The organism is Nostoc sp. (assembly GCF_036916975.1).
Taxonomy (GTDB): domain Bacteria; phylum Cyanobacteriota; class Cyanobacteriia; order Cyanobacteriales; family Nostocaceae; genus Nostoc.
On the sequence record NZ_JBALFF010000049.1, the window covers coordinates 1 to 48,569 of the forward strand.

The 48,569-nt window shown below is 41.1% G+C and carries 38 protein-coding genes and 2 pseudogenes; 23 read left to right on the forward strand and 17 right to left on the reverse strand.

From position 1 onward, the window contains the following. The first annotated feature begins 330 nt into the window (after window positions 1-330). Window positions 331-1,734, forward strand: coding sequence for a 3-isopropylmalate dehydratase large subunit (leuC, locus tag V7K73_RS10955; protein ID WP_334879812.1), 1,404 nt, complete (start codon window positions 331-333; stop codon window positions 1,732-1,734). A gap of 92 nt (window positions 1,735-1,826) precedes the next feature. Beyond that, window positions 1,827-2,435 (forward strand): 3-isopropylmalate dehydratase small subunit, encoded by a 609-nt coding sequence (leuD, locus tag V7K73_RS10960; protein ID WP_334879813.1) that lies wholly within the window; start codon window positions 1,827-1,829, stop codon window positions 2,433-2,435. 446 nt (window positions 2,436-2,881) lie between these two features. Here the strand turns inward: leuD and V7K73_RS10965 are convergent, their stop codons facing one another. Beyond that, on the reverse strand, window positions 2,882-4,288 hold the full coding sequence (locus V7K73_RS10965; protein WP_334879815.1) for a lysophospholipid acyltransferase family protein: 1,407 nt from the start codon (window positions 4,286-4,288) through the stop codon (window positions 2,882-2,884). 104 nt (window positions 4,289-4,392) lie between these two features. After that, on the reverse strand, window positions 4,393-4,839 hold the full coding sequence (locus V7K73_RS10970; RefSeq protein WP_334879817.1) for a DUF2127 domain-containing protein: 447 nt from the start codon (window positions 4,837-4,839) through the stop codon (window positions 4,393-4,395). A gap of 495 nt (window positions 4,840-5,334) precedes the next feature. Between V7K73_RS10970 and trhO the strand changes: the two genes are divergently transcribed. Continuing rightward, window positions 5,335-6,252 carry an oxygen-dependent tRNA uridine(34) hydroxylase TrhO gene (gene trhO / locus V7K73_RS10975; protein WP_334879819.1) on the forward strand — a complete coding sequence of 306 codons (918 nt, stop codon included), beginning with the start codon at window positions 5,335-5,337 and terminating at the stop codon, window positions 6,250-6,252. Between the two features lie 305 nt (window positions 6,253-6,557). Here the strand turns inward: trhO and V7K73_RS10980 are convergent, their stop codons facing one another. The 3 genes from V7K73_RS10980 to V7K73_RS10990 form a co-directional block, all read right to left on the reverse strand. Beyond that, the gene (locus V7K73_RS10980; protein ID WP_334879821.1) at window positions 6,558-8,075 is read right to left on the reverse strand and encodes a hybrid sensor histidine kinase/response regulator; all 1,518 of its coding nucleotides are present in this window, start codon (window positions 8,073-8,075) and stop codon (window positions 6,558-6,560) included. A gap of 10 nt (window positions 8,076-8,085) precedes the next feature. Then, entirely contained in the window at window positions 8,086-9,831 is a 1,746-nt protein-coding gene (locus tag V7K73_RS10985; protein ID WP_334879823.1) for a GAF domain-containing protein, read from the reverse strand. A 498-nt stretch (window positions 9,832-10,329) separates the two neighbouring features. Further along, the gene (locus V7K73_RS10990) at window positions 10,330-11,862 is read right to left on the reverse strand and encodes a SagB/ThcOx family dehydrogenase (RefSeq protein WP_334879873.1); all 1,533 of its coding nucleotides are present in this window, start codon (window positions 11,860-11,862) and stop codon (window positions 10,330-10,332) included. Window positions 11,863-12,154: 292 nt separating this feature from the next. Here V7K73_RS10990 and V7K73_RS10995 point away from each other — a divergent pair, with 292 nt between their 5' ends. Together V7K73_RS10995 and V7K73_RS11000 are read left to right on the forward strand one after the other, a co-directional pair. Then, on the forward strand, window positions 12,155-12,385 hold the full coding sequence (locus V7K73_RS10995; RefSeq protein WP_334879825.1) for an addiction module protein: 231 nt from the start codon (window positions 12,155-12,157) through the stop codon (window positions 12,383-12,385). After that, window positions 12,382-12,684, forward strand: a complete 303-nt coding sequence (locus tag V7K73_RS11000; RefSeq protein WP_334879827.1) for a type II toxin-antitoxin system RelE/ParE family toxin — start codon at window positions 12,382-12,384, stop codon at window positions 12,682-12,684. Before V7K73_RS10995 ends, V7K73_RS11000 begins: the two co-directional genes overlap by 4 nt. A gap of 45 nt (window positions 12,685-12,729) precedes the next feature. Here V7K73_RS11000 and V7K73_RS11005 read toward each other — a convergent pair whose 3' ends face one another. Beyond that, a complete protein-coding gene (locus V7K73_RS11005) occupies window positions 12,730-13,578 on the reverse strand; it encodes a M28 family peptidase (RefSeq protein WP_334879829.1) in 849 nt (282 codons plus the stop codon). A gap of 318 nt (window positions 13,579-13,896) precedes the next feature. On the opposite strand from V7K73_RS11005, the gene dnaK reads away from it, so the two are divergent. The 6 genes from dnaK (at window position 13,897) to V7K73_RS11035 (ending at window position 19,043) form a co-directional block, all read left to right on the forward strand. Then, window positions 13,897-15,978: a molecular chaperone DnaK gene (dnaK, locus tag V7K73_RS11010; protein WP_334879831.1), complete on the forward strand. Its 2,082-nt coding sequence runs from the start codon at window positions 13,897-13,899 to the stop codon at window positions 15,976-15,978. Between the two features lie 117 nt (window positions 15,979-16,095). Beyond that, window positions 16,096-17,091: a DnaJ C-terminal domain-containing protein gene (locus V7K73_RS11015; RefSeq protein WP_334879833.1), complete on the forward strand. Its 996-nt coding sequence runs from the start codon at window positions 16,096-16,098 to the stop codon at window positions 17,089-17,091. 366 nt (window positions 17,092-17,457) lie between these two features. After that, on the forward strand, window positions 17,458-17,979 hold the full coding sequence (locus V7K73_RS11020) for a J domain-containing protein (protein WP_334879875.1): 522 nt from the start codon (window positions 17,458-17,460) through the stop codon (window positions 17,977-17,979). Between the two features lie 45 nt (window positions 17,980-18,024). Beyond that, complete coding sequence (locus V7K73_RS11025) at window positions 18,025-18,297, forward strand: DUF3143 domain-containing protein (RefSeq protein WP_334879835.1); 273 nt, start codon at window positions 18,025-18,027, stop codon at window positions 18,295-18,297. 168 nt (window positions 18,298-18,465) lie between these two features. Continuing rightward, complete coding sequence (locus V7K73_RS11030; RefSeq protein WP_334879837.1) at window positions 18,466-18,738, forward strand: ribbon-helix-helix domain-containing protein; 273 nt, start codon at window positions 18,466-18,468, stop codon at window positions 18,736-18,738. Further along, window positions 18,735-19,043, forward strand: coding sequence for a type II toxin-antitoxin system RelE/ParE family toxin (locus V7K73_RS11035; RefSeq protein WP_334879838.1), 309 nt, complete (start codon window positions 18,735-18,737; stop codon window positions 19,041-19,043). Before V7K73_RS11030 ends, V7K73_RS11035 begins: the two co-directional genes overlap by 4 nt. A gap of 1 nt (window position 19,044) precedes the next feature. Here V7K73_RS11035 and V7K73_RS11040 read toward each other — a convergent pair whose 3' ends face one another. The 3 genes from V7K73_RS11040 to lysA all read right to left on the reverse strand — a co-directional run bounded on the left by V7K73_RS11040 (window position 19,045) and on the right by lysA (window position 22,265). After that, window positions 19,045-19,794: an isoprenyl transferase gene (locus V7K73_RS11040; RefSeq protein WP_334879840.1), complete on the reverse strand. Its 750-nt coding sequence runs from the start codon at window positions 19,792-19,794 to the stop codon at window positions 19,045-19,047. Then, window positions 19,791-20,714, reverse strand: a complete 924-nt coding sequence (cdaA, locus tag V7K73_RS11045) for a diadenylate cyclase CdaA (protein WP_334879842.1) — start codon at window positions 20,712-20,714, stop codon at window positions 19,791-19,793. Before cdaA ends, V7K73_RS11040 begins: the two co-directional genes overlap by 4 nt. A 132-nt stretch (window positions 20,715-20,846) precedes the next feature. Beyond that, entirely contained in the window at window positions 20,847-22,265 is a 1,419-nt protein-coding gene (gene lysA / locus V7K73_RS11050; protein WP_334879843.1) for a diaminopimelate decarboxylase, read from the reverse strand. 92 nt (window positions 22,266-22,357) lie between these two features. On the opposite strand from lysA, the gene rimI reads away from it, so the two are divergent. From rimI to V7K73_RS11095, 9 genes and pseudogenes are all read left to right on the forward strand, one after another. Continuing rightward, entirely contained in the window at window positions 22,358-22,909 is a 552-nt protein-coding gene (rimI, locus tag V7K73_RS11055) for a ribosomal protein S18-alanine N-acetyltransferase (protein WP_334879844.1), read from the forward strand. A gap of 533 nt (window positions 22,910-23,442) precedes the next feature. Further along, window positions 23,443-25,914 (forward strand): ATP-dependent Clp protease ATP-binding subunit, encoded by a 2,472-nt coding sequence (locus tag V7K73_RS11060; RefSeq protein ID WP_334879845.1) that lies wholly within the window; start codon window positions 23,443-23,445, stop codon window positions 25,912-25,914. A gap of 209 nt (window positions 25,915-26,123) precedes the next feature. Next, window positions 26,124-26,357, forward strand: a complete 234-nt coding sequence (locus tag V7K73_RS11065) for a type II toxin-antitoxin system ParD family antitoxin (protein ID WP_334879847.1) — start codon at window positions 26,124-26,126, stop codon at window positions 26,355-26,357. Window positions 26,358-26,383: 26 nt separating this feature from the next. Next, a pseudogene (locus tag V7K73_RS11070) lies at window positions 26,384-26,659 on the forward strand (type II toxin-antitoxin system RelE/ParE family toxin); the annotation flags it as partial. 125 nt (window positions 26,660-26,784) lie between these two features. Continuing rightward, window positions 26,785-26,991 carry a hypothetical protein gene (locus V7K73_RS11075; RefSeq protein WP_334879849.1) on the forward strand — a complete coding sequence of 69 codons (207 nt, stop codon included), beginning with the start codon at window positions 26,785-26,787 and terminating at the stop codon, window positions 26,989-26,991. Between the two features lie 604 nt (window positions 26,992-27,595). After that, window positions 27,596-29,413, forward strand: a pseudogene (locus V7K73_RS11080) (UvrD-helicase domain-containing protein); the annotation flags it as partial. 135 nt (window positions 29,414-29,548) lie between these two features. Next, on the forward strand, window positions 29,549-30,430 hold the full coding sequence (locus tag V7K73_RS11085; protein WP_334879877.1) for a 3'-5' exonuclease: 882 nt from the start codon (window positions 29,549-29,551) through the stop codon (window positions 30,428-30,430). A 118-nt stretch (window positions 30,431-30,548) separates the two neighbouring features. Further along, window positions 30,549-30,749, forward strand: a complete 201-nt coding sequence (locus V7K73_RS11090; RefSeq protein ID WP_334879851.1) for a type II toxin-antitoxin system HicB family antitoxin — start codon at window positions 30,549-30,551, stop codon at window positions 30,747-30,749. Window positions 30,750-30,786: 37 nt separating this feature from the next. Then, complete coding sequence (locus V7K73_RS11095) at window positions 30,787-31,056, forward strand: hypothetical protein (RefSeq protein ID WP_334879852.1); 270 nt, start codon at window positions 30,787-30,789, stop codon at window positions 31,054-31,056. 167 nt (window positions 31,057-31,223) lie between these two features. Here V7K73_RS11095 and V7K73_RS11100 read toward each other — a convergent pair whose 3' ends face one another. Together V7K73_RS11100 and V7K73_RS11105 are read right to left on the reverse strand one after the other, a co-directional pair. Then, on the reverse strand, window positions 31,224-32,201 hold the full coding sequence (locus tag V7K73_RS11100) for a Bpu10I family restriction endonuclease (protein ID WP_334879854.1): 978 nt from the start codon (window positions 32,199-32,201) through the stop codon (window positions 31,224-31,226). Continuing rightward, window positions 32,174-33,415, reverse strand: a complete 1,242-nt coding sequence (locus V7K73_RS11105) for a DNA cytosine methyltransferase (protein WP_334879856.1) — start codon at window positions 33,413-33,415, stop codon at window positions 32,174-32,176. The genes V7K73_RS11100 and V7K73_RS11105 overlap by 28 nt, the downstream gene beginning before the upstream one ends. Before the next feature lie 109 nt (window positions 33,416-33,524). On the opposite strand from V7K73_RS11105, the gene V7K73_RS11110 reads away from it, so the two are divergent. Continuing rightward, on the forward strand, window positions 33,525-35,060 hold the full coding sequence (locus V7K73_RS11110) for an ArnT family glycosyltransferase (RefSeq protein WP_334879858.1): 1,536 nt from the start codon (window positions 33,525-33,527) through the stop codon (window positions 35,058-35,060). A 467-nt stretch (window positions 35,061-35,527) separates the two neighbouring features. Here the strand turns inward: V7K73_RS11110 and V7K73_RS11115 are convergent, their stop codons facing one another. From V7K73_RS11115 to V7K73_RS11125, 3 genes are all read right to left on the reverse strand, one after another. After that, window positions 35,528-37,456 carry a DMT family transporter gene (locus tag V7K73_RS11115; protein WP_334879860.1) on the reverse strand — a complete coding sequence of 643 codons (1,929 nt, stop codon included), beginning with the start codon at window positions 37,454-37,456 and terminating at the stop codon, window positions 35,528-35,530. A 74-nt stretch (window positions 37,457-37,530) separates the two neighbouring features. After that, complete coding sequence (locus tag V7K73_RS11120; RefSeq protein ID WP_334879862.1) at window positions 37,531-38,838, reverse strand: mannosyltransferase; 1,308 nt, start codon at window positions 38,836-38,838, stop codon at window positions 37,531-37,533. A gap of 577 nt (window positions 38,839-39,415) precedes the next feature. Then, window positions 39,416-40,723, reverse strand: coding sequence for a mannosyltransferase family protein (locus V7K73_RS11125; protein ID WP_334879863.1), 1,308 nt, complete (start codon window positions 40,721-40,723; stop codon window positions 39,416-39,418). Between the two features lie 621 nt (window positions 40,724-41,344). Here V7K73_RS11125 and dxr point away from each other — a divergent pair. Both dxr and V7K73_RS11135 read left to right on the forward strand, forming a co-directional pair. Further along, window positions 41,345-42,541 (forward strand): 1-deoxy-D-xylulose-5-phosphate reductoisomerase, encoded by a 1,197-nt coding sequence (gene dxr / locus V7K73_RS11130; protein WP_334879865.1) that lies wholly within the window; start codon window positions 41,345-41,347, stop codon window positions 42,539-42,541. Window positions 42,542-43,072: 531 nt separating this feature from the next. Further along, window positions 43,073-43,270: a hypothetical protein gene (locus V7K73_RS11135; protein WP_334879866.1), complete on the forward strand. Its 198-nt coding sequence runs from the start codon at window positions 43,073-43,075 to the stop codon at window positions 43,268-43,270. 92 nt (window positions 43,271-43,362) lie between these two features. On the opposite strand, the gene V7K73_RS11140 is transcribed toward V7K73_RS11135, so the two are convergent. The 3 genes from V7K73_RS11140 to V7K73_RS11150 all read right to left on the reverse strand — a co-directional run. Continuing rightward, window positions 43,363-43,863, reverse strand: a complete 501-nt coding sequence (locus tag V7K73_RS11140) for an acyl-CoA thioesterase (RefSeq protein WP_334879868.1) — start codon at window positions 43,861-43,863, stop codon at window positions 43,363-43,365. Window positions 43,864-44,595: 732 nt separating this feature from the next. Beyond that, on the reverse strand, window positions 44,596-44,940 hold the full coding sequence (locus V7K73_RS11145; RefSeq protein ID WP_100898754.1) for a DUF1815 family protein: 345 nt from the start codon (window positions 44,938-44,940) through the stop codon (window positions 44,596-44,598). A 974-nt stretch (window positions 44,941-45,914) separates the two neighbouring features. Next, window positions 45,915-48,569, reverse strand: a 2,655-nt coding sequence (locus V7K73_RS11150) for a hybrid sensor histidine kinase/response regulator (RefSeq protein WP_334879871.1), incomplete at its 5' end; no start/stop codon positions are given.

A 48,569-nucleotide genomic window follows, 5' to 3' on the forward strand; every position in this document is an offset into this window, starting at 1 on the left:
GTCACTCAGTCCTTCAAAACGTCCAGCCATAAACTGATACACTCTTCTCAGATGGAAAGTAGATTATCACATTTTCATATTAGTGGGATAGGTTCTAGTTATATTTTGAAAAGTTTGTACATCTCAAGTTAGGCAGAATTAGAGTTTGTTTTACAATAATCTCGTTTTCTCTCTTGCTCTGTGTCCTCTGCGGTTGGTTTAGGAAGAATAAAACCACAGAGGCGCAGAGGACACAGAGGAAAAGATGTAAGTAATATTAAGTGATCTGCAAAAACCAAGACTTTTTTTTGATACTATTTAAGACCGGACTCTTGAAATACTGATTGACGTATGAGCAAAAGTACCCTGTTTGATAAAGTTTGGGACTTACACACCGTTGGTACACTTCCCTCAGGGCTGACGCAACTATTTATCGGGCTTCACTTAATTCATGAAGTGACGAGTCCCCAGGCTTTTGCTATGTTACGCGAGAGAAGTCTAAAAGTACTGTTTCCAGAGCGGACTGTGGCCACAGTCGATCATATTGTGCCGACAGAAAACCAGGCGCGTCCCTTTGCCGATAACTTGGCAGAGGAAATGATCCAGGCGCTGGAAAATAACTGTCAAGAAAATAACATAACTTTTTACAATATCGGTTCTGGTAGTCAGGGTATAGTTCATGTGATCGCTCCAGAACTTGGACTGACTCAGCCAGGAATGACGATCGCTTGTGGAGATAGTCACACTTCCAGTCATGGGGCATTTGGTGCGATCGCATTTGGTATCGGTACTAGCCAAGTCCGGGATATTCTCGCTTCTCAAACCCTGGCCTTATCCAAACTGAAAGTCCGCAAAATCGCAGTTAATGGCACTCTCAACCCTGGTGTTTACGCCAAAGATGTAATTTTACATATCATCCGCTCACTTGGTGTTAAAGGTGGCGTGGGCTATGCTTACGAATTTGCCGGTACGACATTTGAGCAAATGAATATGGAAGAGAGGATGACTGTCTGCAATATGGCGATCGAAGGCGGTGCTAGATGCGGCTACGTTAATCCCGATCAAGTCACCTACGATTACCTCAAAGGCAGAGATTTTGCCCCCATTGATGCAGATTGGGATAAAGCAGTCGCTTGGTGGGAATCCATCAAGAGCGATGCTGATGCCCAATACGATGATATAGTGCTATTCGACGCTGCGGAAATTCCTCCTACCGTTACCTGGGGGATTACTCCCGGTCAAGGTATCGGTGTCAACCAGTCAGTACCTCAACCAGAAGAACTGCTAGAAGAAGACCGATTTATTGCCGAAGAAGCTTACCGCTACATGGATTTATATCCTGGTCAACCAATCAAAGGCACTAAAATAGATGTCTGCTTTATTGGTAGTTGCACCAATGGTAGGATTACTGATTTGCGAGAAGCTGCGAAAATCGCCAAAGGTCGCCACGTTGCAGAGGGAATTAAAGCTTTTGTTGTCCCAGGTTCTGAAAGGGTGAAGCAAGAGGCGGAAGCTGAAGGACTGGATAAAATCTTTGAAGAAGCCGGATTTGAGTGGCGGGAACCAGGATGTTCTATGTGTCTAGCCATGAACCCCGATAAGCTACAAGGAAGACAAATCAGCGCTTCTTCCTCCAACCGCAACTTTAAAGGAAGACAAGGTTCCTCTTCCGGTCGAACATTATTAATGAGTCCGGCGATGGTCGCCACTGCTGCGATTAAAGGCGAAGTCTCTGATGTGCGCGAGTTGCTGTAACTCTACCTCATTGGCAGAGAGAAGTCTCTTAAACTTTTCTTTCTTTCCTTTGTGTCCTTTGCGTTCTTTGCGGTTCGTTTCTTATAAAACTTATGGTGAGTGAAGTTAAAACAGTTTCAGGGCGCGGTATCCCCTTAGTGGGCAATGATATAGATACCGATCGCATCATTCCGGCGCGATATTTGAAAGCCGTTACCTTTGATGGGTTAGGTGAAGGCGCATTTATTGATGACCGGACAGCACTTAAAGGTGAACATGCTTTTGACCAACCCCAATATCAAGGGGCGAATATTTTAATAGTCAATAGAAATTTTGGCTGTGGTTCATCACGGGAACATGCACCCCAAGCGATCGCAAAATGGGGAATCGAAGCTTTAATCGGTGAAAGCTTTGCCGAAATCTTTTTCGGTAACTGTGTGGCAATGGGTATACCTTGTGTGACAGCCGATGCTGTTACTATTAAACAACTACAAGATTTAGTCGCTGCTAATCCTCAAGCCACCGTGACAGTAAATCTGGAAACCAGAAGAGTGCAAATTGCTGATTACACCGCCCCAGTTGCGATCGGTGAAGGCACAAGAAGCACATTTATTTCGGGAACTTGGGACGCTTGCGGTCAATTAGTAGCGAATGCTGACCAAGTTAGGGTAACGGCTGCAAAATTACCCTATGTCGGTTGGGGCAATTTAGCCGCGAGTTAATATTTTGTGGCCATGGGAGATAGAAATTCTCTGCTTTACGAATCTTTTGCAGCAGATATTACCATTGAGTCAGGGCAAATAGGGAGCATCCCGTCAGGTGCAAGTTATATCAAACCCAGGTTTTAAATAATTCGTAATTCGTAATTCGTAATTAAAGACATTTTCAGACGGGGATTTAAACCCCGACTGAAACTGGCGCTACGTGTTTTGGTTGGGGTCTTAAACCCTTTTATTTACGATAAATTGTCATTGCGATCGCACCGTAGTGGAGTGAAGCAATCCCATTTCTTGCAATTGCTGGTAGGGGCTTGTCTTAGACAAGCCCTTACGATAAATCTATATTTATCAGGATTTTCGTGAATTGGTATGAGTAAGTGCCTATAAAAATTTATAGCAGTTGGCAGTTGTGCGATCGCTAACCTAGCTAAAAAATCTTATAATTTTTGTTATCTAATCATCTTCTCTAAAGCAATTTGCAAATCTTTTGTCAAATCGCTCACACCTTGTCTAGCCGCCAAGCGATCGCCCTGACAATTTTTCCAGCGTTCGGTTACTGAAATTGGCTGCCCTACAGTGATTTGTGTCTCTCGCAAACCTAAGCGAGGTCGCCCCGGAAGTGTTGTATCCTGAATTCTAGAAAGCATATCGAATACAAGCAAAGCTGTTTCTGCAAACCGTTCTGCCGTCGGTTGTTCCTGAATATAAGTAGCTGTGACTGCAACAAAACTTTCCACTATCCGCATGTGTCGCATTCGCAAGTCTGCTTCTTGGGCAATCCAGTCTGCCAAACCGCGTTTAAAGGGTGGTAAAGCATTGATATCTGGCAAATCTTCCCGATATATGTAATTCCAGCCAGCCTCTTCTAAGCGACGACAGCGATCGATGGAATTTCCCTGCGCTTGAACTCCAAAATATTGTTCAGCAACTTGTAAAGCCTTATCCAGTAACCGATGCAGTCGAGCAATCAACACCTGATTAAGACTAGCAGATTCATCAGTTGAGATGGTTTTTGGGATATCTTGATGATAGAAGCGACGATAAAACTCTTCCATCTCGGTAATCAGATATTGGGCTAACCTCCAGAGGCGTTGATAGTAAATCTCTTCGCCCTCTTCCTGCTCAATTTCCATTGCCGGCAAGCCACTATCAGCTTCCAATTTACTCAGTAGCCAATCTAGTTTAGACCAAGGTGGCTCAACGTAACTATATTGGATAGCGATCGGTACAATGATTACAGTCTCAGTTCGATTGGCTTTTTGCAAGTCTTCTACACACCAGAACCCCATTTGAGCAACACCAGGTTCCAAGGGGCTAACAATACCACTATGACCATTAGTACCGCCTTCGGGTGCCACTGCGATCGGTAGTTCGCCATTAGCAAACAACTCTCGTGCAGTTTGAATAGCTTGGCGATCTAGTCGCCTACCCCGATGAACCGGTACACCTCCTATCCGAGAAAACAACCAACCCAGCCACTTTCCAGCCCAAACTGTCATTCCGCGATCGTAGAGAAAATAGCTGTGAACAAGGGATTGTAGTGTAATACCTTTTTGACGAGCAACCTGTGGCACAATGCGGGAAAGCAAATACAGCATACAAAGAGGATCTTCTACCTCTGGGTGGCGAAATGCCAGCAAAAAGCGAATTTTTCCAGCCTGAAATTGCTGATAAAGTTCAGCTAATACTTCAACATTCTTGGCTTCAACACGCACAATACCAGCCGTTAGCCAAGGACGAGTCCGAAACCGTAGTGCGATCGGTAGCAACCACCGAACAATCTGGAGTACCAGCGAGTTCAACCGTTGAGGAATGAATTTTAATGGTGGTTGAGTAGACTGAATCGATCTAGGCAAGTGGCTCTCCAGATTGTATTTTTAGCGATTGTACAACGCGGGGTCTTAGTTTTGCGTAAACCTAAAGATAAGTCTGTGTGCCGGAAGCCACTTATTGATAAAAATTATTTTCGATGTTTAGGAAAATTTTGGAATAAATAACCAAACACTCCTAAGTTTAACAAAAAAACCAATATTTTTATCGGAGAAATCCCTCGAATTAATTCATAAATTTCTGGCGGAATACTGATACCGACAAGTGCCAACACCAAGACATGCGCCCAACGCTTTTGGTACCATAAACCAACGGCTTCAATACCAGTAACAATAGCATAGACTCCTGTTCCAATACCGCTAAATACCAAAGTTCGAGGATTTAAATTGAGAACTTTATTTAAAAGCCAATCAATAATTATCGATTTACCTTCTAAAGTATAGTTGTCTGAAAACACCTCTAGAGTTTGATAATTTTTTAATGTCAATAATAAAGCGATCGAAGTAACCATAAGCAGCAAGGCAGCAAATGATTTGTAGAAAACAATTGCCACTAACCCGAATGGACGCTTTTTCAAACAACCTCCTAAGTAGATAGATCCCAAACTTTGATTAACTCGCTCTGGATGATGCCAACCTATATAGCAATCCTAAATCATTTGTGAAAATTATATATCTCTTTCTTCTTTCTTCTTTCTTCCCTTTGCGCTCTTAGCGTACTTTGCGGTTCGTTTTCAAATTTTATATTTTTCCCGAATCAAATAGTAAGTAGGTAGGCATAATTAAATATAAGATCAAACCTCTTCCCTAACTCTTTGCCTACCAAGGAAAATAAGCCCATTCCTTAATATGGAATGGGCTTTTGATTGAAATTGTATATGCGTAGGCGTAACCCGTTGCAGGCATCGCAAATTAAGATAAATTATATCCAATGGAGATTAGCGGACTCGAAATGCTGACATCCTGCTTGCACAGGCGGTCTACCAAATGAGCTAAACTGCCATCAAGTTAAAATAGTAGGTAAGTTTAATTGTCGAAGTTATTGTAACTTACATTGTTCCATTACCAAAGGGATGAAGCCAGAAAATATCCAAGTTGTTGCAGCACTGTATAAATTTGTCAAGCTGCCAGATTTTGCCAAGAAACGAGATCCCTTGCTGTCTTACTGCCAAGTGCAAGGTGTGAAGGGGACAATTTTACTTGCACAAGAAGGCATTAACGGTACAATTGCGGGTTCGCGTCAGGCGATTGATTCTGTTCTTTGGTTTTTGCGTACTGACCCTCGTCTAGCAGACCTAGAATACAAAGAGTCCTATACCGAAACCCCGCCCTTTGAGCGAATAAAGGTGCGGTTGAAGCCTGAAATTGTTACTTTGGGATTGCCTGAAATTGACCCAAGTGAACAAGTTGGTACTTATGTCAGTCCCCAGGAATGGAATGATTTGATTTGCGATCCAGAAGTAACAGTGATTGACACCCGCAATGATTATGAGGTGAATATCGGTACTTTCCAAAGAGCAGAAAATCCTCAAACTGGCTCATTCCGGGAATTCCCTGATTATGTGGTACGCCACCTCGACCCAACTAAACACAAAAAAGTTGCTCTGTTTTGTACGGGTGGCATTCGCTGTGAAAAAGCCTCATCCTTCATGCTTGCCCAAGGCTTTGCAGAAGTTTATCATCTCAAGGGCGGCATTCTCAAGTATTTAGAGGAAATTCCAGCCCAGGAAAGTTTATGGGAAGGGGAATGTTTTGTCTTTGACGATCGCATAGCTGTTAGTCATGGGTTGGAGGAAGGAAGTTCTGAGCGGTGTTTCTGTTGTGGATATGCGATTTCTGAGTCAGATAAGGTATCTCCAAAGTATGAACAAGGTATCTCCTGTCCTTATTGTTTTGATAGCCTTACTGAGGAGAAAAGAGCGCGTCAGCAGCAAAAATGGCGGCACTACCAAACCCAAGTTGTTAATGCCAAAAATTGGGATGTGGGTTAATCACAAAAGCGAGTTTTAAATGCTAAGTAAGTAGGCGCAAATTAAATAAAAAACCTCACCCTCAATCCCTCTCCTTATTAAGGAGAGGGAAGCCGGAGGCAGGGTGAGGTTTTTTCTTATATTTAACTGCTGTCCGTGGGTTTAAGTCCCCCGGTTCTAAAAATAAGCAAGTAATGCGATTGGGGTTAAATCTCCATTACAAAACAAAATTGACTTTCTTTGTGCCAAGCGAAGTCGAGGTATTACGAATTACGAATTACGAATTACGAATTACGAATTACGAATTATTTCTACCTACTTATCATTCATGGTTCTTCAGTCAAGGATAATTGGGAATTTAAGGGCAAAATTACTGTAAATGTAGTACCGACTCCAACTTGACTTGTGACGCTGATTTCACCTCTATGGGCATCAACGCACCTTTTAACGATTACTAACCCCAATCCAGTACCGTGAATTGATTGGACATTTGAGGCTCGGTAGAATGACTCAAAAAGCCGCGCTTGGTCTGGTTCGGGAATCCCTATACCTTGGTCTTGAATATAAAAAATTGCTACTTTCTCAATCGGGTTGCAGATTAAATCAAACTGAATTTTGCCACCTGTCGGAGAATATTTAACCGCGTTTGAGAGAAGATTTTCAAACAGGTAATGCAAGAGTCCTTCATCCATTACAGCGTCGGTGCGATCGCTATGACAGATAAAAATAATTTCATACTCGCTACTTTCAACAATAGAAAAATCTTCGATTAACTCTCGACAGAATTTTTCTAAGTTAAGTGGAGCAGGGTTGCATACGAGTTTTTCTGCTTCTGCCCGACCCATAAACAACACTTCTTCCATCAGTTTTTCTAGAGATTGCACAGCACCTTGAATTCGCTTTAAATAAATGCCTTTTTTTGCATCTGTCAAATTTGGTCCTTGCATTTCTATGAGTTCTACTGCTGTTTGAATAACAGTCAGTGGATTACGAAACTCATGAGATACGGTAGAGATAAATAAGGACTTGAGACGATTAAGTTCTTGCTCTTTTTGCAATGCTTGCTCTAGCAATTTTGTTTGGTGTCGTTCGCTAAGATCCCAAAAAACAATTACTACACCATTTATCTGATTAAGTCCTCGCTTTAGTGGTGAAGCACTATCACCAATTGGAACTCTTTTTCCCTCTCTTGTAATCAGAGATGTGAATTCCCCTAAATAAACAACCTGTTGATCTCGCAGGACTTTTGTTACTGGGTTTTCTAATGTATTCCCTGTAACTTCATCGACAATATGAAAAATCTTCGCCGCCTCATTTCCTAAAGCATCTTTTTGCTGCCAGCCAGTCAACGCCTCAGCTGCGGGATTCATGAATGTGATTATTCCGGCTTCATCTGTAGCGATTACAGCATCACTCATTGAGTTGAAAAGGGTTGCTAACTGATCTCGATTCTCTCGCAGTTCACGCTCTAATTGATGTTTTAGAAGACCGATTTCGATCGCTATTTTTAAATCTTTTATAGTAAAGGGTTTAACGATATATCCGAAAGGTTGGGTAATTTTCGCTCTTTCTAAAGTATGATCGTCACCATAAGCGGTTAAAAAAATTATAGGAACGTCTAACTGCTCACGAATAAGACTGGCAGTAGCAATACCGTCCATCTCACCTTTAAGAATAATATCCATTAATACTAGCTCTGGTTGAGTTTGCCATGCCTTGGCAATGGCAACTTTTCCAGATGAAGCTGTACCCGTAACAATGTATCCTAGTTGTCTGAGTTGGTTGGCAATAGTTCTAGCCACAATTACTTCATCTTCAACCACTAAAATTCTAGCTTGGGCCATTTGATATTTACTAATTCAAAGTTAACTGCGTGAATTTAATTTTGAATACTGTTCCATGATTGCGTTCTATAGTAATGTCGCCTTCGAGTTGTTCTGTAACCAAGTCATATACTAACGACAGTCCCAAAGAATCAGTAGTTGTCCAATTTAAATTATCTGGTAAACCAATTCCATTATCTCGGATAGTCATCTCGATATTATTACGAACATTACGTAAAGCAATACTGATTGTGCCTGCTTGTTGGTTGGGAAAAGCGTGTTTAAGGGCATTGGAGATTAATTCGTTAATAACTAATCCACAAGCAATAGCTTGGTCAGCATTCAATATTACTGAATCTATATCAGTTTTTAGACCAATTTTACCCGGCCATATTTGGTAAGAAATTAGCAAGCTTGCTGCCAAATTATCGATATATTCACTAACATCAATTTGTCCAATGTTAGCAGAAATATATAAATTTTTATGAATTAGAGATATTGACTCAATTCGATTTTGACTTTCTCGAAGGACTTTGATAGCTTCTGGGTCTTTGAGTGTTTGAGACTGGAGTTGTAATAAACTAGAGACAATTTGCAAATTATTTTTAACTCGATGATGTACTTCCTTTAATAGAACTTCTTTTTCAGCCAAGGCGTTTTTTAACTTTACTTGAGCGTTTTGTCTTTGAATAAGTTCAATTTTAGCTTGCTCAAAAATGCTGGATTGTTGAATTGCGATCGCTAATTGCACTGTCAGTTGTTCGAGCAAATCTAATTGATTTTCTTCCCACTGGTAAAAACCAGAGCATTGGTGAGCAATCAGTAAACCCCAAACCTGAGAACCTGGGTTTTGAAAACCTACTTCTAGTAAAATGGGTACGACTAAATTTGCTTTGACTTCAAACTGTTCTAATAAGCGAATATAGCAATCACTTAATCCGGCTTCATAAATATTAGCGATCGCTCTTTTGCGTCTTTGATAATACTCCACTCCTGGGCTTGCTTGAAAACACGTATCATGAATCTCGACGCCCAAAGAAACAATGCATCCAGGTTTCACCGATTCCGCCACAATCGTGCCGCTCATCTCTGGGTTAAACTGATAAACTACCACTCGATCAACCCTAAGTAAATTTCGCACTTCTTGAACTGTTGCATTTAAAATATCTTGGAGATTCAATGATTGACGAATCCGTTGAGCAACGGTTCGCATCAATTGCTCCCGCTCGGCTTGGGCTTTGAGAACCATTTCAGTTCGCTTACGTTCTATGATGTCTTGGCTATCATCAATAACTTTTTGCCGATGTAAATCTAAATATCTGATTACTTGCCCCGCCAACTGTTGTAATGCTACTTGCTCTTTAACAGTCAAATTTCGTGGTACAAAATCAATTACACAAAGACTACCTAATGCAAAGCCGTTGGAGGTAATTAGAGCAACACCTGCATAAAAGCGGAAATAATAATTTGATATTACAAGGGGATTTGTAGCAAACCGTTCATCTGACAACGCGTCTGGGATGATTAATATTTGATTTTGTAAGATAGTATAGCTACCAAAGGAAATGCTTCGAGGAACTTCTGATATAGTTAACCCGATTTTTGACTTGAACCATTCCCGTTCTGCATCAACTAGGCTAATAAGAGCGATTGGTGTTTCACAAAAGTTAGCAGCTAGTTGAGCTAATTCATCAAAAATTTCTTCTGGTGGCGTATCTAAAATTTGATATTGATTAAGTACTTCTCGCCGTTGGCTTTCATTTTCTGGAAATAGCATTAGTGGTTATGTGAAAAAAGTTTTGTTAAATATCAGATTTAATTTAGTTAAATCTGAAAACATAATTTATTTTTTGTATAAATAAGTGGGCGCAAATAATCATCACTGGCTTGTACTTGTGCTAAAGCGCTAAAGCGCAACTACGAGCCAAATACAGAGATTTTACTTTTCATTACATAGTTTGGTTTTATCGTGCCTACTTACTTAATATGCAAATTTTGTGAGCTATTAAATTTGTGATTTTAATGTGTAACAGCTGATAATTTATTGATAAAAAACCTTGAGAGCAACATCTACGCTCTTTAATATTTAGAAATATCAACCAAGAATATGTACTCAAAAACACTTTTGGGATAAGTATATCTTGGTTCAATCTTCATAGGAATCTGGTAGTGTAAAGTATGTTTGATAGTTTACACCAAGTAAAGAGAACTTGTACATATACGCAAAGAAGACAGAAAAAAACTCTCTGCATTCTTTGCGCCTGTAGGATTATTTTTATCTTGGGCGTCCCAAAGTAGTGATATATAGAACGGCTTCATCAGCAGGGATACCCAAAACTTCATTTACTTGGTCATCAAAGAAACCACCGATACCACTTACACCTACATTCAGGTGGATGGCTGCTAAATTCAAGCGTTGTCCTAAATGGCCAGCATCCAGATGTAAGTAACGGTAAACGCGATCGCCATATTGTGCGATCGCAGCTTTCAAATCGGCTGTATGAAACAACACTGCTGCTGCATCCCGCCCTAATTCTTGCCCCAAACAGAGAAAATGTAACTCTCGCCGAAAGTTTTTAAAGCGAATTTGGCGTAATTCTTGGGCTTTGGGTGCATAATAATAACAACCTGCCTCCAATCCTTTGACTCCGCAAACAGCAATAAATGTTTCTATTAAATTCAAATCAAAGTAATCTGGAGAAATATCTAAGCTTTGGTCGATGTAATTTCGGGGTTGGTAAGTGAAATCGAGTAAAGCTTTTAATTCATCGATTGTTAAATCATCACCATTATAAGCGCGGGTAGAGCGTCGCTTATACATAGTGGTTTCCAATTGTGATAGCTTTTGTCCCCAGTTTATCGGCGCAGTGTTGGTGGGAATTTTCAAACAGAAAGGAAAGTTATATTTATCCTCCAAAGATTTTTCTTGTTTGATAGTTGGTAGATTGAGATTGCCAGTTACACCTGATTGGATCTGGGTGTGTCGATGGAAATATGTCAGCAATTCACCATCGGGAATTTCGGGATAACTGGTTTCGGTAGCCGAAGGTAAAGCAGTACATCCCAATGGTAAATTTTGATTGATATCTAACAAATCTGCTAGAGGTAAGACAGCGATCGCACCTTCTTGTTGCGGATCGATATAAAGCAGATCGTTTACCGATTCATCCACAAAACCGCCGATTAAATGGGGGCGATAGTCAGTAATCGCACCAGCTAACTCGATATTACCCAACAGGTGTCCCGTATCTAGAAAAATCCGCCGATAAGCCCGATCTTCATATCGCCAAGCAGAACGATAGAAAACCGCAGTCACAATAATTGCTAGTTGGGTATTTTCTAGAGAAGGATGCCAGAAACAAGCCGATTGCAGATTTTGCCAAACATCACTTTCCCAATAATGCATCAGAGAATGAGTCCGACACTGGTAATTATATAGTCCGGGTGGCAATAACGCCGTGCCACGGGAAACCACATACACCTCAGCCGGGTATAATCCGCCTGCACTGGGAGCAGCACGTAAATACACCGCGCTACCCATAGAAGGCATTCTCGCCGTCAATCCATAGCTACGAAACAGCAGGCGTGAAAGTCTTTGCCACCATTGAGCATCTGGGTTATTAGCAAATCCCTCTGTTTTTTCTTGGATATAGGGTTTGAGATCAAAAGTAGAGCCAATTTTGTACTCTTTAAAAGGCACTGGCTGTTTAGCCCAGTCTAACTCGTGACTTTTGGAGGCGAGAGTCTCAGGGTTGTATTTAGTCCGTTCGTGGTAATGCTGGGCAATTGATTGGTGTAATTCTGGCATAGTACTTTTAATATCCTTGGGCCATCCTTTTTTTGATCTTGGCATTCATTAGCCTCATTGTTTCGTGTCAGTTCGTACAATCCTCATAGTCACAAAGTGGTAATTGGTAACAACTGCATTGGGCGATGGGGCTGAAGGGCATTGAGCAGGCAGGCGTTAACTTAACCGTATTGAACTATAAACCTTTATATTGAAGATTATGTGGCGCTTCGATTCATGGCAAACCGCTGACCTTAATCTGCCACATTCAACACTAACTCTATGCTGATTAATCGCAAGAGGATCGTAGACTATGACCGAGACTGTAGAGAAACTTAGGCTTGAACTATCTCAGCTATCTATGCAAGAACGTGCAGAGCTTGCTTACTTTTTGATCCACTCTTTAGATCAAGATGTTGACGATAACGCACAATTTGCTTGGGATGTTGAGTTAACGAGAAGAATGGAAGAGATTAGTAGTGGAACAGTTTATGGTGAACTGTCAGACAAGGTATTCACTGAACTCCGAGAAAAGTACTCGTGAAGCAGATCATTATTCACAGTGAAGCTAGAGCAGAGCTAGATAATTCAGTCGCCTACTACGAGGGGCAAAAGGCTGGCTTAGGGCTAGATTTATTATCTGAAGTGGAGCAGGTTATTGGTAAAATTCAGCAAAACCCAAGCATAGGAGCGCCATACAAAATTGCCGAGTTGCGTCGCTACGTCCTTCAGTGTTTTCCCTATCTCATATTCTACGCAGAATTCAAGGAGTTTATTTGGGTCGTTGCAATAGCTCATGGAAAGCGTAGACCAGATTATTGGAGGAAACGACAGGTTGAATGATGCTTTAGAGGGCAAAAAATAAACTTATTAATTTATCTTAACTTTTCACAACCGCCGAATCGCAATTTCTAAGCCTTCACATACACCGCGAAGAAAATCTAAATTTAAAGTAGCGATCGCATCACTAGATTTGTGATAATGGGGATTTCGCAAGAATGCCGTATCTGTCACCATCATTGCCGGATAGCCCAAATCCCAGAAAGGTGCATGATCGCTAAGTCTGGTTTGGGGAACTATTAAACCTCGATTCGGCACAGGTAGCCATTGACTAGGTACGCCAGCTTGGCGAATATTCCGGCTCATGCCAATTAAATCAGGCAATGTTCGCAAATTACCAATTAAAGCAATAAAATCGCCTCTGTCTGGGTAGAAGCGTTCCAGAGGAGGGGGGTAATTTTGGGAACCAGGAGTAGAATCGGTATAACCCAGCATTTCTAGGGAGATCATTAAGCGTAGCTGTTGCTTTTGTTCGTGCAACAGGGCTGCATAATCAGCACTACCCAGCAAGCCGTATTCTTCCATATCGAAAGCAACTAGCCTTAAGGGATATCTTATCGGTTGGGCAGCAAACTTCCTGGCTAATTCCAGCAACACCGCCACACCTGTGGCATTATCATCAGCCGCTACTGTTCCTGGAACGCCATCATAATGAGCGCCAATTAAAATCGGCGGCAAATCCTTTTTTTTTCGTCTGCCTTCACAAGGTAAATTTAATATCAAGTTATTACAAACTTTCCCTCTGACTTCAAAGGTGTGGATTTCCACACTCCCCCATTGGGAAAATTCCTGGCGGATGTATTCTTGGACAAAAAAATGCCCAGCCGTTGCCATGTAAGGATCGCGTTCTCGCGCAATCTCAGTTAGGGAAGTTTGTAATCGCTCTGTTAAATTCAAATGTTTAAAATAGTGGCAATATTAAGGTTTTCAGGCACTCAGAAGTTGCAAAACAAGTATTATTAAGGTGCATTTAGAAACTTGCAGATACAGTGCATACAATAAGCTGGATAACCAGAATTGAAGCTGCTTGGACACACCAATCATCGTCAATGCTATCCTAGTCTTGCAACTATCTGCTCTAGCTGCACTTCTTAGCTTATCGCCTTAATGATGACTATTATACCATTGAAGTGTTTTCATCCAATAGCACAAAGCTAGAGGTAGTTGGGCCCAATCATAATAAATATATAAGATACTTTAGGAGAAGAGTAACGCATGGGCAAGGTAGTCGGCATCGACTTGGGTACAACCAACTCAGTAGTCGCCGTTATGGAGGGTGGCAAGCCGGTGGTGATTGCCAATGCAGAAGGAATGCGAACAACCCCCTCCGTAGTTGGCTTCAGCAAAGAAGGCGAAAGGGTGGTTGGGCAAATGGCACGGCGACAAACCGTCCTCAATCCACAAAATACCTTTTTTGCGGTGAAACGCTTCATTGGGCGCAAATATGCCGAACTTAATCCAGATTCCAAGCGTGTACCTTACACCATCCGCAAAGACGAAGTAGGAAATATTAAAATTGCCTGTCCCCGTCTCAATAAAGATTTCGCCCCAGAAGAAATTTCGGCAATGGTGCTGAAAAAATTGGCAGACGATGCTAGTCGCTATTTGGGTGAACCGGTAACAGGGGCAGTGATTACAGTACCCGCTTATTTTAACGATTCTCAACGGCAAGCAACCCGTGATGCTGGCAGAATTGCCGGTTTAGAGGTGCTGCGGATTCTCAATGAACCGACTGCTGCATCTTTGGCTTATGGATTAGATCGCGGTGAGACGGAAACTATCTTAGTCTTTGACTTGGGTGGCGGCACATTTGACGTGTCGATTTTAGAAGTAGGCGATGGGATATTTGAAGTCAAAGCTACCAGTGGAGATACGCAACTTGGTGGTAACGACTTTGATAAAATAATAGTAGATTGGCTAGCAGAGCAATTTCTGGAAGCCGAAGGGGTAGATTTAAGACGCGAAAGACAATCTTTACAACGTCTGATGGAAGCGGCGGAAAAAGCCAAAATTGAGCTTTCTGCTGTCAGCGTCACCGAAATTAACTTACCTTTTATTGCTGCCGATCAGGAAGGCCCCAAACATTTGGAAACTCGTCTAACGCGTTCCCAGTTTGAAGGTTTGTGTGGTGATTTGGTGGGGCGATTGCGGACACCGGTTAAACGCGCCCTCAAAGATGCTGGACTCTCACCTAGAGACATTGAAGAAGTGGTGTTAGTTGGCGGTTCTACACGGATGCCAATGGTGAAGCAGCTAGTACGAGACTTGATTGGTACAGAACCCAACGAAAACGTCAATCCCGATGAAGTAGTGGGAGTGGGTGCAGCAATTCAAGCAGGAATTCTCGCAGGCGAACTCAAAGATGTGCTGCTTTTGGATGTCACACCCCTTTCTATGGGATTGGAAACTATCGGCGGAATCATGAAAAAACTCATTCCCCGCAATACTACTATCCCAGTCCGTCGTTCTGACATTTTTTCCACGTCTGAAAATAACCAGAATACTGTGGAAATTCACGTAGTTCAGGGCGAACGAGATATGGCAGCAAACAACAAGTCTTTAGGACGTTTTAAGCTGTATGGCATTCCCCCAGCGCCACGAGGAATTCCCCAAGTTCAGGTATCATTTGATATTGATGCTAACGGAATTTTACAGGTAACAGCCCTAGATAAAACCACTGGGCGAGAGCAGAGTATCACCATTCAAGGCGCTTCGACGTTGAATGAGTCGGAGGTGAATCGAATGATTCAGGATGCTCAGAAATATGCTGACGTCGATCGCGAACGTAAAGAACGGGTAGAAAAGCGGACTCGTTCTGAAGCTTTGATTTTCCAAGCAGAACGACAGCTTAGAGAAGTAGCACTGGAATTTGGTATGCAGTTTGCCCGAAACCGCCGCCAAAGAATTGATAATATTTGCCGAGACTTAAAAGAGAGTCTTAAGGAAAATAGCGATCGCGGTATTGACCAAGCCTACGCCGATTTGCAAGATGCTCTCTATGAGCTAAATCGGGAAGTCAGAGAAACTTATGCTGAAGATGAAGATGACGACTTGTTTGGTACAATCCGTGACATCTTTACTGGTGATAAAGATAAAGAACGCGAATCTCCCAGAGATACATATCGAGAACGCGATTCATACAGTAAGGACTATGGCAGAGATTACGGTAAGGACTATGGCAGAGACTATAGTCGAGACAGTCGTTCCTCTTATGAAAGCCAAAGCCGTCCGCCCCGCAAATCCCGTCCCAGCTACCAAGATAACTGGGATGATGAAGAAGACAATGATTGGTTGTAATAGTTTTAATAAAAGTTAGGAGTTAGGAGTTAGGAGTGAGGAGTTAAAAATTAAATCTTTCAACTCCTAACTGTTCTGTATTAATTAATTCAAAATCTAAAATTTAAATAACTAACTATGCAGAATTTGCCGAATTTTCGAGATTACTACGAGATTTTAGGAGTATCTAAAGACGCCTCTGGTGAGGAAATTAAAAAAGTTTATCGGCGTTTAGCAAGGCAATATCACCCCGATCTCAATCCGGGTAACAAAGAATCTGAGGAAAAATTTAAGGATATCGGCGAAGCTTATGAAGTCCTTTCAGACTCAGCCAAGCGATCGCAATACGACCAATTTAGCCGCTACTGGAAGCAAAAAGGCTTTGCAGGTAACACTAAGACGCCCAAGGCTAAAACTTGGCAGAGTACTGCTAGCGATCGCAACAGTAATCAGGAGGTAGATCCAAGCCAATTCTCTGATTTTGAAAGCTTTATTAATCAAGTTATCGGCGTTAAAAATAAGAGTGCGGCAAATAACTCCAATAATGGCAATAATAGCGATCCGTTTCGTTCCCCCAGAACAAAAGTTGCCTACACAGTTAGCACCCCACCTCGCACTACCCGTCGAGATATAGAAGCTAGATTAACACTTCCCCTAGAAAAAGCTTATCAAGGTGGTAATGAACGCATTCGTTTAGAAGATGGGCGATCGCTAGAAGTTACTATGCCTCCAGGTATGGTCACAGGTCAAACCATCCGTTTGCGGAACCAAGGTGTTGGTGGTGGGGATTTATACTTAAAAATTACTGTTACTCCTCATCCATTATTTAAGCTAGATGCTTTAAATATCCTCTGCCAAGTACCAGTTACTCCCACAGAGGCAGTTTTAGGAGGACAGGTAGAAGCACCAACTTTGGACGGCCCTGTAAAAATGACCATCCCTCAAGGAGTTAGGTCTGGTCAAAAATTCCGGCTAGGGAATAAAGGCTATCCTAGTGATGACGGGAAACGTGGCGATCAATTAGTAGAAATTCAAATAGTTACCCCAAAAAATATTACTCAAGAAGAACGGGAACTCTACGAAAAGTTACGGCAAATTGAAACCTTTAAACCGCGTGCTGATTTATTGGCTTAAGGAACTAGCTTTTCATAGAATATGGAAAAAGAGTTATGGTTAGGAGACGATTTACATGACTTTCCAAGAGTTACAAATAGGCGATTACTTTCGTATATCTGGTATAAGTGCTGAATGCGTCTATAGAAAGGCAAGCAATTTTCATTGTAGTCAAAACACTTTATTACAGCCCATTCGACCCAGCACAAAGGTTATAGTACTTACTCCGGTAGAAGTTATTAACTATTTTGCAACCAAGCAAGAGTATATTAAAAGCCTTGTGAAATTGCGATGTCTTCTTCCGTCTTGCCCAATCACAAAGGACTTAGAATATAAAAAATATCTTTGAGCAAGGTGACTCAAACAGCCGTGAATCACAACGGGGCAATGCCACAAAGCAGTAAACCAACTTATTACTCCCTGCTAGGACTGCATCCCTCGGCATCGGTAATCGACATTCGTCGTGCTTATAGGCAACTGAGCAAATGCTATCATCCTGATACTACAGATTTGCCTACTGCGATCGCCATTCCCAAATTTCAGCAAATCAACGAAGCCTACGCCACCCTTAGCCATCCAGAACGGCGCTTAAGCTACGATTTAAAAATTGGCTATTCTCGCCTTGCGGTGATTCAACCACCTCCTGACTTGAACCGTCCCGGATCGCGTCATGACTGGTCAAAATCAGCTTACCTCGATCCTAGCGATCGCCCCCTCTCATCTGGCGAAATTTTTGCTTTATTTATGCTGGTGTTAACATTTGTCGGTTGTCTGTTACTAGCAGTTGCCATTGGTTTAACTCGTGGTGAGGCTGCGATCCATTTGCCTTTGCCACAGCCAACTCCATCTGTACAACAGCACATTACCCATGTATTGCAACTAATTACCCCTATAGTAATTAAAAACTAAAAAATTTCCTAATCAAAAATCCAAAATCTAAAATCTAAAATTATTATGCCTCTTCTTCCCTCTGATACCCCCTTATATAATCATCCTCTGCCACAAATTGAACAGTGGCTAAAAAACCAAGGCTGTCAACAAGACGACACACAGAGGCATTGCTGGCATATACAGCGCCCTAGTTGGCAAGCTGAACTATGGCTCGATGTTGAGCAAATAGTAGTGCGATATGTCCAATCTGGGGAAAATGGACAAGATATCCAACGTTCATTTAAGTATTCTCTGAGTCGGGATGATGTAGAACAAGCGGTGTTTTCTGGGCCATAAAAGAAGTGCTGAGTAAAGTTGACTGTAAAAATACGTAGTTTACCTCTGTAGGCATAGCCAATTTTGTAAGTTATGGCTGACAAAAGCACCCACCAAAGCGTAGACGCGTAGCGGCTTGTCGATAGACATCGCTTACAATTATAGTTACTCCTACTTGGACAAAAATCCATGCAAATCGTTCTGCCACCCGAAGTAGAAGCCCTAGTTCAACGTCAACTCACTAGCGGTAAGTATCAGAACGCGATCGCAGTTATTCTTGCAGGCATAAAACTCCTGGAACAGCAAGAAGACATTTATCAAGGACGACTAGAAGACTTGCAACAAGAAGCGCGTATTGGGTGGGAAGCATCCGGGCGGGGCGAAGTTGTTGATGGCTCGACTGCAATCGCTCAAATTCGCGCCAATGTGCGCTCGCGCTACGGTGTTTCAGACGAAGCATGACCCCACAATTTCGCCTTACCAAACCTGCGATTCAAGATATCGAGCAGATAGCCGATTATATTGCTAGACAATCTGGCTTGGCTCAGTCTGAGGATTTTCTGAGGAAGCTGGAGGCGAAATTTGCCCAAATTGCTCAGTTCCCTCGGATGGGGCGACAGCGTGATGAAATTTTACCTGGTATCCTTAGCCTTTCAATATACAATTACCTCATCCTTTACATGCCTGTAGGGCAAGATGTGGAGATTTTTCGTGTTGTTAGTGGATATCGAGATATAAAAGCCCTATTTTACGACTCTGATTCTTGATTTATACTTTTCCAAATCGCCGTTCGCGTTGCTGGTAGGCACATAAGGCGCGATGAAACTCAGCCCGGTCAAAATCGGGCCAGAGAGCATCAGTAATATAAATTTCTCCATAAGCCATTTGCCACAGCAGGAAATTTGAGAGGCGCATTTCTCCACTGGTGCGGATTAACAAATCTGGGTCAGTAATTCCGGCTGTGTACAAGTGGCTCTCAAACACCTGTTCATTAATTTCATCGGGTTGTAGCAGACCTTGCTGGACTTTTTTTGCGATCGCCTGACAAGCTTGTAAAATTTCCTGTCGTCCGCCATAATTGGTTGCTACCGAAAACCGGATACCACCATTATCCTTGGTTGCTTCCATTGAACGCGATATTTCTTGTTGGAGCGATCGCGGCAGAGCCTGCAAATTTCCCACAAACTTAATTTGCACATTCTCTTCGACCATTTCCCGCAGTTCTTGGCGCAAAACTCTTTGAAACAGAGTCATCAAGAAATCCACCTCTTCCTGCGGCCTTTTCCAGTTCTCTGTCGAGAAAGCATAAGCCGTCAGCGCCTGAATTCCCCAATCCTGACAACAGCGAAGTAAATCCTTGAGAGAATCTACTCCTCGCTTATGTCCCATAATCCGAGGTAAACCCTGACGTTTAGCCCATCGACCATTGCCATCCATAATCACCGCAACGTGCTGCGGCAATAGTTCTCGTTTTAAGTCAGTAGGCAAATCTTGCAGTTTAGTTTGTTGTGCTGTCATTTTTTATCTCGAGAAGCGGTCGATGGTAATCTGAGTAAACGTGAAACCAGTGTTCGTGTCTTCCCACCTATCTGACGAACAAAACTTAACAGACTAGGAGCTACAGCTTCCCTATCCACGATTGGGGACAAAAGAGCGTCTAATGACTCTTTCAGCTTCCTAATCGTCAGGGGTCTATTTAGGGTTCCTCGTTCCGCTAAGGAAATAGAACCCGTTTCTTCAGACACAACGACACAAATGCAATTTTCGACCCGCTCAGTAATTCCCATTGCCGCTCGGTGGCGTGTTCCCAACTGGCGCGAGGCTGTGCGTCCCGAAAGTGGCAAAATTATACCCGATGAGATGATCCGCGATCCGCGAATTAATGTTGCCCCATCGTGTAACAAAGTTTTTGGCTGAAAAATTGTCTGGATTAGTTCTTTAGAAACCTCCGCATTTAGCTTTACTCCTGGCACAGAAAAATCTCGCTCATCAATTGGCCCTGTGGTTTCCACAATTAGTAAAGCTCCAATGCGGTTTTTTGACAATTCTTTAACAGCCTCAACAATTTCATCAATTACACTATCAGATTTGGGGATTGCCAGCCGATCGGGTTGAAACAGCTGGCGAAATTCACCACGCCCCAATTGCTCCAAAAATCGCCGAAACTCTGACTGTAAAGCAACTGCCATCGCTACAGCACAACCAATTACCAACTTTTCCAATACAAAATTTAGCAGAGGTAGTCCTAATCTGCCACTTAGTGCTGAGGCTAGCATTAAGATAATGAATCCTCTCACCATCCACAGTGTCCGGCGCTCACTAATAATAACTAGTATCATGTACGTCAGCGCCAGGACTAACACAATATCCAGAGTCCCAAGTAGCAAGGACTGTGACCATCCCAGGTTTATCAGCCATTGCTTCCACCAATCTCTCATGACATCTGGATTACACTTTTGCCTCTAATTACAATTAGGAGTTAGCAGTTAGGAGTTAGGAGTTATGAGTTATGAGTTATGAAAAAACCTTTAATTGACAACTCATAACTTAAAATTCACAACTCCTAACTTTTAACCCTTAACTCCTAACTTTTGATTTTTCAGCCTTTCTGGTAGGCGATCTTGTCGAATTAAGTCTTGATAAGTTTCACGTTGCAAAATTAAATTTGCTTCGCCATTCGCCACCACAACTGCTGCCGGTCGGGGCAAGCGGTTGTAGTTAGATGCCATACTGTAATTGTAAGCACCAGTTCCCATAACTACGAGAATATCTCCTGGTTCAGTCTTTGGAAGTAGGGCATTCTTAATCAGAATATCTCCTGATTCACAATGTTTACCAGCAATTGTGACTGTTTGGGTTAAAGGTGAAGACATTTTATTGGCAACTACTGCCCGATAAACTGATTGGTAAGTAATCGGGCGGGGATTATCAGACATTCCCCCATCGATCGCTACGTAGGTACGAATTTCTGGGATAACTTTGGATGAACCAATAGTATAGGCAGTGACGCAAGCTGTGGCAATTAGCGATCGCCCTGGCTCACTCAGTAATTTCGGCAAAGGCAGATTTTCGGCCTCACAAGCTGCTTGAATTACTTCACAAATCGCCTTCACCCACTCTTCAATACTAGGGGGATCGTCTGATTCTGTGTACTTAATCCCTAAACCGCCACCAACATTTAACTCTGTAATATTTAAACCATACTTCCCGGCATCCCGCAGCCACTGCACCATCACAGCCGCCAAATCTTGATGCGGTTGGCGCTCAAAAATTTGGGAACCAATATGGGCGTGTACTCCTACGCAATTAAGGACAGGTTGTTGACTGACAAAGGTAAAAACTTCATCTAAATCGTTGGGATCAAAGCCGAATTTGCTATCTAAGTGTCCCGTGCGAATATATTCGTGGGTGTGACACTCAATGCCGGGAGTTAACCGTAGCATAATGCGGATTGATTGACCTGGTTGGGCAATTTCCACAAGGGTACGCAACTCATACCAGTTATCCGCCACAACGGTAACACCAGAGGCGATCGCTAAAATTAATTCTTCACGAGATTTATTATTTCCGTGAAGGTAAATTTTATTGGGACTAACACCTGCTTCTAAGGCGGTGTAAAGTTCGCCTCCAGAAACTACATCGATACCTAAACCCTCAGAGGCTGCGATCGCACAAACTGCTAAACAATTCCAAGCTTTTGAGGCGTACAATACTTGAGATTCGCCCTTGTAATATTGCTTAAAAGCATCTCGGTATTGCTGACAAGCCGAACGCAGGGTTTCTTCATCTAAAATATATAAAGGTGAACTAAACTGCTCAACTAGGGTTGTGACATCACACCCACCAATTTCCAGGAGGTCATGATGATGAACCCTGGCAGTCAGGGGTAAAAGTTCTTGATTAGGCGATGGATTTGCCTTGGTGTCGTGCCTTTGAGGTAAATATTGACTTCCAGAATGTTGAACCCCAGTGGGGTGAGTCGATACCATAACTATAAAAGTTTTCCTTGTTCAAATTACGGGCTTTGAGTTAGTCTCCCGATTCCCAGTGTACAAAGGGTTTGTAACGTTATTCAATAAATGTGAGCTCATTAGACTTAGAAATTAAATTACTGACATTAGAAAATCTCAGTGCTATTTTGGAACTCGATCGAGCTTGTTTTGGCGGACTTTGGACAATGGAGGGCTACAAACGAGAATTGGATAGTCCCAACAGCGATATACTCGGTTTATTTTCTCCCTCCTCCAGCCCAAGTTTGCTAGGAATGGGTTGCTTTTGGTCAATTTTAGATGAAGCTCATATTACAATTTTGGCGGTTCATCCCCAATATCACCGTCAAGGTTTGGGTGCGGCTTTATTATATTCACTCATTAAGACAGCTTGCGATCGCAAAATGGAGCGAGCTACCCTCGAAGTCCGAGCTTCCAACTTGGCGGCAATATCTTTATATCAAAAATTTGGCTTTCAAACAGCTGGGCGGCGGCGGCGTTACTACCAAGATAACGATGAGGATGCCCTAATCCTTTGGCTGCCAGATTTACAACACCGTAAATTTAAAGCAACTTTAGACCAATGGTATTCCATTGTCAGCGATCGCCTCGAAAAATCCTCAAGGCACTTGCTTTTTAACTGATTCGTAATTCATTACGAATTATATTTTCCTAATCGTAGCCCCCTCCTCGCTTTTCGGGAGGGGGCTGGGGGTGGGGTTCTTGTCGCTCACAAGGGCTGAGAACCGCTATATTTAATTGGGCATTATTAATTTTGAATTATTGGGGCTTGCGATCGCCTTCAGCAAAAAAATGTAACTTTGCCACGCTTATTTATATTTAAATATTTTATTTAAAATTAAGATTGAATAATAAACTTTTATATTAATTATTTTTGCTTGATATTAAAAAATATATATGTTAAATATAAATGTTTGGGATTGAGTGAAGAAACTCTCAATGTAAGCAGTGAACTGTTTGTAATAAATCCCAAAAAGGCTGGTGAACTAAAGCTCCTCAGTACACTAGCCAGATAAGAGTAGTCAATAGTTAACAATTAGCCCATCAACTAAAGTCATAGCTTCAGGATGTCTATAATCTGTTATACAGGCATCCAAAAGCTTTGCCTGTGCTAAAATCAGCATACCGGCACGACCGCAGATGATGGGATAAAGCCATGTTTGAGCGCTTCACAGAAAAAGCCATTAAGGTAATCATGCTGGCCCAAGAAGAGGCCCGCCGTTTAGGTCACAACTTTGTCGGAACCGAGCAGATCCTCTTGGGTCTGATTGGCGAAGGCACTGGAGTGGCTGCCAAGGTGCTGAAATCAATGGGCGTCAATCTCAAAGATGCTCGAATTGAAGTTGAAAAAATTATCGGACGGGGATCAGGCTTTGTTGCCGTGGAAATTCCGTTTACGCCACGGGCAAAGCGAGTTCTAGAACTCTCCTTGGAAGAAGCACGCCAACTGGGGCATAACTACATTGGCACCGAGCATCTGCTGTTGGGCCTAATCCGCGAAGGGGAAGGCGTAGCAGCCAGGGTGCTAGAAAACCTCGGTGTGGATCTGTCTAAGGTAAGAACCCAAGTCATCCGCATGTTGGGAGAAACTGCCGAAGTTTCACCAGGCGGTTCATCCGGGCGCACAAAAACCCCGACTCTGGATGAATTTGGCTCCAACCTGACCCAGATGGCAATGGATAATAAGCTCGATCCAGTGGTGGGACGGGCGAAGGAAATTGAGCGAGTGATTCAGATATTGGGTCGCCGAACTAAAAATAACCCAGTGCTGATTGGGGAACCAGGGGTTGGTAAGACTGCGATCGCTGAAGGTTTAGCTTCACGCATTGCCACTAAAGATATCCCTGATATTCTCGAAGATAAACGCGTCGTCACATTGGATATTGGTTTGCTCGTAGCAGGCACCAAATACCGGGGTGAATTTGAAGAACGCTTGAAAAAAATCATGGATGAAATCCGCTCGGCGGGTAATGTCATTCTCGTGATTGATGAGGTACACACCTTAATTGGTGCGGGTGCAGCCGAAGGTGCTATTGACGCAGCAAATATCCTCAAGCCAGCTTTGGCTAGGGGTGAGTTGCAGTGCATCGGCGCGACAACCCTAGATGAATACCGGAAGCACATCGAGCGAGATGCAGCTCTAGAGCGGCGTTTCCAACCAGTAATGGTTGGGGAACCCACAGTTGATGAAACAATTGAAATTTTATATGGTCTGCGCGAACGCTACGAGCAACACCACAAACTGAAAATCTCCGACGAAGCCTTGGTAGCGGCGGCGAAGTTATCAGATCGTTACATTAGCGATCGCTTCCTCCCAGATAAAGCCATCGACTTAGTTGATGAAGCTGGTTCTAGGGTGCGCTTGATTAACTCCCAATTGCCACCCGCAGCCAAAGAGTTAGACAAAGAACTGCGTCTGATATTAAAAGAAAAAGATGACGCAGTGCGCTCTCAAGACTTTGACAAAGCTGGGGGATTGCGCGATCGGGAAATGGAAATCAAAGCCGAAATCCGAGCGATCGCTCAAAGCAAGACCAATGCAACAGGTACAGAAGGTGAAGAACCTGTAGTTACAGAAGAAGACATTGCCCACATTGTCGCTTCCTGGACTGGGGTACCGGTGAACAAACTCACCGAATCTGAATCTGAAAAGCTGCTGCACATGGAAGACACCTTGCATCAGCGTTTAATCGGTCAGGATGAAGCTGTGAGAGCAGTTTCACGGGCAATTCGTCGCGCTCGCGTCGGTTTGAAAAATCCCAATCGACCCATAGCTAGCTTTGTCTTCTCTGGGCCTACTGGCGTAGGTAAAACCGAGTTGGCGAAGTCCTTAGCTGCTTACTTCTTCGGTTCCGAAGAAGCGATGATCCGCTTAGATATGTCCGAATACATGGAGCGTCACACCGTCAGCAAGCTGATTGGTTCCCCTCCAGGTTATGTTGGCTATAACGAAGGTGGTCAGCTAACCGAAGCCGTGCGGCGGCGTCCTTACACCGTGGTGTTGTTCGACGAAATCGAAAAAGCGCACCCCGATGTATTTAATATGCTGTTGCAAATTTTGGAAGACGGTCGCTTAACTGATGCTAAAGGTCGCACGGTAGACTTCAAGAACACTTTGCTGATTTTAACTTCCAATATTGGTTCTAAGGTAATTGAAAAAGGCGGTAGTGGTATCGGCTTTGAATTCTCTGGAGAAGACGCCAGCGAGTCAACTTACAACCGGATTCGCTCTTTGGTGAACGAAGAACTCAAGCAGTACTTCCGTCCAGAGTTCCTCAACCGACTCGATGAAATTATCGTCTTCCGTCAGTTGAACAAGCCGGAAGTGACCCAAATCGCCGAAATTATGCTCAAGGAAGTATTTGGTCGTCTGACTGAAAAAGGTATCACCTTAGAAGTCACAGACCGCTTCAAAGATCGTTTGATCACTGAAGGTTACAGTCCCAGCTACGGCGCAAGGCCATTACGTCGGGCAATTATGCGCTTGTTAGAAGATAGCCTAGCAGAAGAAATTCTGTCTGGTCGGATTAAAGATGGCGATACAGCTTTAGTTGATGTGGATGAAAATGGCGTTGTGCAAGTTAGTTCTGAACAGCGTCGGGAATTGTTACCCCAAGGTGTTGAGTAAGATTTAGGATTTGGGATTTAAATCTCAAATAGAAAATTAGAAGACGGTAGAGTGTTTATTGCTCTACCGTTTTTTTGTGGAAAAATATCTGAGTTTGCGATCGCTATGTTTTGATTTTGCTCGTAATTTTGGAATCTAGCTGTTTTCAGCTTTCATCTGGAGTAATACCAACAAATATTATATATTGGTATCATACAGGAGAAAATTGTATGCAAAAAAATACAAGTGTTACCTTGGGTGAGCATTTTGAAGCGTTTATCGCCAATCAAGTTGACAGCGGTCGTTTTGCTAGCGCCAGTGAAGCGATTCGAGCGGGACTGCGCCTTTTAGAAGAGCGAGAAATAAAACTTGCCGCTTTGCAACGAGCATTGACAGACGGGGAGAACAGCGGATTTGCTGACTATTCTCTCTCAGAATTGCTTGCAGAACTTGATCGTGAATAAGCTAATCAGCATTTCGCCTTACTGAATTAGCCACTCAAGACTTGCTATCAATCGGTCGCTACACCCAAAAAACATGGGGAACTGAGCAGAGAAACCGTTATCTTGCTATCTTGGACGATTGCTTTCATCTCTTGGCACGAGAGCCACACAGAGGACGTACTTGTGATGATATTCGCTCAGGATATCGCAAGTACCACATCGGACGACATTTGATCTTTTATCAGGAAACCAATGAAACTATCGATATTATTCGTATTTTCCATGATCGTATGGATGTGGAGTCTTATTTCAACGAAGACTAACCCAAAGATAACCTATTCCTTAACATGAGAATTATTACCCCAAGGGGTTGAATAGGATTTAAAATTTTAGCTTTATCGTTGGCATATTAGATTGATCGAATAAGCACTAAAAGGTATTCCAAGTTATGACCTTCAGTGATGTAGTTGAAGCAATTAAAAGTCTTTCCAGCGAAGAAAAGTTAAAAATTCAACTGTTATTACAGCAATATCTACGGGAAGAAAGGCGTGAAGAGATTTATCAAAATTTTCAGGCGGCGCAAGTAGAACAGCAAAATAGTAAACTAAAGTTTTCCTCAAATATCGATGAACTGAGACAACTGATAGAAGAGTGATGATAAAAGTAAGTTTCAGTTATTCATTGAAATGAGCAGATAAAAATCAATATTCAAAAAACGGTAGAAGACAAAACTTATCTACCGTTTTTTTGTTGTCTACCAATATGACAAAAACACAAACAGCAGATGAATCTAACCTTATCCCTTCTATAATTTCTGCTTCGCTGTTAATTATACTCTGTCTGCGGGAAAACTAAAAATAAGCGCTTAAGTCGCTGCAAGCAGTTGAGTGAGAGTAAAGCATAGTATGGATAGCGGTTCACAGATTGACAATGTTCAAAGTTTTGTCAAACTTATTGGTGATAATGACAGTCTTTGGGAAGTCCTTCTAGGAAGAGAAGTTATGAACATTTTCCGAGGAAGAGGACGAATTTCTTTATTAAAAAATAGCAAAGCATCAAATAATTACATTTCAGAGATTTGGGTAAGTTACCCGATTACAGTAAATATGCCTTATATGTATGGAAATTATTATACTATTAGATATAAAAAAAAGATATTTATTAAAGAATTTAATATAATCGCTCCACCTCTTTGTCCTGAAGAAATTGCTGGCCTCATACAAAAGGGAAAAATTATTAGAAAACTTGATTATATAACTATGCAATTAGAGGAAAAACATCAGGAACCTGATCACCTCGAACAGCAGCGTAAAAAACAAGAAAGGCTTCGACTCTTAAGAGAGCATGAAGAAAGAAAATGCAAACTAGAAGAACAACATCAGGAACGCGCTCGGCTTGAACAAGAGTACAGAGAAAAAGAGAGACTTCGACTCTTAGCAGAGCATGAAGAAAGAGAACGTAAACTAGAAAAACAACGTCAGGAACGCGCTCGGCTTGAGCAAGAGCGCAAAGAACAAGAGAGGCTCCGGCTCAGAAAAATAGAACAAGAACGACAAGAACGCGCTCATTACGAAGCAGAAAAGCAAGGTTTACTCAAGAGCATAAAAGAACAATTTGAGCAAGATTTTCTCAATGCTGATAACTTATATCAAACTAAATATACTAAACGCATATCATTTCAAGAGTACCAAGCTGAAAAGTTAAGTTACGTACAATCTTGGGTACAAACCAACTTAAATACCTCACCTGACCTTGAACAAGCAGCAGCAATTGGTGCTGTGGAAGGTCATATACAAGTAGTAGCACGGGCTGGAAGTGGCAAAACTTCAACATTGGTCAATCGTGCTTTATTTTTACAAAAACATTGCGGTGTTGCACCCAATTAAATATTACTTTTAGCTTTCAATCGCAAGGCTGCGGAAGAAATACGAGAGCGCCTGACTCTACAATTACAAAGCTCTATTCCTCATGTAATGACTTTCCATGCATTAGCTTATGCTTTAGTTCATCCAGAAGAAGGTATTCTTTTCAATGAACGAGATGGACAACAGAACCAAGCCCAAGTTTTACAGACTGTAATTGATGAGTATCGCCGCAACCCAGATGTTTCTGAAAAAATTCGCGTTTTGATGATGGCAAACTTTCGTGAAGACTGGGAGCGCATTGCTTGGGGTGGTTATGATAAAAGTCCTGAAGAAATGTTGCGTTACCGTCGCTCATTGCCAAGAGAAGGGCTTGACGGAAACTACTACAAGTCTTTTGGTGAGAAAGTAATTGCTAATTTTTTATTAGAACACAACATTAGATACAAGTACGAGCGTAATTTTTGGTGGGATGGCATTAATTACCGCCCTGATTTCACGATTGTTACTGGAGAAAATCAGGGGATAGTTATTGAATATTTTGGACTAGAAGGCGATCCAGATTACGATATCATGTCAGAACAAAAGCGAGAATATTGGCGAAATCGTCCTAACTGGCATTTTGTAGAGTTATCCCCGACAACCCTCAGATTTGAGGAAGTAGAAGGTTTTTGTGCTTTACTCAAGCGATGTCTTGAAAGTTATGATGTTAGGTGCGATCGCTTGACTGAAGATGAGATTTGGACAAAAATTCAACTTAGAGTTATAGACCGTTTTACCAAAGTAGTAGGAGGATTTATCCAACGTTGTCGCAAACTCTCCCTCACTTCAGAAAAGTTAGCCTCTCTCGTTGATAATCATAAGTGTGCTAGTGATATCGAGCAGCGTTTTTTGGAGCTTGCACAAAAGTTTTATCAGTCCTATTTACAACACCTTCAGGCAACAGGCGAGGATGATTTTGATGGACTGATGCAAAAAGCTGCCGCAGTTGTCGCATCAGGAGAAACTGTATTTCGTCGCAAATCTGGCACTGGCGACTTAAAGTTTCTTCGATACATACTCATTGATGAATATCAAGACTTTACAGAACTCTTCCACCATTTAATAGAAGCAATTCGACAACAAAATCCTCAAGCACAATTTTTCTGTGTAGGTGATGACTGGCAAGCAATTAATGGTTTTGCTGGTTCTGATCTTCGGTTTTACCAGAATTTCGCGCAGTTTTTCCAGCCTTCGCAAAAACTCAATATAGCTACTAATTACCGTTCAGCTACTTCAATTGTCGATATCAGTAATACATTGATGCATGGATTGGGTACTCCTGCTCGCGCCCATAAAACTATGCTTGGAATGGTTGATATTGCTGAGATTGGACAATTTGATCCAACTTCCAAGGAGCAAGAAGATCATCCGGGAGATAACATAACACCTGCTATATTACGCTTACTAAACCAGATTATCAGAGATGGTAAAAGTGTGGTTTTACTCAGCCGAAAGAATAGTTTACCTTGGTATGTAAATTATGGTAAATGTACATCAACAAATAGCTCACTCGACAGGTTTCTAAAATTGTTACACTCCTACCTTCCTGAAGAATCAAGAAAGGCTGTAACCATATCAACTGCTCACAAGTATAAAGGTCTTCAGAATGATGTAGTTATAATACTTGATGCTGTCCCTCGTTGTTACCCATTAATACACCCTGATTTGATGTTTAGCCGTATTTTCGGTGATAGCATTGAGCAAGTAGTTGATGAAGATCGTCGTCTTTTTTATGTTGCCTTAACTCGTGCAATAGAGCATTTATTTATTCTTACAGAAACCAAAAACTTGTCACCTTTCCTTGAGGAATTAAAAAGTAGGAAAAGAATTAACTTACTTGATTGGTTAGATTATCCGCCTTTTGTTGGAAGCATACAGCGCATTACTGTCAAAGTGGGTAATCAGGCTGGACAAGGTATAACACCCACCATCAAAATCAAACATTTACTTAACGCTGAAGGCTATACCTGGAGGGTAATTGAATGGTCAGCTTGGTGTTGTACCTATCCTGCACAGGATTTCTCAATACAACAATATTTTGATAACGCTCAGTGGATTTCTCACGCTGCTGGTATTGAAGTACGATTTTACGACGATTTAGAAAATATGTTGGCAAAGTATCATGTTGATCGAGGACAATATATTCCAGTGATTAATAATATTCCCGAAGTCGATTTAGGACTAAGGTGAGTAGCTACTCTCAATTAGCCACCTACGTTCTATGCAGTGTTCAATTCCACTAGTCCAGTGCATTTTGAGATGCTAATGCTATGCTGTGAATATTTGACATAGCTTTAATGCTAAAACTATGAAAGCTTTCACTGCAATTGTTGAGCGAGATTCTGATACAAAGCTTTATGTTGGCTATGTTCCTGGATTTACTGGAGCGCACTCCCAGGCGGAAACATTGGATGAATTACAAGAGAATCTGCGTGAAGTAATTGAAATGCTTTTGGAGGATGAAAATTTAGCATTTGAAACTCAACTACATTGCAGTATACCTTGGTAGTAGAATTAGTATACAACATCAACTAAGGAGCAAGGACGTGCAAAGTATACTTTTAAGCAGTGAAGAAGTTGCACGACGTGCGAAGGAATTATATGAAAATAGCATTCGTCAACAAGTATATCGAGAAGAAAACATCGGTAAGATGGTGATTATTGATATAGAAACAGGTGAATACGCAATTGATAAAACAGGCTTAGAATCGGCACATCTATTACGCAAAAATAATCCATTTGCTCGACTTTTCGGTATTCGTATCGGTTATAAGGTTGCTGTTTCCTTCTGTGGTTTTCGGGAGCCTGATTCATAGTTAATTCTGGTATTTTCAAGGATGTACACGCAACTATTAATGTAGAATTTCGACTGCCAAATATACCAGATTTTACTATTAAATTTGTTATAGACACAGGTTTTACAGATTACCTTTGTTTACCACCGTAAGCAGTTGTTTTGTTGGGTTTACCCCAAAGTCAGTAGCTACTCGTCAATTAGCCACCCACGCTCTATACCATATTCAATTCCGCCAGTCCAGTCCATTTTTAGATGCTTCCGCACTTTATAGAATAAATGTTGAACTACAACTGGATTAATTGAATTTTTAACATATTTTTCTTCATATCTAAATTCTCGGTCAGTGTTTTTTTGCTGGCGTAGTACGTAAATTTGGTCAACTTTGTACTTGCGAAGATTGACATCACTGGTCAACTTGATCCACTCCATAAGTACAACATATAAACTATTTGGATTTTTTGCTTTTAAGTCCTCTGCTGCTCGTGATGAACCTTCGAGCATAGTTTTATCGAGATATGTCTTACATTCAATTGCAACAACTGGAATATCGAAAATGTGAGTTTCGGTGTTTCCTGTAACTGTAACTTCAGAGTAGTTTTCCGGTTCCTCTTTAAGAAGTGGGAGTATTTCACCAGGATTTTCGTCTTTCTCCGGTGGGGTTGCTGCTTCAAACGATACTTGAATAGTGGCTCCAATTACAAAGTCATGATCTTTCTTTTCAATCCGTGCATACGGACGCTTAAGCATTTCAGAGTATTTTGGCGGCACAAAGAAAATATCTTTGAATGTATGTGATTTACCGATGAGAGCATTTTCTCCAAAGTCTCTGACTAAATCTTTAAACAGATAATAGAGAAATTCCTCCAGCACGCTAGAGTGAAGGTTCGATCTAGAATCAAACTTTTCAGCATAGTGCTGCTGGTCTAAAAAATCCTTATATTTTGATAGAAGTTCTACCCTAGTAGCAATAATTGCGTCATCTTGAGCAGTAGGTGTTGATGTCGGACCAACTAATTCGAGATTAGTTGAACGCCACATATCATACTCAGTTCTAATTTCAGTGAGATATTTTTTACTATCAATATCTCTGTATTTTGTGCGGTGATTTTCCTTTTGTTCAAGATTAGAGCCGTGAACTAAAGGGTTCCGATCGCTTTTGGGCATAGCTCTAATTTCTCTTGAAGATGAAGTGCGATCGCTTTAGCAAGAATAGGTGGTACAGCATTACCTACCTGATTGTACTGGCAAAGAAACTTCTCGTCGAATCTCTCTTCTCGATGTAATAATTTGTGAGATACAACAGTCTTTTTCCCTAGAAAACGATAAGTGTCAGGAAAAGATTGAATACGTGCGCCTTCACGGGCTGTCAAATTACGATGCTGGAAAGGATGAAGAAAATTGGCGTAAAACGAAGCGGCTATTGTATGTGATGGTTTATATGGATTTAAACGTCGGTTATTCTGGTCATAACTTATATCAGATAACTCACCATTTCCACTACGCCTTCTAGCCCCATGTTCTTTTGGTGCGTCTGAACTTGATTCACCCCATTTAATATGTTTGAAGCGTTCTACAAGCCTCTGGGAATGATCCATTGCAACATGATTGTAAAGTGTTTGACTCCCATTCTTGATCCATCTTTGATAGTTATTGAGAGCTTCTGAAATATAAGGTTGTTCCTCTTCACCCTCACATGCATTTAGTGGTGGTAAATCTGAGATAGCATCCGACAAGCTTAAGGCAGGAAGTAAACCCATGCAAGCAAATATTGATAATTGAGAGCTATTGATATGCAATAAATCTAAAGAATGTGTTTTTGGAGGAATACCTAATTTTTTTCCTATTTTATTGCCAACAATAAAAATACGCTCCCTAATTTGTGGTACACCATATTCAGCAGCATTTAATGACCATATTTCTACAAAATATCCGAGATTCTCAAAAGTTTCTTTAATGATATCTGTTACTTTTTTACCTTCAATATTTTTACGCGAAAGCAAACCTTTAACATTTTCCATTACAAAAGCTTTAGGTTCGAGAAAACATATCCACTCAGCAAAGTGAATGAATAGACTATTTCTAGGGTCTTTAGGATCTTTTTGTGCTGGGCCGGCAATACTAAAGCCTTGACATGGAGGCCCACCAATCACAATATCCGGTTTGAAGTGACAAATATCTTTAACGCTACTTGCAGTGTTTAAATCACGGATATCCTGTTGAATAACTGTCATATTAGGACGGTTGTAGCGCAGTGTATCACAAGCCCAGGCATCAATCTCAACGGATAAAGGAACAGAAAAACCTGCCATCTCGAAACCTAGACCAAAGCCGCCAGCCCCAGCAAACAAATCAATAATGATAGGTTGTGCTGTTACCATAAACTCTTAATGTGGTTACTCATCTAGTTTACCTTCTAAACACTCTACAATGATACCCTTGTACCGCTTTGTCAACCTGCTACACAGTTATTCAAATTTTATTTTAGATATGCCTTTATTCAGAAAAAAAGATTGGTTATTTAGTCTATTAGTAATATCTTTAATTCTATGGCTAATATTTTTAGGAAACTCCCCTTTACGAGATTGGGATGAAGGTACTGTGGCACAGATTGCGCGTGAAATTTGGCGTGCGCCACTTGGTTCAATGCATTGGCTTTACCCGACTTTGGGAGGTGAACCTTATTATAATAAGCCACCCCTGATGCACTCGCTAATTGCTTGGACTTACTCTATCGGAGGCGTGAATGAGTTGACAACACGTTTACCGGGTGCAGTGTTAACTGCCTTGGGAGTGCCTTTGCTTTACTTGGTGGGATGTTTGCTTTTTAACCAAAGTTTACCAGCTTTGTTTGCCGCTTTAGTTTACTTAACGATGTTGCCTGTGGTGCGTCACGGAAGGCTAGCAATGCTAGATGGTGCAACTATTACCTTTTTCTTGCTGTTGTTGTTTTGTTTGCTAAAAGCCCGTCAAAATCATCGCTATGCTTTAGGTGTGGGATTTTGTCTAGGGTTAATCACTCTAACTAAAGGGATGATAGTTTTGCCACTAGGAGCGATCGCTTGTTTATTCCTGATTGCAGATCGCCAGTTTGCTTTGTTAACAAGCCCCTATTTATTAGTGGGAATATTTTTAGGAAATGCACCCGCGATCGCTTGGTTTTTTGCTCAATGGCAACATTATGGCGAAAATTTCTTACAAGTTAATTTTCAAGCACAAACTTTTAATCGCCTTACACAATCTGTTGAAGGTCATAAGGGGCCTCTCTGGTACTATTTAATTGAGATAATTAAGTATAGTTTTCCTTGGCTATTATTTTTACCGGGAGGCTTTTATCTAGCTTGGAAAAAACGTCATACTTCCTGGGGTAGCTTAATTATTATTGGCACAAGTGTTTACTTAGTAACTATCTCTTTAATGAGAACTAAACTGCCGTGGTATGTTATGCCTGTATATCCATTTTTAGCTTTGGCAATTGGTGGTAAACTTAGCGAAATTTGGCAGTATGGTCATTTTAAAGGGCGAATTTTAACAATATTTTTGGCTATTATTTCTATTGCTGGTTTAGGAGGTTGTGTTTACTTTTTTATTAAAAAAGAAGCTATTTTAATAGTCATGAGTATTGTTTTGGTAATAAGTATGGGCATCGCAGCATGGTTAGTTAAACAGCGCGATCGCAACTTTATTCCAGTGTTATTTTCTGGGATGTATTTAGTTTTAGCACTGTTGATGAGTTCGCAATCATGGATTTGGGAATTGAATGAAGCTTTTCCTGTGAAACCAGTAGCGGAATTAATTCGGGCAAATGTTTCACCAGGAACACAAATTTATACTTCTTTTGCTTATAATCGTCCTAGTTTGGACTTTTACAGCGATTGCAAGGTAACTGCTGCAACTGTGCCAATTTTACAACAAATGTTATCTAATAAATCTTATTTGCTATTAGACAATCAGGCTTTACAGCAAATCAATTTAACTGGTAGTAAAATTATCGGAGCAGCTAACGGATTTACACTGATTAAGTAGGTAGGCGTAATTAAATATAAGATTAAACCTCACCCTCAATCCCTCTCCGATATATTGGAGAGGGAAGCCGGAGGCAGGCAGGGCTATTTCATTCTAAAATGTGACGTTTTCAAAGTCCCTCTCAAAGATGTGGGAGAGGGATTTAGGGTGAGGGAAAAAACTACGGTTCTCAACTTAAATCGCGTTTAAATTCTTATTTTTCTGAAAAAGATTCCTAAAAACTGCCGTAAAAATAGAATGAAATAGCCCTGGGAGGCAGGGTGAGGTTTTATATTTAATTTGACCCACTTACTTATCAAAAATTAATTATATCAAAAGCCATAGATCCCCAACTTCTCAAATAAGTTAGGGATCTTATTTATTGCTAAACCACCAATGAATGATATTAATCAACCTAAGCTACCCAAATATCGCGGACAAATCGAATTTGCAGATAGATAAATGAACTTTTACTAGCTGTTATAGCACTACGAGCCTTCGTTCGTTACTTGAACAGTGGATTGGCTAGATTGGGCTAGATAGATACCCGCTAAAACTACCGCAAAAGTCGCCCAGTCAAACAAACCTACCTGTTCTGAAAAAATGAACCAAGCGAAAATGGAAGCCAAAACTGGATTGAGGAGAAGAGTAACGGCGACGACGCCCGAGGAAAGTCTGCTGAGGCTATAAGTTAGAAGTCCCTGACCCAACACTTGGCAGAAGAGAGCTTGAAAAATGATGAAAAACCACCCCATCCAAGAATAGGGAAACAATCTCTCTTCGATGAATGGGAGGATAGGCAACAGAAACATTGTAGTCACACCACAACGCCAGAGCATTATGGTTGCGGTAGTAAATCGGGTTTGGAGTTGTTCTATCAGTAGCAAATAGGTGGCAATAAAAATCGCGGTTAAAAATGCTAGCGCATCACCAAGTATTTGGTCAGTTGCAAATTGCATCTTATGAATTTCAAAGGCGATCGCTCCTAAAAGCGCTATAACCATACCAATAACAAATCTCTTATCGAAGCGCCGACCTAATAACAGATACCCAGCCGCAGCAACAAATAAGGGATTCAAATTAGATAGTAAAGCCACGTTAGCAACGCTAGTTTGACCCAGCGACCAAGCCCACAACAACAGAGAAGTCGTTGCAGCAGTTCCCATTGCCAATAACAGCCACACGTCCTGTTTTGTAAAAGGCTTCTGTTCTATAGGTTGACGATCAGATTGTTGGCGGCGCAAAGCCTCAAGTCCATTCCACAGACCAAAGACGACTGCGGCGATCCAACTGCGATGAAATCCTACAGCATTTGCACCAATTTCTTGTTCGCACAATTTGGCCAAAGATGGTGCTAAAGATATGGGAATTAGGGCAACAAATAATGAGATAGTTCCTAGAAAAGCTGGTCTTTCGGAGAATTGTTGTAGTAACAACAGTTTGTTCGTCATACTTTTAACGAAAGTGTTAACTATCTTTTTGACTGATTCCTGAAACGGCAAATTAACAACAGCTTGGCTAGATATGCCTAAGTATAAACCCATTAAAACTACAGCAAAACCTACCCAATTTGAAAAAGTTAATTTTTCCGAAAATATTATAAGAGCGAAAATACCACTAAATACTGGCTCTAACAGATGCACCAAGGAGACAACCACAGAGGAAAACTTGGCAAGGCTATAGGTCAAAAGCCCATGACCTAAAACTTGGCAGACTAGGGCTAGGGAAATTACCCAAAGCCACCCACTGACTGTAGATGGGAAAACCCGATCTTGAGTGAACAAAAGTATGGGGAAGATGACTAAAGCCGCGATCGCACTGATCCACAACTGGATTGTAACAGGAGAAAATTTAGTTCGTAATTTTTCTACGATTAGCAAGTATCCACTCAAGAAAACCGCAGAAACGATCGCAGCAAAGCCTCCTTGAACTTCGTCTGTGGCGATTTGCAGTTCCTCAAATTCAATAGCGATCGCTCCTCCAAGGGCGATAACCATCCCAATTAGGAATTGTCTCTCAAAACCCTGACGAAATAACAGCCACACCCCTAAACTAGTAAATATGGGGGCGAGGTTATGCAATACACTAGAAATCGCAACGCTAGTTTGAGTCAGCGACCAAGCCAAAAAGACTAAAGTGGCAGCCCAAAGAATACCAGCGCCTAGCAATAAGTACAGATCCTGACTGGTGTAGGTCTGCTGTTCTACAGGTTTTTTTAAGGAGAATTGCTCCCCTATTGCCTTGTATCCATGCCATATCAAGAAGACCACACTAGCAAGCCAAAAGCGATTAAATACAGTGGCAGTGGGGCTGAGTTCAACTTCGCTCAATTTCATAAAAATAGAGCCAAAAGAAATGGCACCTACACCTACAAATAATGAAGCGATCGCTATCTTCGTTTGATTGGATACATTCATTAGGAAATTTAAATTCAACCTCTTACCAAGAAATAATCAACTAACAATTATTGATTAACTATTTGTTTTGCTTTTTAACCGAGCCATTGATCTTTTCCATAATCAATCCATTGTTGCACAAGAGCGATCGCAGATACAATACTCACAAATAATAGGTTTTTATATTTTCTTTCTCCCGGAAAACAACAATATAAATATCCTAAAGCTAGAAAAAAGAAAGGTATTGCAAATATATATCTGCCTAAACTCACTAAGCGGTTTTGTGTGAAAAATACAATTAAAGAATTTATTACTGAAAAATATATACAGAACCAAAATAGATAATTATTTTGTAAGCTTTTTGTGAATTTAGAGGTCATTATCTCCTTTTTTGCACCTCGCCAATAATTCAAGATATACGCTAATACTAATCCGGGCGGATATATTATTAAGATATCCCAGATAAATAATTTAGGAATAAATACCAATAATTTTTGATTTTTAGATTTGCAATATATTATAATCAAAGAAATTATTAAAATTAAAACTGGCAAATATAAACCTAATAAATCAAACAAGGGAGATTTAGGGAAAAATAGTAAGTCTAAATGTAACCCTAATGTTTTACCCCATAGTTTTTGGTCGTGGAATGGCGCGAAAAAATCTCCTCTTGATTGCAGACATGAAAATCCATAAATAGAATATCCTAATATTGCTGAAATAGATATTGCGATCGTTCGGAAAAGGTTACTTTTACTTAGCTGTTTTGTTAGCAAAAATATTGTTATTAATGAGAACAAGCAAGCAAAAATCATCGGAATTAGTACCGGACGAGTTAAAGCCATTAAAATGCTAAGAAACGATAGCAGTATTAATTTTATTTTCTCATTTAATTTGTTCTCAGGTAAAAGCAACCATATCAAAAAAATTCCTAGTAGAGAAAACAAGCTTTCTGTGTAGCCTATAACGCGAAAAATCGCCATAGGGTTGAGGGTGTAAGCAAGAGTAATTAATAATGCCAAATACTGATTTTTTAAAGCTTTTTTAAATATCCAAAATACTAGAGGAGTAGAGATGCAAAAAATTGCTGTAGCTGTAATTTTAAAATAATTTGCATATTGTTCTAAACTTTGGGGATAAAATAGGTGAGTAATTATAAAACCCCAAAAAGGATAAAAAGCAGTACAAGTATTTTGCAAAGCCATATTTGCATAATGCTCTATATCCCAATAGTAACTTTTTTGTGGTAATTGAGAAGGAATTGTCCGGCTTAACTCAGTGGGCGAAAAAAACTTATAAAAAGTATCAGGGTAAATTAGCATACCCACAATGGCGCAAACAATAAAAGCGCTATAAAGAATTATATAAGGTGTTAAATGTGTGCTAAGATTTACCTTTTTCATTTTATTATCTCGATTTATGAAATTTAATTCAACTTATTAGCAATAAAGAATCAACTCATTGATTAAATCTAGGACTTACGCAAAAAACCTCTCAAACTCTTATTCCTCTGTGGACTCTGCGTCCTCTGTGGTTCGATTTTCCGTTCCTTGTGCGTAAGTCCTGAAATCATCTAAAGTAAATAGGCAAGAAGAAATCAAACTAAATTATGTAATGTAAAATTCATGAAATTCGTTTTTAGTAAGCGGCTCCAGCTTTTTTATAAGGTCTGAAGCGTCTGATTCCCAACCGAGTGGGTAAATTTATTGTTGGGGTAAAGCAAGAGGGAAGATTTTGACTAAGTTTATCTTTCTTTGCATAGTTTTTATTGTACCTACCTACTTATTCACACCTACCTAAACCACGTCTATCTTGAAACCTATAGTTCTTCGATGATGAAAAGGATTTGCCCTCATCCCCCAACCCCGAATCCCAAATCTGGGATTCGGCCAGCCAGAATTTCAAACTCCCTCTCAACCATTTGGGAGAGGGATTTAGGGAGAGGGTGAAAACTACGGTTCTCAACTTAGATAAGGTTTACTAACCAACCCAGCGCTCTTGGGCAAATCCTACAGCTATTTTGGCTAGTAATGTCACAAAAGCGCCCAATATTAAATATCCCTGACGAGGATGGCGAGATAGCAGCACACCAATGGCTATATTTAGAGGCACAATACCATAAGCGAGACGGCTCAAAGAGATAGTACCTCCAGAAGCTAACAGCAAACCAATACCGCAAAAGCCATAAATAACTGTAACTGCGGTCAATTGCCTACTTAAGCGCCACAACACATAGCCACCACCTAAGACCATAAACAAGTTGAGCAAGCTATTAATCCACTCTTCAGTTGCCAGAATCAACAAAAATAAGATTAAAGCATAAAAGCCATAAAATAATTTCACAGAACGAAAATGTTGACGGAAACGCCATAAAAGATAGCCACTGGCAACAATTACGCCAAACAACAACAGATACCAGGGGTCTTGAATCCCACCAGATGGGTTTTGAACCCAACCATATTGCCAATTATTTGTGCCAACTACAATTTGCATTAGCATATTTAACCAACCCTGCCAATCAAACCCCAGAGTAGGTCGCCATCCGCGCTGTGCTTCAATAAAAGCTAAAGGGTTGCCAAAATAAATCGCACAATACAAACTGAATAGAAGTATGCCAATAGCGGTAGTAAAACCAGCTATATAGGCAATGGGTGGTCGGCGTTCTTTCCAGGCTGCGATCGCAAATGCTGGAATTAGTGCCATACCTGTAGGACGTGCTGCTGTCGCCATCGCGCCCCAAAGTGCAGTCCAGCTATACTGCTTTTGATCAAACGCCCGCAAAGCCGATGTACTCAAAAACAAATACAAGCCCTCTGTATAAATCACCCCCGTAAACATCGAAGATGGATATAAAGAAACTACAGCAGTCGTCCACTGCGCTGCATTGATGCCATAATTTTCTTTAATCCAAAAGTACAAACAGTAAAGGGCTGCGAAAAATGCCAAGTTGTTGATTAACGTACCTGCTAATTCAAACGGCAAGCCTAGTTTCATCAAAACCCAAATGCTTAAGGGAAACAGGGGAAAGAAAGCAAGATTGTGTTGTTTGCCGTCATTGACAAATTCATATCCAGAAGTAGCGATCGCTCGATAATGTATACTATCCCATGCATCAAAAACCCTCCAGCCAAAATGGGGCAAAAATTCTTCTGCTGCTAACGGTAGTTTTGGTGCAACCAGCAACATAGCAGTCCAGATGAATATTCGGCTGGCAAGCCATATTGCTGCTGGAAACAGGAAATCATTTTTCCATAAAACTTTTTTTCTAACTATCTGAACTTTAACCATAAGCTTAAGTGCTTTAACAAACTCCTTTATGCATCCTTTTACATAGGGAGCATCCCGTCAGGTGCAAAAACTTTGTGTTTGCCCTCATCCCCTAACCCCGAATCCCATCATTTGGGATTCAGGGAACTAGAATTATGTCTCCCCTCTCCCATGTTTGGGAGAGGGGCTGGGGGTGAGGGAAAAGATTTAAGCCAAAATTGGGATGCTCCCTTTACATATAGCTGCAACACACCGATTTATGAGTAAGAGTTTGCATATTAAATCCTCCACCAACATCATTAACAAACTGGACAGATTAGCAATTAATTAAAATTATTTCTTATTTGGTTACTTTTGACAATTTTCTCAGAATTTATCTTTAAAAATATACTATTTATAAATACAATTTTTGTCTAGTTATATGAAAAATCAGCAGATTTAGTACTTTATGGCTACCAGTCTATCGAGTTGAAATTAACGGATTGGGGCTAGCGCAGTGACGAAGACACAGGTAAATTTTCCGTCTTTGCGTCTCCCCCTCTCCCTCCCCAGCGTCGTTAGTGTATCGATTATAGTGATTCCTGTTATTAAAGAGTCCCCGGCAATTTATAGTGGGAGTTGTCTGTAAATCCTTAAGCAATTGTGAAAGCGATTACTCTTGTTGGTTCCACTGGTTCTATTGGTACTCAGACTTTAGATATTGTCACTCAGTACCCAGATCAGTTTCGGATTGTGGGATTGGCATCTGGGAACAATGTAGAGATGTTGGCTGCTCAAATTCGGCAGTTTCGACCGGAAATAGCAGCCATTTGCTCAGAAGATAAATTACCAGCGCTCAAAGAAGCTCTCATTGGCCTCGATCCCCAACCAATTCTACTGGCTGGTGAGGCTGGAGTGATAGAAGTCGCTCGCTACGGCGATGCTGAAACTGTTGTCACTGGGATCGTTGGTTGTGCTGGTTTGCTACCGACGATCGCAGCCATTGAAGCTGGTAAAGATATTGCCTTAGCAAACAAAGAAACTCTCATTGCTGGGGCCCCTGTGGTTCTCCCCCTAGTCGAAAAACATGGTGTAAAATTACTCCCTGCCGATTCCGAACATTCCGCAATATTTCAATGCCTCCAAGGTGTGCCAAAAGAAGGCTTGCGGAAAATTTTGCTGACTGCATCTGGTGGGGCTTTCCGAGACTGGGATGTAGAAAAGTTAGCAGATGTAACTGTTGCTGACGCGCTCAAGCATCCTAATTGGTCGATGGGGCGTAAAATCACTGTAGATTCTGCTACTTTGATGAATAAAGGGCTGGAAGTAATCGAGGCTCACTTTCTGTTTGGGTTGGATTATGACAATATCGAAATTGTCATTCATCCCCAGAGCATTATTCACTCGCTGATTGAACTGCAAGATACTTCAGTTTTAGCCCAACTCGGTTGGCCGGATATGCGCTTACCTTTGCTGTATGCGCTATCTTGGCCCGATCGCATCTACACCAACTGGGAACGACTAGATTTAGTCAAAGCTGAAAACTTAACCTTCCGGGAACCAGATCACCAAAAGTATCCTTGTATGCAGTTAGCTTATGCTGTGGGTAAAGCTGGTGGTTCGATGCCAGCTGTGTTGAATGCCGCAAATGAGCAAGCTGTGGCTTTATTTTTAGATGAAAAAATTCGCTTTTTAGATATTCCCCGGTGTATCGAATGGGTGTGCGATCGCCATCAAAATGATAACCGTACAAATCCAACTTTAGATGACATTTTGACAGCAGATAAATGGGCAAGACAAGAAGTTTTAACAGCGACTGAAAAGTTAGAAACTCACTCGCGGATAATTTCTTTGCGATAAAAACCTTTACTTCAGATACCCAAAAAGCAGATTTTCTGGCTTTTAACCAATTTTTGTTTAGCCTTCAGCCTAATGCTGAGGGCTAACGGCTAAATTCCTTTTTGTCTATCCTCACATCCTTCCAAAAATATAACTTCTGAACATTGTAATTCTTTATACTAAAAATTAATAAAAATCTTTTCAGTAATTCTGCCAAATTGCCAAATAAATTGCCTCTTATGTGAATGATTGTCTCATTTTCAGGTATTATAGTATTAGTATAGTTAAAAAATATTAGCTTTAATATCTATTCCAAATTAGGTCTAAGTAAGTGGGCGCAAAGAATCATCACTCGCTCGTAGTTGCGGTTTAGCGCTAAAGCGCAACTACGAGCCAAATCCAGAGATTTTACTTTTCGTTACATAGTTTAGTTATATCTTGCCTACCTACTTAATAGCTTTAGTACTAATAATTTTTACTTCAGATAAAAACTTTCCCTTTCTGAATAAACACCTGATCAGATAAGGCCTATTCTTAAGGAATTTCTAGATTATGATTGCTACGTTAATTGTAGCTTGGATTATTTTCATAATATTATGGAAGTTGTTGAAAGCAACCGTGAGTAGTGCATTAACTATTGCCGCAATCCTGATTTTATTAAACATTAGTTTTGGCATTACCCCACAAGATATTTTGCATTACATAATGCAGTTTACGCAAAATATATCAAAGATTCAAAACAGCAAATAAAAAATTCACCTTCGTTAATAAAGGTGAATTACAAAAAATGACCAAATAAAATTTTGAACCTTAAAGCAAATTGCCTTTATAATTTTTGTTGGTCAATTTTTATTTAATGCTGAAATTTTAGCCAGTGCATCCTTAAAACTCGGCGGCAACTGACGCATAATTTTACCTCTTTCGCTATCTAAAGCTACTAAAGTCACCTTGGCAGTGACGTACAATTGTTGCCCATCAGTTGAGACAATGGCATAATCCCAATTGATTCGCACGCCAGTTACCTCAGCCATGCGCGTTTTTACCAGCACTGCCATACCCAATTGAATTGAGTGGTGATAGCGCACCGACAGTTCTACAACTGGCAAATCGCAACCTATAGTAACTAAATCAGCAAATTCAATCCCTATAGATCGCAAACACTCAATCCGTGCTTCTTCCATCCAAGCTATATAGGAACCGTGCCAGACAATACCTGCATAATCAGTGTGGTGGGGTTGCACTCTGACAGGATATTCAAACCAATTCTCAAATTCAGGACTTGATGGATTGTCAAGGGCGCTAGTTGGTGGTAGTTTTGGTTGGCTGGGTTTTTCTTCTGACATCTTCAAATTTTTCAGCACCTATAAATAAATTTTCCAAATTATTGAATAGCATAAAAATTAATTGCGCTGCCGGACTTATTGATTTAATATTTAACTTCCGAGTATAGGGAGTGTTTTGTTATGCAGCCTAATCTCGGTTTTGGGATGGTCTGGAGAAAAAGCTCAAGCTTTACGACAAGCTCAAGTCTCATTAATTACTAAGCAATGAAAGCTAAGAAGTCACAATCTACGCGCGGCAGCAGTTAGTAATTTTAGTCACCCATACTACTGAGCATCTTTTATTTTGATTGGCAATGGACTTTAGGTGTTGATCTTTCCCCACCTATGTCAGAGGATGCCTTTATCAAGCTTCTGGCTGATGTGTCAGCTAGAAAATTCATTAAAAATTCATAATTCATAATTAAGAATTCATAATTGCCTTATATAAGTAGATTTAGACTCCAAGCAAAACTAGGTTGCTTGCTTGATAGTTGCAGGTTTTGTTAACCTGTCTTTTAATTATGAATTATGAATTAGTAATTACTAATTATCTTGTGCGTTTTACCAAACTTCCACCTAAAGGCTCAGAATTCGGCTCGTAAGCTTTTGGCAGACACAAAAAAATGTGCCATAGGCCAGCTATGAGCCAATGACTTAACGGTAATCGAGAACAGGTAAGAGCGATCGCTAACTAAGCCACGATTACCACTTACCGATAATCAATTTCTAAGAAACCGCTCAACCTTTGGAAGCTTAATACTTCTTGGCAAGAGTTTTAGAGCCTGTATCGGTTTGCATAGATTGCTTGACAAGATCAGCCAGATCGTCTAACTGACTAATTGCCTCTGCACCCTCTAGCTTCATTAATTCGCGGTCATCCCGCATTTCCGTCCAAGTAATCCCGTAATCGGACACTAAAAACCGAATCAGGTGATTATCACCCAAGCTAACCATAAACGATGCACTATTCATTTGGTCGCCACAGGTGTAACAGGACGCAGGATAACCGCGCCGCTCTAATACAACCGCCAAGGCTTGCAGGTTCATAACCAAGTCTTGGACGAATTGTCGATGTTGATGTGCTAGTCTCAGAAACACTTTTGTCCTCCAGACACCACAGTAATTTGAGTTTCTTTTATATTTTCTTTAGATTTTCTCATCCACTGGTATTGTAGACTATTCAATACAATTACCAGACAGATGATATTGAGTCGTTAATTGACTACCTTGTTTAGGGTAGTGGATCAGGTTTTTGAGCGCCGTATCAAACTATTCAGTTTGCAAATTAAAAATCTGGGACAGAATTGGTAAATTTAACTAGTATCTTTATACACTTCTGTCAGGGTAGATTCTTACAAGAAGCGATCCGTTTTAAGATTAACTTAAATTTAGCACTAGTCAACTACACAAAAGCTACATATTTCGCTTTTATTGGCGAAGTGTAGTCTAAATGAGTGTTATTAGAGGCTATAATGTAGCGTTACATTGTTATACTCTTTGTTACATTGTTATACTCTTTTTTTAGATGTTTACTTTGTTCTGTTTGTAAGGTAGATTTTGGTATAGAGAAAGAATTAAGTATACCAAATTCGCTCCTCTATATATAAAATATAAAGTTGAACAGATAACAGTCCAAATTTGATATTCAGTACTCTAAGCAGGTTAGTTAGAGTTCTTTATACAAAAAGTTTTACGTAATTAATAGACAAGTGTGAGTGGAGAATCCACAATAGATAAACTTAACACTGACAATACCTAAACTGAGCAGAGCAATGTTGCCATTTAGGCAATATTATTTTGCTATTTTGGGATTACTCTCAAAAAGTTGTATAAACCAAAGCACAGAAATTTGGAAAGCTCCTTATCGTAGTTTGGTTTTGCTAAATTGAATGATAATTATATAATATATTTCGATTATTTATTCAAACTGATTAATTATTTTTTATAAGAATGCCCGTTGAAAACCCTTGTAAAAGAAAACTATAACCGAGGAAGCGCGATATCATTTACTAGATAACAACAGAAATGAGATCGCGTTTCCTAGTATGTAATTTTTTACTACTTATTACTTACTAAACATTAGTTGTAGTGCTAACAAGTTTCTCCCCTTTCAACATCCGCGCCGCAGCTTCAAGTAAAGCTTCTTCGAGATAAGGCTTGGTAAAGTAGCCACTAGCACCGAGTTGAGCTGCAATTTGTCTATGCTTGTCTGCACCGCGAGAGGTGAGCATGGCGATCGGTAAGTGGTTGAGGTTAGAGTCTTTCTGAATGCGAGAGAGTAACTCCAGACCATCGCAACGGGGCATTTCGATGTCGCAAAATACAATATCGCAAGGCAGACCGGAGCGGAGTTTATCCCAAGCTTCCTGTCCGTCACGCGCCTGTTCTACACGATAACCTGCCTTATTAAAGGTTAGAGAGAGCAACTCTCGGACTGTAATCGAGTCATCGATGATTAGTACTGTTGGGTCAATCTTCGCAGGAGAGATGTCTACAGGAATCCCTTTCTGTTGCCAAGAATTGCCACCAATTTCTGTAGAAATCCGTCCTTGGAAGATGTCAATTATTTCTAGTACGTCAGCAATGGGCATAATCCGACCATCACCCAGGACTGTAGCACCAGCTACACCAATGGGTTTAGGTGCGGGGCCTTCAAATTGCTTAATTACAATTTCTTGTTCGCTCAACACTAGGTCTATTTGGAGAGCTATTAAGGTATTTGCCGATCGCACCACCACCACAGAAACCATATCATCATCTCTAGTGCCGCCATAGACATTACCGCGACTGATTTGACGATTGAAGGTTAAAAGTTCTTTCAGAGGTCGGAATGGCAGCACGGTATCGCGCCAGGAAATAAATGATTCCCCATTGGCATCGTGCTGGATATTTTTGACTGGTATATCCAGCGTATCTTCTACACCGTCCATCGGGAAGGCGATTCTGGATCGATCAGAGACGCAGCAGAGAGCTTTACAAATACTCAGAGTCAGTGGCAGACGAATGGTGAAAGTGGTTCCCTTACCGATCGTAGAATCGGTGTTCACTGTCCCCCGAATTTCGCTAATCTCAGAGCGTACTACGTCCATACCCACACCACGACCAGAAATTTCATCTGCTTGGTCTTTGATTGTAAAACCAGACTGGAACAGCAGATCGTAGACTTCTAGGCGAGACATGGCTAACGATTGCGCTTCTGTAATCATGCCAATCTTTACCGCTTTAGCCTTAACCTTTACTGAATCGATGCCTGCGCCATCATCGCCTACAGAAATGATCGTTTGGTTGCCTTGGTGGAAAGCGCGGATAGTAATGATTCCTACGGGTGGTTTACCAGCAGCTTGCCTTTCTTCTGGTGTTTCAATACCGTGAGCGATCGCATTATTCAGCATGTGAGTTAACGGATCGGTAAGATGATCCAAAATCATCTTGTCAATTAAGGTATCGCCACCTTCAATTACCAACTCTACTTGTTTGCCACACTTGATGGCGTTGTCGCGCACTCCTCGCCGCCAGCGATCGATAGTTTGGGCAAAATGCACCATTCGCGCTCTTGTTAATCCCTCTTGTAGCTGGGTGGTTACTTGGCGGAACTGCCTTGCTACGCGCTCGGTTTCTTCGGTAACAAAATCAATGTCACTTGCCGACTCACGTACTCGCACAATGCGCTCAATCATCTGCTGTGAGAGTGTATGGAAGGGAGTAAAACGATCCATTTCTAACTCGCTAAAACCCCTATCGGCATTGAAATCAGGCGCTTGGAAACCGGAGTCTTTCTTTTTGCGTCCAGCTAATAGAGAAGCTTCCAGTAGCGATCGCTCATACAACTCCTGCATTCTTGCGCCCACATCCGAGAGTTGTTGTACCTGAATCAGCAAGTTATCTAATGACTGCCGCAGCCGTTCATGATCTTGCTCTAAGGTATTGCGATTTACCACCAACTCCCCAACTAAATTACTCATATCGTCCAGTTGCTTAACTGGAACCTTCATCGTTTCTTCAAATCTCGCAGCCCGACGGGTAGAGGGACGGGGAGCTTTGTTGGTGTTAGATTTTACTGATGGTGAATGGGATATTGTTTGATCCGCTTCTGCTAGCAACTTCTCCAAGTCACCAAATTCATCTATAGCTGGTGATGGATTGACACTTTTCGCTAAGACTGGTTGAGTGTTGAAGGGCTGGCGTTGGGGTAGCCCGTCGTAGACATCGCTGTTGTTATCTGTACCCAGCAATTCTTCCAGGGCTGCAAAATCTACTTCTGGTATCTCCTTAGCTTTGGGGTTAAGTGGTACTTCCTCTGCTAGTAATACTTCCAAGTCTGCAAAATCATTTTCTGGAGCAACTACTTCAACGTTTTCTGTCGTTACCAATTCTTCAATTGAGGTAACAATAGCGTTTTCGCCCTCTGACACTGGTACAAATTCAGATGTCTCTTCTAGATCCCACAAATCGGTTTCTACACCTTCCTGAATAACCGTTTGTGTGAAGTCATTGATATCTTGTAAATCAATTCTTATCGCACTTTCTCTTAATTCTGGCTGTGGTTGAAGTGATGTTAAATCTGAAGTTTCCCCAAAACTGTTATCTAGAGAATTTTCTATAGTCGATATATCCAGATTTTCTGGGGTTTCTATCTGAATATAGGTGGATGTAGCGACATCCTCAAACAGCAGTTGCGGATATTCATCGAAACCGAGCAAATTATCTGGCTCTGCTTGAAGTGATGC

What these genes read in the sequence shown, in the direction of transcription:
- leuC (WP_334879812.1), top strand. Translation starts at nt 331, where the DNA reads ATGAGCAAAAGTACCCTGTTTGATAAAGTTTGGGACTTACACACCGTT.
- leuD (WP_334879813.1), top strand. Translation starts at nt 1,827, where the DNA reads ATGGTGAGTGAAGTTAAAACAGTTTCAGGGCGCGGTATCCCCTTAGTG.
- trhO (WP_334879819.1), top strand. Translation starts at nt 5,335, where the DNA reads ATGAAGCCAGAAAATATCCAAGTTGTTGCAGCACTGTATAAATTTGTC.
- V7K73_RS10980 (WP_334879821.1), bottom strand. Translation starts at nt 8,075, where the DNA reads ATGGCCCAAGCTAGAATTTTAGTGGTTGAAGATGAAGTAATTGTGGCT.
- V7K73_RS10985 (WP_334879823.1), bottom strand. Translation starts at nt 9,831, where the DNA reads ATGCTATTTCCAGAAAATGAAAGCCAACGGCGAGAAGTACTTAATCAA.
- V7K73_RS10990 (WP_334879873.1), bottom strand. Translation starts at nt 11,862, where the DNA reads ATGCCAGAATTACACCAATCAATTGCCCAGCATTACCACGAACGGACT.
- V7K73_RS10995 (WP_334879825.1), top strand. Translation starts at nt 12,155, where the DNA reads ATGACCGAGACTGTAGAGAAACTTAGGCTTGAACTATCTCAGCTATCT.
- dnaK (WP_334879831.1), top strand. Translation starts at nt 13,897, where the DNA reads ATGGGCAAGGTAGTCGGCATCGACTTGGGTACAACCAACTCAGTAGTC.
- V7K73_RS11015 (WP_334879833.1), top strand. Translation starts at nt 16,096, where the DNA reads ATGCAGAATTTGCCGAATTTTCGAGATTACTACGAGATTTTAGGAGTA.
- V7K73_RS11020 (WP_334879875.1), top strand. Translation starts at nt 17,458, where the DNA reads ATGCCACAAAGCAGTAAACCAACTTATTACTCCCTGCTAGGACTGCAT.
- V7K73_RS11025 (WP_334879835.1), top strand. Translation starts at nt 18,025, where the DNA reads ATGCCTCTTCTTCCCTCTGATACCCCCTTATATAATCATCCTCTGCCA.
- V7K73_RS11030 (WP_334879837.1), top strand. Translation starts at nt 18,466, where the DNA reads ATGCAAATCGTTCTGCCACCCGAAGTAGAAGCCCTAGTTCAACGTCAA.
- V7K73_RS11035 (WP_334879838.1), top strand. Translation starts at nt 18,735, where the DNA reads ATGACCCCACAATTTCGCCTTACCAAACCTGCGATTCAAGATATCGAG.
- V7K73_RS11040 (WP_334879840.1), bottom strand. Translation starts at nt 19,794, where the DNA reads ATGACAGCACAACAAACTAAACTGCAAGATTTGCCTACTGACTTAAAA.
- cdaA (WP_334879842.1), bottom strand. Translation starts at nt 20,714, where the DNA reads ATGAGAGATTGGTGGAAGCAATGGCTGATAAACCTGGGATGGTCACAG.
- lysA (WP_334879843.1), bottom strand. Translation starts at nt 22,265, where the DNA reads ATGGTATCGACTCACCCCACTGGGGTTCAACATTCTGGAAGTCAATAT.
- V7K73_RS11060 (WP_334879845.1), top strand. Translation starts at nt 23,443, where the DNA reads ATGTTTGAGCGCTTCACAGAAAAAGCCATTAAGGTAATCATGCTGGCC.
- V7K73_RS11065 (WP_334879847.1), top strand. Translation starts at nt 26,124, where the DNA reads ATGCAAAAAAATACAAGTGTTACCTTGGGTGAGCATTTTGAAGCGTTT.
- V7K73_RS11075 (WP_334879849.1), top strand. Translation starts at nt 26,785, where the DNA reads ATGACCTTCAGTGATGTAGTTGAAGCAATTAAAAGTCTTTCCAGCGAA.
- V7K73_RS11085 (WP_334879877.1), top strand. Translation starts at nt 29,549, where the DNA reads ATGGTTGATATTGCTGAGATTGGACAATTTGATCCAACTTCCAAGGAG.
- V7K73_RS11090 (WP_334879851.1), top strand. Translation starts at nt 30,549, where the DNA reads ATGAAAGCTTTCACTGCAATTGTTGAGCGAGATTCTGATACAAAGCTT.
- V7K73_RS11100 (WP_334879854.1), bottom strand. Translation starts at nt 32,201, where the DNA reads ATGCCCAAAAGCGATCGGAACCCTTTAGTTCACGGCTCTAATCTTGAA.
- V7K73_RS11105 (WP_334879856.1), bottom strand. Translation starts at nt 33,415, where the DNA reads ATGGTAACAGCACAACCTATCATTATTGATTTGTTTGCTGGGGCTGGC.
- V7K73_RS11110 (WP_334879858.1), top strand. Translation starts at nt 33,525, where the DNA reads ATGCCTTTATTCAGAAAAAAAGATTGGTTATTTAGTCTATTAGTAATA.
- V7K73_RS11115 (WP_334879860.1), bottom strand. Translation starts at nt 37,456, where the DNA reads ATGAATGTATCCAATCAAACGAAGATAGCGATCGCTTCATTATTTGTA.
- V7K73_RS11120 (WP_334879862.1), bottom strand. Translation starts at nt 38,838, where the DNA reads ATGAAAAAGGTAAATCTTAGCACACATTTAACACCTTATATAATTCTT.
- V7K73_RS11125 (WP_334879863.1), bottom strand. Translation starts at nt 40,723, where the DNA reads ATGGTTAAAGTTCAGATAGTTAGAAAAAAAGTTTTATGGAAAAATGAT.
- V7K73_RS11135 (WP_334879866.1), top strand. Translation starts at nt 43,073, where the DNA reads ATGATTGCTACGTTAATTGTAGCTTGGATTATTTTCATAATATTATGG.
- V7K73_RS11140 (WP_334879868.1), bottom strand. Translation starts at nt 43,863, where the DNA reads ATGTCAGAAGAAAAACCCAGCCAACCAAAACTACCACCAACTAGCGCC.